Origin of the sequence: Paenibacillus sp. Y412MC10 (assembly GCF_000024685.1) — a bacterium.
GTDB classification, from domain to species: Bacteria; Bacillota; Bacilli; order Paenibacillales; family Paenibacillaceae; genus Paenibacillus_AQ; species Paenibacillus_AQ lautus_A.
In genome coordinates this window covers 1,767,057-1,824,727 of record NC_013406.1, presented here as the reverse complement: position 1 = coordinate 1,824,727, position 57,671 = coordinate 1,767,057, and the positions used below count along the sequence as shown (strand labels likewise).

Annotated in this window: 51 protein-coding genes, 2 tRNA genes, 1 pseudogene and 2 other annotated features (1 of these 56 only partly in view); of the genes and pseudogenes, 5 read left to right on the top strand and 49 right to left on the bottom strand. The window is 52.3% G+C overall.

Annotation, left to right across the window (positions count from 1 at the left end):
* The 41 genes and pseudogenes from GYMC10_RS07695 to GYMC10_RS07490 form a co-directional block, all read right to left on the bottom strand.
* Positions 1 to 1,083, bottom strand: the 5' portion of a protein-coding gene (locus GYMC10_RS07695; protein WP_015734022.1) for an SPFH domain-containing protein. The gene continues 225 nt to the left of window position 1, outside the view; the window shows 1,083 of its 1,308 coding nt (coding positions 1-1,083); it begins with the start codon at positions 1,081 to 1,083; the stop codon falls past the left edge of the window.
* 276 nt (positions 1,084 to 1,359) lie between these two features.
* Entirely contained in the window at positions 1,360 to 2,670 is a 1,311-nt protein-coding gene (gene obgE / locus GYMC10_RS07690) for a GTPase ObgE (RefSeq protein WP_009594013.1), read from the bottom strand.
* A gap of 13 nt (positions 2,671 to 2,683) precedes the next feature.
* Positions 2,684 to 3,424: a Spo0B domain-containing protein gene (locus GYMC10_RS32900; RefSeq protein ID WP_235201772.1), complete on the bottom strand. Its 741-nt coding sequence runs from the start codon at positions 3,422 to 3,424 to the stop codon at positions 2,684 to 2,686.
* A gap of 171 nt (positions 3,425 to 3,595) precedes the next feature.
* Positions 3,596 to 3,907 (bottom strand): 50S ribosomal protein L27, encoded by a 312-nt coding sequence (gene rpmA / locus GYMC10_RS07680; protein WP_015734021.1) that lies wholly within the window; start codon positions 3,905 to 3,907, stop codon positions 3,596 to 3,598.
* Between the two features lie 17 nt (positions 3,908 to 3,924).
* Positions 3,925 to 4,257, bottom strand: a complete 333-nt coding sequence (locus tag GYMC10_RS07675) for a ribosomal-processing cysteine protease Prp (RefSeq protein ID WP_015734020.1) — start codon at positions 4,255 to 4,257, stop codon at positions 3,925 to 3,927.
* A 13-nt stretch (positions 4,258 to 4,270) separates the two neighbouring features.
* Positions 4,271 to 4,582, bottom strand: coding sequence for a 50S ribosomal protein L21 (gene rplU, locus GYMC10_RS07670; RefSeq protein ID WP_006208810.1), 312 nt, complete (start codon positions 4,580 to 4,582; stop codon positions 4,271 to 4,273).
* A gap of 161 nt (positions 4,583 to 4,743) precedes the next feature.
* Complete coding sequence (locus GYMC10_RS07665; RefSeq protein ID WP_015734019.1) at positions 4,744 to 5,979, bottom strand: Rne/Rng family ribonuclease; 1,236 nt, start codon at positions 5,977 to 5,979, stop codon at positions 4,744 to 4,746.
* Between the two features lie 119 nt (positions 5,980 to 6,098).
* On the bottom strand, positions 6,099 to 6,962 hold the full coding sequence (locus GYMC10_RS07660; RefSeq protein WP_015734018.1) for a M50 family metallopeptidase: 864 nt from the start codon (positions 6,960 to 6,962) through the stop codon (positions 6,099 to 6,101).
* Positions 6,955 to 7,863 carry a M23 family metallopeptidase gene (locus tag GYMC10_RS07655; protein ID WP_015734017.1) on the bottom strand — a complete coding sequence of 303 codons (909 nt, stop codon included), beginning with the start codon at positions 7,861 to 7,863 and terminating at the stop codon, positions 6,955 to 6,957. The genes GYMC10_RS07660 and GYMC10_RS07655 overlap by 8 nt, the downstream gene beginning before the upstream one ends.
* A 173-nt stretch (positions 7,864 to 8,036) precedes the next feature.
* Positions 8,037 to 8,830, bottom strand: a pseudogene (gene minD, locus GYMC10_RS07650) (septum site-determining protein MinD).
* Between the two features lie 3 nt (positions 8,831 to 8,833).
* Complete coding sequence (locus tag GYMC10_RS07645) at positions 8,834 to 9,496, bottom strand: septum site-determining protein MinC (RefSeq protein ID WP_015734015.1); 663 nt, start codon at positions 9,494 to 9,496, stop codon at positions 8,834 to 8,836.
* A gap of 85 nt (positions 9,497 to 9,581) precedes the next feature.
* The gene (mreD, locus tag GYMC10_RS07640) at positions 9,582 to 10,109 is read right to left on the bottom strand and encodes a rod shape-determining protein MreD (protein WP_015734014.1); all 528 of its coding nucleotides are present in this window, start codon (positions 10,107 to 10,109) and stop codon (positions 9,582 to 9,584) included.
* Positions 10,106 to 10,981 carry a rod shape-determining protein MreC gene (mreC, locus tag GYMC10_RS07635; protein ID WP_015734013.1) on the bottom strand — a complete coding sequence of 292 codons (876 nt, stop codon included), beginning with the start codon at positions 10,979 to 10,981 and terminating at the stop codon, positions 10,106 to 10,108. The genes mreD and mreC overlap by 4 nt, the downstream gene beginning before the upstream one ends.
* A gap of 57 nt (positions 10,982 to 11,038) precedes the next feature.
* Positions 11,039 to 12,073, bottom strand: a complete 1,035-nt coding sequence (locus tag GYMC10_RS07630; protein WP_009593998.1) for a rod shape-determining protein — start codon at positions 12,071 to 12,073, stop codon at positions 11,039 to 11,041.
* Between the two features lie 38 nt (positions 12,074 to 12,111).
* Positions 12,112 to 12,801 (bottom strand): RadC family protein, encoded by a 690-nt coding sequence (gene radC, locus GYMC10_RS07625; RefSeq protein WP_009593994.1) that lies wholly within the window; start codon positions 12,799 to 12,801, stop codon positions 12,112 to 12,114.
* An 84-nt stretch (positions 12,802 to 12,885) separates the two neighbouring features.
* The gene (locus GYMC10_RS07620; RefSeq protein WP_015734012.1) at positions 12,886 to 13,497 is read right to left on the bottom strand and encodes a Maf family protein; all 612 of its coding nucleotides are present in this window, start codon (positions 13,495 to 13,497) and stop codon (positions 12,886 to 12,888) included.
* 25 nt (positions 13,498 to 13,522) lie between these two features.
* Entirely contained in the window at positions 13,523 to 13,765 is a 243-nt protein-coding gene (locus tag GYMC10_RS07615) for a DUF4321 domain-containing protein (RefSeq protein ID WP_009594010.1), read from the bottom strand.
* A 127-nt stretch (positions 13,766 to 13,892) separates the two neighbouring features.
* Positions 13,893 to 15,287: an SPOR domain-containing protein gene (locus GYMC10_RS07610; protein WP_015734011.1), complete on the bottom strand. Its 1,395-nt coding sequence runs from the start codon at positions 15,285 to 15,287 to the stop codon at positions 13,893 to 13,895.
* A gap of 205 nt (positions 15,288 to 15,492) precedes the next feature.
* Complete coding sequence (gene murC, locus GYMC10_RS07605) at positions 15,493 to 16,869, bottom strand: UDP-N-acetylmuramate--L-alanine ligase (RefSeq protein ID WP_015734010.1); 1,377 nt, start codon at positions 16,867 to 16,869, stop codon at positions 15,493 to 15,495.
* 6 nt (positions 16,870 to 16,875) lie between these two features.
* Positions 16,876 to 18,279: a bifunctional folylpolyglutamate synthase/dihydrofolate synthase gene (locus GYMC10_RS07600; protein ID WP_036662707.1), complete on the bottom strand. Its 1,404-nt coding sequence runs from the start codon at positions 18,277 to 18,279 to the stop codon at positions 16,876 to 16,878.
* An 8-nt stretch (positions 18,280 to 18,287) separates the two neighbouring features.
* A complete protein-coding gene (locus GYMC10_RS07595; protein ID WP_015734008.1) occupies positions 18,288 to 20,957 on the bottom strand; it encodes a valine--tRNA ligase in 2,670 nt (889 codons plus the stop codon).
* A 111-nt stretch (positions 20,958 to 21,068) separates the two neighbouring features.
* Positions 21,069 to 21,367, bottom strand: a binding site (T-box leader).
* Between the two features lie 29 nt (positions 21,368 to 21,396).
* Positions 21,397 to 21,591 carry a hypothetical protein gene (locus tag GYMC10_RS07590; protein ID WP_009594017.1) on the bottom strand — a complete coding sequence of 65 codons (195 nt, stop codon included), beginning with the start codon at positions 21,589 to 21,591 and terminating at the stop codon, positions 21,397 to 21,399.
* A gap of 24 nt (positions 21,592 to 21,615) precedes the next feature.
* Positions 21,616 to 22,965, bottom strand: coding sequence for a LysM peptidoglycan-binding domain-containing protein (locus GYMC10_RS07585; RefSeq protein WP_015734007.1), 1,350 nt, complete (start codon positions 22,963 to 22,965; stop codon positions 21,616 to 21,618).
* Positions 22,966 to 23,128: 163 nt separating this feature from the next.
* On the bottom strand, positions 23,129 to 24,037 hold the full coding sequence (locus tag GYMC10_RS07580) for an RluA family pseudouridine synthase (RefSeq protein WP_015734006.1): 909 nt from the start codon (positions 24,035 to 24,037) through the stop codon (positions 23,129 to 23,131).
* Entirely contained in the window at positions 24,034 to 25,329 is a 1,296-nt protein-coding gene (hemL, locus tag GYMC10_RS07575) for a glutamate-1-semialdehyde 2,1-aminomutase (protein ID WP_009594000.1), read from the bottom strand. Before hemL ends, GYMC10_RS07580 begins: the two co-directional genes overlap by 4 nt.
* A 36-nt stretch (positions 25,330 to 25,365) precedes the next feature.
* On the bottom strand, positions 25,366 to 26,364 hold the full coding sequence (gene hemB, locus GYMC10_RS07570; RefSeq protein WP_009594002.1) for a porphobilinogen synthase: 999 nt from the start codon (positions 26,362 to 26,364) through the stop codon (positions 25,366 to 25,368).
* Positions 26,365 to 26,419: 55 nt separating this feature from the next.
* Positions 26,420 to 27,979, bottom strand: coding sequence for a uroporphyrinogen-III C-methyltransferase (gene cobA / locus GYMC10_RS07565; RefSeq protein WP_015734005.1), 1,560 nt, complete (start codon positions 27,977 to 27,979; stop codon positions 26,420 to 26,422).
* Between the two features lie 4 nt (positions 27,980 to 27,983).
* Positions 27,984 to 28,940, bottom strand: coding sequence for a hydroxymethylbilane synthase (hemC, locus tag GYMC10_RS07560; RefSeq protein ID WP_009594031.1), 957 nt, complete (start codon positions 28,938 to 28,940; stop codon positions 27,984 to 27,986).
* Between the two features lie 3 nt (positions 28,941 to 28,943).
* Complete coding sequence (locus GYMC10_RS07555; RefSeq protein ID WP_015734004.1) at positions 28,944 to 29,600, bottom strand: bifunctional precorrin-2 dehydrogenase/sirohydrochlorin ferrochelatase; 657 nt, start codon at positions 29,598 to 29,600, stop codon at positions 28,944 to 28,946.
* 6 nt (positions 29,601 to 29,606) lie between these two features.
* Positions 29,607 to 30,437 (bottom strand): cytochrome c biogenesis protein CcsA, encoded by an 831-nt coding sequence (gene ccsA, locus GYMC10_RS07550; RefSeq protein WP_009594011.1) that lies wholly within the window; start codon positions 30,435 to 30,437, stop codon positions 29,607 to 29,609.
* An 18-nt stretch (positions 30,438 to 30,455) separates the two neighbouring features.
* The gene (gene hemA, locus GYMC10_RS07545) at positions 30,456 to 31,862 is read right to left on the bottom strand and encodes a glutamyl-tRNA reductase (protein WP_015734003.1); all 1,407 of its coding nucleotides are present in this window, start codon (positions 31,860 to 31,862) and stop codon (positions 30,456 to 30,458) included.
* Positions 31,863 to 32,201: 339 nt separating this feature from the next.
* Positions 32,202 to 32,600, bottom strand: a complete 399-nt coding sequence (gene speD, locus GYMC10_RS07540) for an adenosylmethionine decarboxylase (protein WP_006208786.1) — start codon at positions 32,598 to 32,600, stop codon at positions 32,202 to 32,204.
* A 355-nt stretch (positions 32,601 to 32,955) separates the two neighbouring features.
* Positions 32,956 to 33,546, bottom strand: a complete 591-nt coding sequence (locus GYMC10_RS07535; protein WP_015734002.1) for a hypothetical protein — start codon at positions 33,544 to 33,546, stop codon at positions 32,956 to 32,958.
* Positions 33,547 to 33,759: 213 nt separating this feature from the next.
* Entirely contained in the window at positions 33,760 to 34,404 is a 645-nt protein-coding gene (gene yihA / locus GYMC10_RS07530; RefSeq protein ID WP_015734001.1) for a ribosome biogenesis GTP-binding protein YihA/YsxC, read from the bottom strand.
* Positions 34,405 to 34,421: 17 nt separating this feature from the next.
* Entirely contained in the window at positions 34,422 to 36,758 is a 2,337-nt protein-coding gene (lon, locus tag GYMC10_RS07525; RefSeq protein ID WP_015734000.1) for an endopeptidase La, read from the bottom strand.
* Positions 36,759 to 36,842: 84 nt separating this feature from the next.
* Positions 36,843 to 38,552, bottom strand: coding sequence for an ATP-dependent protease LonB (gene lonB, locus GYMC10_RS07520; RefSeq protein WP_285857570.1), 1,710 nt, complete (start codon positions 38,550 to 38,552; stop codon positions 36,843 to 36,845).
* Between the two features lie 623 nt (positions 38,553 to 39,175).
* The gene (gene ispG, locus GYMC10_RS07510) at positions 39,176 to 40,285 is read right to left on the bottom strand and encodes a flavodoxin-dependent (E)-4-hydroxy-3-methylbut-2-enyl-diphosphate synthase (protein WP_009590416.1); all 1,110 of its coding nucleotides are present in this window, start codon (positions 40,283 to 40,285) and stop codon (positions 39,176 to 39,178) included.
* A gap of 114 nt (positions 40,286 to 40,399) precedes the next feature.
* A complete protein-coding gene (gene clpX / locus GYMC10_RS07505; protein ID WP_015733998.1) occupies positions 40,400 to 41,665 on the bottom strand; it encodes an ATP-dependent protease ATP-binding subunit ClpX in 1,266 nt (421 codons plus the stop codon).
* A 14-nt stretch (positions 41,666 to 41,679) separates the two neighbouring features.
* A complete protein-coding gene (gene clpP, locus GYMC10_RS07500; protein ID WP_009590407.1) occupies positions 41,680 to 42,270 on the bottom strand; it encodes an ATP-dependent Clp endopeptidase proteolytic subunit ClpP in 591 nt (196 codons plus the stop codon).
* Between the two features lie 274 nt (positions 42,271 to 42,544).
* Complete coding sequence (tig, locus tag GYMC10_RS07495; protein WP_015733997.1) at positions 42,545 to 43,867, bottom strand: trigger factor; 1,323 nt, start codon at positions 43,865 to 43,867, stop codon at positions 42,545 to 42,547.
* A gap of 145 nt (positions 43,868 to 44,012) precedes the next feature.
* The gene (locus GYMC10_RS07490) at positions 44,013 to 44,855 is read right to left on the bottom strand and encodes a hypothetical protein (protein ID WP_015733996.1); all 843 of its coding nucleotides are present in this window, start codon (positions 44,853 to 44,855) and stop codon (positions 44,013 to 44,015) included.
* Positions 44,856 to 45,215: 360 nt separating this feature from the next.
* On the opposite strand from GYMC10_RS07490, the gene GYMC10_RS07485 reads away from it, so the two are divergent.
* Positions 45,216 to 45,289: transfer RNA gene (locus tag GYMC10_RS07485), tRNA-Arg, on the top strand.
* Positions 45,290 to 46,297: 1,008 nt separating this feature from the next.
* Here the strand turns inward: GYMC10_RS07485 and GYMC10_RS07480 are convergent.
* Positions 46,298 to 49,099 carry a DEAD/DEAH box helicase family protein gene (locus tag GYMC10_RS07480; RefSeq protein WP_015733995.1) on the bottom strand — a complete coding sequence of 934 codons (2,802 nt, stop codon included), beginning with the start codon at positions 49,097 to 49,099 and terminating at the stop codon, positions 46,298 to 46,300.
* 151 nt (positions 49,100 to 49,250) lie between these two features.
* On the bottom strand, positions 49,251 to 49,694 hold the full coding sequence (locus GYMC10_RS07475) for a GNAT family N-acetyltransferase (RefSeq protein WP_015733994.1): 444 nt from the start codon (positions 49,692 to 49,694) through the stop codon (positions 49,251 to 49,253).
* Positions 49,695 to 49,826: 132 nt separating this feature from the next.
* Here GYMC10_RS07475 and GYMC10_RS07470 point away from each other — a divergent pair, with 132 nt between their 5' ends.
* The 3 genes from GYMC10_RS07470 to GYMC10_RS07460 all read left to right on the top strand — a co-directional run bounded on the left by GYMC10_RS07470 (position 49,827) and on the right by GYMC10_RS07460 (position 53,370).
* Positions 49,827 to 50,255 (top strand): EamA family transporter, encoded by a 429-nt coding sequence (locus tag GYMC10_RS07470; protein WP_015733993.1) that lies wholly within the window; start codon positions 49,827 to 49,829, stop codon positions 50,253 to 50,255.
* Positions 50,256 to 50,399: 144 nt separating this feature from the next.
* Positions 50,400 to 51,164: a class I SAM-dependent methyltransferase gene (locus tag GYMC10_RS07465; protein ID WP_015733992.1), complete on the top strand. Its 765-nt coding sequence runs from the start codon at positions 50,400 to 50,402 to the stop codon at positions 51,162 to 51,164.
* Positions 51,165 to 51,222: 58 nt separating this feature from the next.
* Positions 51,223 to 51,448, top strand: a binding site (T-box leader).
* Positions 51,449 to 51,507: 59 nt separating this feature from the next.
* Complete coding sequence (locus GYMC10_RS07460; RefSeq protein ID WP_015733991.1) at positions 51,508 to 53,370, top strand: arginine--tRNA ligase; 1,863 nt, start codon at positions 51,508 to 51,510, stop codon at positions 53,368 to 53,370.
* A gap of 84 nt (positions 53,371 to 53,454) precedes the next feature.
* On the opposite strand, the gene GYMC10_RS07455 is transcribed toward GYMC10_RS07460, so the two are convergent.
* The 4 genes from GYMC10_RS07455 to GYMC10_RS07440 form a co-directional block, all read right to left on the bottom strand.
* Positions 53,455 to 53,895, bottom strand: coding sequence for a hypothetical protein (locus tag GYMC10_RS07455; protein ID WP_015733990.1), 441 nt, complete (start codon positions 53,893 to 53,895; stop codon positions 53,455 to 53,457).
* 61 nt (positions 53,896 to 53,956) lie between these two features.
* Complete coding sequence (locus GYMC10_RS07450) at positions 53,957 to 54,421, bottom strand: GNAT family N-acetyltransferase (protein ID WP_015733989.1); 465 nt, start codon at positions 54,419 to 54,421, stop codon at positions 53,957 to 53,959.
* Positions 54,422 to 54,616: 195 nt separating this feature from the next.
* Positions 54,617 to 54,856, bottom strand: coding sequence for a hypothetical protein (locus GYMC10_RS07445; protein WP_041621945.1), 240 nt, complete (start codon positions 54,854 to 54,856; stop codon positions 54,617 to 54,619).
* 62 nt (positions 54,857 to 54,918) lie between these two features.
* Positions 54,919 to 54,992, bottom strand: a tRNA-Arg gene (locus tag GYMC10_RS07440).
* Between the two features lie 159 nt (positions 54,993 to 55,151).
* Here GYMC10_RS07440 and GYMC10_RS07435 point away from each other — a divergent pair.
* Entirely contained in the window at positions 55,152 to 55,448 is a 297-nt protein-coding gene (locus tag GYMC10_RS07435; RefSeq protein WP_015733988.1) for a DUF4870 domain-containing protein, read from the top strand.
* Between the two features lie 50 nt (positions 55,449 to 55,498).
* On the opposite strand, the gene GYMC10_RS07430 is transcribed toward GYMC10_RS07435, so the two are convergent.
* Positions 55,499 to 56,980 (bottom strand): copper amine oxidase N-terminal domain-containing protein, encoded by a 1,482-nt coding sequence (locus tag GYMC10_RS07430; protein WP_015733987.1) that lies wholly within the window; start codon positions 56,978 to 56,980, stop codon positions 55,499 to 55,501.
* Between the two features lie 297 nt (positions 56,981 to 57,277).
* Entirely contained in the window at positions 57,278 to 57,643 is a 366-nt protein-coding gene (locus GYMC10_RS07425; protein ID WP_036662602.1) for a hypothetical protein, read from the bottom strand.
* Positions 57,644 to 57,671 lie beyond the last annotated feature (28 nt).

The following is a 57,671-nucleotide window of genomic DNA, read 5'->3' as shown; positions in this document are numbered from 1 at the left end:
ATGGTAAGGGTCGCCGCAGTGAAGGCAGAACTTTGCATTCGGAGCCAGGGGCTGCCCGCAATCGTTGCACAGGATGGCTTTCGCCGGCGCTTCCTCGGCCTGAGTCTGAAACGATTGGCCGCAGCCCGAACAGAACCGCGCTTCTTCCCCGTTCAGCATTCCGCATTTTGTGCATGCCTTCTGCTCGATTTGCAAATCGTTCTTCTCTTGAGGTTTGGCATGGTCAAACATATGCCGGGCGGTCTCATACATCGGACCGACCATTCCGAGTCCCATGCCCAGCCCCGTTCCCATGACCGCTGCCGGGCTTCCGGGATTCTTCGCCGCTCCCTCAAGCGTATTAAAGGTTCTTTCCTGATGGTAGGTATAACCGATGATATCCATCTCCGCTTTTTTTGCCAACGCTTCCTTGATTCGGACAGCTGCAGGATCATGCTCCGGTATGTTGATGGAATCCACATAAAAATTCAGCAGGGTAATCCCCATCTCTTCAAATGAAGGCGCAATCGCTTCCATGATGTGTTTGGATATTTCCGCTATGTAAGCATTGATTTCCACAACGCTGATTTTTTTCCGAACGATATAGGAGGATATGATTTCCGTAATGTTGGACATCAGCACGCCGCGGTAATATTTGACCAGCGTTCCCTGATCAAAGGTTGGCAGGGTACCGACCATGGTTCCCAGAAACTTTCGCGGATCGCTGATTTGAACGCCGAATTGGCCAAAGGCTCGGAGCGATACGATGATGTTGTATTTCGGATCCTGCAGCTGGATCGGTGAGCTGGTCCCCCATTTCACGTCCAGCGAACGAAGTTTGTTCACAAACCAGACTTCTGCCGTAAAGGGAGACTTCCCTCCGAATGGAAGATTGATGACATTGGATAAAATCGGGATGTTTGCCGTACTCAGCGTATGCCGCCCTGCCGGGAAAGAGTCCAGTGCCTGACCGCCCTTGTACAGGATCGCCTCCTGCGTCTCATGAACAATGAGCTGGGTCCAGGTGCCTAACTCCTGATTCGGATAACGCCAGGCAAACACATCCGGCGGGCCTTCGTATTTTACGACTTCAATAATAGCCATAGTTCTACTCTCCTTTTTGCGCCGTTCCTTCCATCCTGAGATCTATGGAAAAGGTACTATTGTACTACTATTGTATACGATTTATCCGATAAGTGGATGCAAAATTTGGAAAGCGTGATCCGGCATTTCGAGCCAGACTCACAGCCAATGGAATATACGGCTGCGCGCTTCATTCATGATTTATGGGAAACACCTTCCTTCACGCAAAAAAATACCGCCAAGCCTGCTGTAGACAGACCTTGCGGTATTTTTGTTATACATATATTCATCTGAACATCAATAGTAACTGCTGCCTTCGACAAATTCGAATTCGAAATCGCCGATCCGTACGATGGTGCCTTCCGTCGCGCCCCGTTTCCGCAGCTCTTCATCAATGCCCATGTGACGCATCGTTCTGGCAAGCTTCAGGATCGCATCATGCGAATTCATCTGCATCCGTTTCAGCATTCGCTCAATTCGCTCACTGTGCACCACATACATTTCATTATCTCTGGTGACGGTGAAGGAATTGTCGTTCTGCGCTTTGAATTTATACACCTTGCGCTCGGAAACTTCGGATACTTCTTCAATCGCCGGCTCATCCGGAATGCTCTCCAGCACATCGATCGTGCGATAAAGAAGTTCCTGGATCCCCTGACGGGTCAGCGAGGAGATCGGCATCACCTCGATGTCAGGGCGAATCTCCTTCACCTTCTCTTTGAAGGCCGCTAAGTACTCCTCTGCTTCCGGCATATCCATTTTATTGGCGGCTACGATTTGCGGCCGTTCGATCAAAACCGGGTTATAGAGCCTAATCTCATCGTTGATTTTTTGCCAATCCTCGAACGGATCCCGTCCTTCCGTGCCTGCCATATCCACGACGTGGATAATGACGCGGGTTCGTTCCACGTGCCGGAGGAATTCGTGGCCAAGTCCCACGCCTTCATGGGCACCCTCAATCAGGCCAGGCAGGTCAGCCATGACGAAATTGCGCCCGTCCCCGACCTCAACCATGCCCAAATTCGGCGTGATGGTCGTGAAATGGTATGCCCCGATCTTCGGCTGAGCCGCGGATACAACAGACAACAGGGTGGATTTGCCTACGCTCGGGAATCCGACGAGACCTACATCAGCCATCACTTTAAGTTCCATGGTTACGTAGCGCTCTTCGCCTTCTTCTCCATTCTCGGCAAGCTCGGGCGCCGGATTGTTCGGCGTGGCAAAGCGGATGTTTCCGCGGCCCCCGCGGCCGCCTCTGGCAACAACAACCTGTTGACCGTGACGGGTCAAATCGCCAATCACTTCACCGGTATCGTCATCCGTTAAGATGGTACCCGGCGGGATACGGACAATCATGCTCTCCGCATTGGCCCCATGCTGGCTTTTATTGCGGCCCTTTTCCCCGCGCTTGGCCTTGAAATGCTTCTGGTAACGGAAATCCATCAACGTGCGCAGTCCTTCATCCACCCGGAAAATCACGTCGCCGCCCTTACCGCCGTCGCCGCCGGCAGGTCCGCCTTCAGGAACGTATTTCTCACGGCGAAACGCAATGAGCCCATCGCCGCCGTCGCCGCCTTTTACATATACTTTTGCCTTATCTACAAACATGAAATCACCTTCCTCAAGTCACAAACGGCAGATACAAGCGGTACGAGGTTTCCCCCGGCTCCGTCTGCTCCACCCGAATGCCTTCGCCTTTTACGGATTGTTCAATCTGAAGCTTCAAGCCCTCCGGGTCTCCAAAGGAACCTTCTCCTAGAGCCCATACGATCAGCTCTTGCTCCTGCTGCATAAATGTTAATGTTAACTGCCGGGTATCCCCCCATGACGCCGTTCCGCTCAATTGAAAGGCTCTCACCGTTTGAATGATCGCTTCGGTAAAAGACTCTGCCGTTTGTGGCGATACTTTGTCTTCCAGCTGTACCTGGTCCACCACTTCAACGCAGAGCTGCAGATTGCTGCTGTACGTTCGGTATGAATGTAAATAAAAAACCAATGAAGGAATGCCAAGCTTGGAGATCCTGCTCTCCGTCGCCATCCTGTCCTTTATTCTTTCCACAGAACCCACGGTTTTATCAAGCTTCCCCAGTTGAATGTAGCCGTACAAAATTTGAAGCTCATTCATCCAATCATGACGATGGTGATTCAACATTTGAATCGCCGTCTGCTCCATATTCCGAATGATGGCTTGCTGCCTGCGCTCGTCCGATTTACGGACAAGCCATGCTCCGCAGGCAGACGCGGCGACAGCCCAAGCCGTCAACACTGCTCCTGCAGCCAAAGATGGCTTCCATACCACCCATGCCACCGGTATTACGGAGGTTAACCCCGCCACAGCTGCTATCCATTTCCAGGATTTCATCGCTTCTCCTCGTCTTTCAACAGCAATTGGTTACATTCACCAAATCCCAGTATATCATAGACTTTCAGGACGGTTCATCCCCCTGGATGATCATTCTTTGCGCAATTTACAAAAAAAGAAGCCCCGGCAACGATGCCGAAAGGCTTCTTCTGTATGCAGCATAAGAAACGATTAAGCTTCAACTGCAGCCGCTACTGGAGCGACATCAACCGGGTAGACGCTCACTTTCTTGCGATCACGACCCCAACGTTCAAATTTCACAACGCCGTCCACTTTCGCAAACAAAGTATCGTCTTTACCGATACCCACGTTCGTGCCTGGATGAATTTTCGTTCCGCGTTGACGAACCAAGATGCTGCCGCCAGTCACTGCTTGACCGTCTGCACGTTTCACGCCAAGACGTTTCGATTCGCTGTCACGACCGTTCTTTGTGGAACCTACACCTTTTTTCGATGCGAATAACTGAAGATCCAATTTCAACATGTTGTCTACCTCCTTCTTCAAGTAGTCAATTCTTGTATTCTTATATACTTGCCGTACGAATCGGCAATTCCCTGTAACATAACAACCATGGATTCGAGAAGCAGTTGAACTTGGCCGGAGACGGAATCATCTGCCGTAGGCGGAAGATTTGCGCTAAGAAAGCCGCCCTTCATCCGGGTCTCCATAACGGTTCCGGTTAACGCTTCAATAGAATTCACCGTTCCCACTGTAATGCTGGAAACTCCAGCACATACAATATCTTCCCCTGGATCGGCATATCCCGCGTGCCCCGTTACCTTGAAGCTATGGATCCGTCCATCTTCCCCGCGCAGTACTTGTACAGTAATCAATTACCGCACCTTCTTACGCTTGGATTTTCTCGATGGTTACTTTAGTGTAAGGTTGACGATGACCTTGCTTCTTGTGGTAGTTCTTCTTCGGCTTGTATTTGTATACAACGACCTTACGGCCTTTACCGTGCTTCTCTACCTTTGCAGTTACAGTCGCACCGGAAACAACCGGAGTTCCTGCTACCAATCCGTCCTCTTTGGAAACGGCCAGTACACGGTCGAAAGTCACGCTCTCGCCGTCACCTGCAGTCAGCTTCTCGATGAACAATACGTCGCCCTCTTGAACTTTGTATTGTTTACCGCCTGTTTCGATAATAGCGTACATTTGCTTGCACCTCCCTATGTCTCAGACTCGCCTGGTATAAAGGTGTCCGTCCCAAAAAGAACGTTCTTGTGAACCCAACCGGAGCGGTTACAGCATGTGCAGCAACCTATCACTAGACACATACCCAATGATAATATCATATTCCCCGTTCACCGTCAACATCATTCTTCGATAACCACGCCCCGGCCTCCGCAGGTTCCGCAAGGCTTGGCAAAGGGGAGAGACGAGCTTTCCCGGGCTTTTTTGCGGGTCATTTCCAGCAGTCCCAGCTTGGTCCAGCCGACCACAAAGCTCTTCGTGCGGTCTTTGCGCATAACGGCCTCCATGACAGAAACCACCTGCTGCCGGTGCTCTTCATGATCCATATCGATGAAATCCACGATAATAATGCCCCCGATATCCCAGAGGCGAAGAATCCTTGCGATCTGCTGCGCAGCCAGAAGATTCGTCTTCAGTACCGTTTCCTCGAAATTATCCCCGCCGATATATTTGGCTGTGTTCACGTCGATGATCGTCATGGCTTCGGTTTGGTCTACGACGATGGTCACGCCCTCGGGAAGCGTGATTTTCCTTGCGAAGCTGGCTCTCATCTGCTCGTCCAACCCGTACGCTTGAAAAATCGGGCCTCCTTCCGAGTAATATGTAACCTTAGGCTCCATTCCCGGAACGGTTTCCTTCAAATAACTCTTGGTTTCCTCGCCTTTCTGCTTGCTGTCGATCACAAGCTCGTCATGCAGCGGATCAAAGGCATCGCGCAGAAACCGCTGCAGTAGGCCTAAATCGCGATGCAGCAGCGCCGGAACGGGCGCAGATTCCGCCTTGTCGAGAATCCGGGCCCACTCTTTTCGCAAATACTCCAGATCTCCCTTTATGAATTCCAGGGGCTCGTCCTCCGACACCGTTCGGATGATGATTCCCTCTTCATCTGTGCGAAGCTGCTCGCCGATGCTCTTCAGCCGGGCCCTTTCCGCATCGCGTCCGATTTTCTTGGAGACGGCAACATAGTCCGCAGTCGGCATATACACCATGCATCTGCCCGGAAGCGAAAAATGCGTCGTCACCCTCGCTCCCTTGCCGCCTCTGGGTTCCTTCATGACCTGCACGATCAATTCCTGCCCCGCCGTCAGCAGCTGCGAAATCGAAGGCTTCTGCTTGGGCTGCTTCTCTAAATGCGGATGGAGCACATCATCGATATATAAAAACGCGTTCTTTTTCAGCCCGATATCTACAAAAGCCGCCTGCATCCCCGGCAGCACGTTCACGACCCTGCCTTTATAAAAGCTTCCGACAACACTTTGCTCACGACTCCGCTCAACGGCGAATTCGGCTAACCTCCCATCTTCGATGAGGGCCATCTGAATGGTCTCATGTTCACAATGAACTATCATTTGCCTCATGGCTTCACCTCTCAAATGGAAGACGATATTCTATTGTTTTATCCTAACACAATCTCAGATGACATGAATGGATAAAGAATCTTGGCCCGCCCCCCCGTCTTCCTCATGATGTCTACGATTTACGCATACCAGGGCGGACCAGTTGATGCAAAATAAGAAGAGATCACATGCTGCTCCGGAACAACGGCAAGCAGGCTGCCGCGTCCGCTCATGACATAAATCAAATGATACTTCTCTCGTTTAAATAGACGCATGATATCATCCAAAGGTTTCGAAGAATCTGCAACGATTGGCTGGGCAGGACCAAGTCCATCCAAATTCCGTTCATAAACCTCGCTCCGATTGACCAAAAATCTTAAAAACCGGTAATGGACGTTCCGATAGTCTTCGAAATTGGAATACGCCAGGAAAAGGCCGATCATCAGCACATTTAAACGAACGCCGCCTCCGGAGAATAACGGCTGCAATCCGTAACCGATCATAATTAAACTGCACAAAATGCCTGCGCGGGAAGCCCACAGCAAGGTGGCATGATAAGGGGCAAGCAGGCTGATGACGGCCTGCAGCACTTTGCCGCCGTCCAGCGGCAGAATCGGAAGCAGGTTAAACAACGCGATGACGAGATTCCCCTGAATGATATAAGACAGCAGCTGCTCGTCACCCCACCCCGCCCATTGGCAGGCCAGGGTAATGCCGATCATAATGACATTTTGCAGCGGTCCCGCAAGCGCAATGATGATCTCCTTCATCGCAGTCATCCTGCCGTCGTCTTCAATGACAGCAACGCCGCCGAACGGCAGCATCTGAATGGCTCGTACCTTGAACCCCATCGCTGCCGCGGCGGCGGCATGTCCCAATTCATGAATAAACACGATAATAAACAGGGTCAGCAACTCCAGGAAGCGGCCGGTGAATACGGATGCCAGCATGACAATGACAAAGAGCGGATGCAGCGACAAGACCGTTCCCTTAAACTTAATCAAACGGAATCACTTCCGCCGGATCGACGTCACGATCCCCCTCTTTGAGTTCGAAATAAAGGGAGGGCGGGCTGCCTGTGCCTGAAGATGCCAAAGTCCCGATAATATCTCCGCCTTGAACCCAGTCATTCACCTTAAGCCCGGTTTCCGCCAGCCTGCTGTATGCCGCCGTTCGCTCTCCCGTATGCTGTATGCGTACCGTAATCCCGTTATCAGGATGTTCTTTAACCTCAAGAACGCGCCCGGTCTCTATACTTTTAACCGCCCGGTCCGCTAAAGAACCCCCTCCGGCTTCCAGAACGATGCCTTTCAGATCAACGGCAAAGGATTGAACCACCCTTCCCGAAAGCGGAGGAACCAAAGAGGTCCCGGCATTTACCTTCGTCGAATGCTCGTCGGTTTGTCCAAAAATCGGTATAAAGGACGGCGCGCTGCCAAAATGCTCCTCGTACCATACCTGGGCCGCCTGGAAATCCATCTCATGGCTCAGCCCTTCAATGATAAATGCCTGCGCGCGAAGGGCCCACGGCTGCTGAAACGAAAATACGCCCCATGCCAATCCAAACACCAGCGCACTGACGGCGACGCGGCGGATCAAGCCCGACAGGAACGAAGCTTTTCTTGGCGGTTCTCCCGGAGCACCGGGATCCAGCGTATCATACCAACCGCGATGCCCTTGCTTCCAAAGCCGCTCGGGATCCGGTTCATGCTCTGCGTAACGTGGGGACGGGTTCGCTATGTTGTCCTTGATGAAGCCTGGCTTTGGATTATGGGGATTAGCGGGTGTTTTATCGGGAAGCCCCGTCCAAGACGGCTTATCGTCCTGCGCCGTGAACTGCTCCCCTTCCAGCAGTTCGCGAATGCGGGCTTCTCTTCGGTTCTTGACGGAAGTTTTGATGTCCATTGTTCTCTCCCCCTTGGGGCTTGTTTTCTTACTCTATCCTATGAGGAGATGAGAGATATTTAGAACAAGCCCTGATGAAGAGGCGGACGGGTTCTACGAAAGCCGCTTAGACTGCCGAAGGAGAAAAACAAAAAAAACCGATGCCTCCCGGCACCGGTTCTTGGTCGAAACCCTTAACCCATTCCAAAAAACTTTTTGAATTTGGTGAACATTCCTTTTTTCTGATGGATTGCATCAGCGGAACGGTATCGCCAAGGATACGCCGGGCGATGTTTCTATAGGCGATGGCTGCCTGGGAATCCGGGTTCATCACCGTAGGCTCCCCGATGTTGGCCGCTTTAATGACCATTTCATCATCAGGCACGATACCGATCAGATCGATATTCAGCACCTGCAGCACATCTTCGATTTCGAGCATGTCCCCGGATTTCACCATATTGGGGCGAATCCGGTTCACCACGAGCTTCGGAGACTCGACATGCGAGCTCTCCAGCAGGCCGATAATCCGATCCGCGTCCCTTACGGCCGCATTCTCGGGCGTCGTGACGACAATCGCTTTGTCCGCGCCGGCGATGGCATTCTTGAATCCCTGCTCGATTCCGGCCGGACAATCGATAATGACGTATTCGAATTCCTTTTTCAATTCAAGTACGATATCTTTGACCTGCTCCGGAGAAACGGCATTCTTGTCCTTGGTCTGGGCTGCAGGAAGCATATACAGCTCATCGAAGCGCTTGTCCTTGATCAGCGCCTGGTTAAGTCGGCATCGCCCTTCCGCAACGTCGCACAAATCGTATATAATCCGGTTTTCCAGGCCCATCACGACATCCAAATTGCGAAGACCGATGTCCGTATCAACCAGACACACTTTTTTTCCGAGCAGTGCCAAAGCTGTGCCGATGTTCGCCGATGTCGTCGTTTTACCGACTCCGCCTTTACCTGAAGTTACGACGATTGCCTCTCCCATGTTCTACACCCCTTTAAACACATTAAAATCCCGACCCAAACGTGAGATGTTGCTGATCTTGTCGATCTCCATGCTTCCGTCCTTCAAATACGCAAACTCCATGACCGTTTCCCGCGTTTCCCATTCATCCGGCGGTCTGCTGATCATCTGGGAGATTCGAAGCTGGGTAGGGGCAAAATACGAAGCCGCTATAATCGCCTCCTCGTTGCCTTCTACACCGGCGTGCGCGGTTCCGCGCAGAGCGCCCAATATGTAAATGTCGCCGGTGCAAGTAATCGTCCCGCCTGGATTCACATCGCCGAGGAACAAGAGATCGCCGTCATGATGCAGGACCTGTCCGGAACGCACCATCCCCGTCTTAAGCGCAAGCTTCTCCTCCGGAACGAGCTCGGACGCAAGCGGCGGCGATTCCACATTGCGTATCAGCAAGTTGCCCTTTTGCTTCAATATGTCAAGAATCGTCTGCTTCTCTTCTTCGGAAATTTGCCGGGAACCCAGCTTCACATCCACATGAATGATGGGTCCGGTCAGAATATTCTGATGACTATGCTCCAGCTTATAGCGGAGCTCGCCAAGCAATTCCTCCAGCTCGCATTGATCGTCAAGCAGGAATACCAGGCCATCTTTGATGCCCTTAATCGTCACATGATTGGATTTTACAGCCATAAGCCTGTCCCTCCCATCCCTATACATTTCGCGCTCAAACCTACAAGTTCCTGCTAGTCTAGTAAAATGTCATATTGGAGAGGGTTCAGGTTGCCTTCCTTCTCTGATTCTTCGTTACCAGCTCAATCTGCTTGCGTAAGGGAACGTAAATTGCCAGAGCAAAGGCAAAATGAACAAGGAGATTGGGAAGCATATGATGAAGCAGTGACCAATTATAAGAAGTCGGGTTGAGTCGAAATACCTTATATATGCCAAAAAGCGTACTGTCAAACAACAAGCTTCCCAGAATGACAATGGTCATCATCATGGGCAGCGGCGCCCGCGGGGACTTGAAAACAAGCCCCACCAAATATGCGGATACGCCCATAGCAAACGAATAAGTGCCAATCATCTCGCCATAATACACGATATCGTGAAGCATGCCGAACAGGAGTCCGAGCACGAGCCCCGTGTGGCGATGGTAATAAATCGATACAAAAAACAAACAAACCAACACGAAATTAGGATAAATCTGAAGCTGCAGCGAGCTTGGCGTTAACCAGAAAACCACCGTGCCCTGCAGAATAAACAGCACGAACAGCAGCAGGACCAGAATCTGTTTACGTGCCATCATTTCGGCTCCTCAGGGGTAATGACAACGGTCAGATATTTCCAATCATCGAACTTGGCGGCTGGTTCGATCGTAGCCGTTCTGCTTTGACCGTATTGGCTGGTCTGAACGCTGAGGACCTTACCGATGATCATGCCTTGAGGAATAACGCCTCCGGCACCGGATGAAATGATCTTATCTTTTTCCTTAATCGGATCATCTTCCGAAATCCGCGTCATGAGCAGCGTGTTGGTCTTCTCATCGTAGCTCTCAACCACGCCGAACGTCTTATCCTCTTTGCCAATGGCCGTAACCGAAATCGGCTGCGGATTCGGATCCTGGGCGTCCATCGTTGTCAGCAGTTTCACGGTGGAGGTGAAATTGCTGACGTTGCTAATGATGCCGACCATGCCGTCGACCGTGGTGACCGACATATTAGGGCGAACCCCATCGCGCTCGCCCAGATCGATGACCAGTGTCCGGTTATTCGGATCCGAATTAACGCTAAGGACTTGAGCGGTTCGATATTCGTATTTGTCGCGATTCTTCTGGTTTTCGGTAAAATGAAGTTCGTCTTTTAGTGCCTCGTAATTGGCTTTCATGTTGTTGTAATTTGCACTCTCACGCGAATACTGCGCAACCGCCCGGCGCAGCTCCTCATTCTCTTCATAGATCGCCTTCATATTCCGTACATCTTCAAAGAAACCCGCTATATAAGCAGCGGGCTTATAAAACACACTTTGCACAAAACCGACCGTATCTTTGACGAATTTTTCAGGCCAAGATAAAGAAGCTCTCGGGCCGAGCGTAAACCCCATAATAGCGATAAACGCTACCAGCCCGATGAGCATAATGAACAAACGCTTATTGCCTAGCAGCTTAAACAGTTGCAACACCCTCTAACTTACTGTTTTCTCTCCCAACATTAGGGGTTTACACTTTTATTTTGGTTTCTACCGTTTGGAACGGACGGCAGAGCTGCTCCGGGATTTAAACAAGTGAATGTTCTCGAGCGCTTTACCTGTGCCAATGGCCACGCAATCCAGCGGATTCTCCGCAACGATGACCGGCATGCCGGTCTCTTCGGCAAGCAGCTTGTCCAGGTTGCGAAGCAATGCGCCGCCTCCCGTAAGCACGATGCCCCGGTCCATAATATCCGCAGCAAGCTCCGGAGGACATTTCTCAAGGGTAACCTTAACGGCTTCAACGATAGCATTAATGGTGTCTGCCAACGCTTCGCTGATCTCATCCGATGTAATCGTGATCGTCTTCGGCAGACCCGTCACCAAGTCGCGGCCGCGAATTTCCATCGTTTCCACGGTCTCCAGCGGCATCGCGGAGCCCACTTCCATCTTGAGCAGCTCGGATGTGCGCTCACCGATCATCAAGTTGTATTGGCGTTTAATATAAGAAATAATGGACTCGTCCATTTCATCGCCCGCAACCCGCACGGAGCGGCTGGTTACAATCCCGCCAAGGGAAATGACCGCAACCTCGGTCGTACCTCCGCCGATATCTACGACCATGCTGCCCGTAGGCTCCCACACGGGCAAGTCTGCACCGATTGCCGCCGCAAAAGGCTCCTCGATCGTGTAGGCTTCGCGTGCCCCCGCTTGCTTGGTCGCATCTTCAACCGCACGCTGCTCGACGGCCGTAATGCCTGAAGGCACGCATACCATCACGTTCGGGTGGCGCGGGAAGATGGAACGCTGCTTCTGCGCTTGACGAATAAAGTATTTAATCATCGTAGCCGTTGTATCAAAATCGGCAATGACGCCGTCTTTCATCGGACGAATGGCACGAATGTTGCCTGGTGTCCGTCCAATCATTTTCTTAGCCGATTCCCCGACGGCTTCAATGCTCTTTGTATCTGTACGCAGAGCAACCACGGAAGGCTCTCTTACGACAATTCCTTTTCCACGGACATAAACCAACGTATTTGCCGTCCCCAAATCGATTCCCAAATCTTTCGTAAAACCACCTAACATGATGTATCTCCCTTTCTTCGTCAATCTGAACTATTATATTACATCAAGCCCCGTTCCTTCAAACTTACAAACGATCCGTCCCCGATGATCAGATGATCCAGCACGTCGATCCCGACAATCTGTCCTGCCTCCACTAAGCGTGCAGTCAGCGAAATGTCCTCCGGGCTGGGCGTCGGATCTCCGCTAGGATGGTTATGCGCGCACACCAGGGATGCACTGCTGCATTTGATGGCCGCTCTGAACACCTCGCGGGGATGAACGATGGAGGCGTTAAGGCTCCCCATCGATAGCGTTTCCTGGGCAATGACATGATTTTTCGTATTTAAAAAAACACAGACAAAATGCTCTTTCTGTAAATACCGCATCTGTTCACTGAGCAGTTCTGCCGCGTCATGCGGACTGCGGATAATAACCGGCTCTACATGTCTCGATGCGGCCAAGCGCCGTCCAAGCTCGATGCCAGCCTTCAGCTGAACAGCCTTGGCGGTTCCAATTCCTTTGATTTGCGTAATTTCCTCGATGCTAAGATCAACGAGCTGCCGGATGCCGCCTGCTTCCCCCAGCAGCCGCTGGGCTATATGTACGGCAGATTCCTGGCGGGTACCGGTCCGAAGCAGAATCGCCAGCAATTCTGCATGGCTTAAAGCGCTCGCCCCATATTGCATCATGCGCTCTCTTGGTCGTTCATCATGGGGGATGTCGCGCAGCAATAGCGTTGGCGACTCCATATATTCCCCTCTTTTCTAAGATTTAAATCAGCAGGTCCCCGAAGCTTCCATGATTCCGTTGGCTTCGGATGCCGTGTTCTATATCTATGAATCGGTGAGTACATCCATCCCCATTTCAGACAGCATGTCCGAGAGCAGAGAAAGCGGCAGGCCGACAACGTTAAAGTAGTCGCCTTCGATCCCTTCCACGATGGTTGCACCCAGGCCTTGAATCGCATACGAGCCTGCTTTGTCGGCAGGTTCCCCGCTCTTTACGTAAGCCGCGATCGCATCATCACTTAATGATTTCATCTTTACGGTCGTCACGCGGTGAGATACCTTGGCGCGACCGGAACGCCGGTCGATGCAAGCCACTCCCGTGTAAACGAAGTGTGCCCGTCCTTGAAGCATGGACAACATCCTTGCAGCATCAGTATGATCCTCCGGCTTCCCGAGGACATGGTCATCTACGACCACAATCGTGTCGCTTCCCACAATGATACCATCTCCCGGATCATCCGTCAGCTTTCGGAGAACCGCTTCCGCTTTGCGCAGCGCCAGTGACTCCACAATTCGCTCTGGCGACCACCCTTGCGGTGTGTCCTCGTCAGCTTCACTTGGCATAATCTCGAATGGGATACGAAGGGAGGCAATCAATTCCTGACGCCGAGGAGAGGTGGAAGCCAATATGATGCGGCGGTTTCTCTTCTCATTCAAGGGGGATAATCTCCTTTGTCATGTCTTAGAGCCTGCGGTATAACCAGACGGCAGCAATAATGCCAAGCAGACTGAGCAGGCAAAAGTTAAGTTCAAGGTTAATGTCATAACGAATAATGTCAAAATCAGCTGAAGGCGACCACTTGATCGGTGTAGTAGACGTCAGAAACGACAGAGCCTTGACCGGTTGAAGCGCCTTGGCAAGCCATGTTCCCGTCAGCCACCCCAGCAGCAAAAACAAGATGAGCATTCCTTTATTTTTCTTCATGCATCCTCTTCCCTCGCCATTTTTTGACACCCTAATTATTATACGGTGAATCGATAAGCAATACAAACAGAAATCCGGCATGGGGAACTATTTCCAGTTCCAAGCCGGATTTGACGTAAATTTGAATTTATTGGCCATCGAGGAGTTTCTTTTGGCCCATGACATAGTTCATCATGCCTGTTTGGATCTCCCACAAATGCCCCTTGGATTGATTTTTGTTGTATTCGGAGAGCGCCGTGATCGAACTGTTCATCGACTGCTCCATGGCCGGCAGCACGGCCCCGGTCTCCGGACCCAAGCCTGCGGCCAGCTGCTTGACCGATTGGATCCATTGCTGATGCAGATTCGTGATAGTATTCATATGCTCCGACGTCGCTGCGCCGGGCTCCTGCATGCCCAGCAAGGATGCCGATAGCTGGCTAAGCTCCGATACCAGCTCCCCGCTTATCGCAAAATAGTCCGTCAGCGTCTGCTCCTCGCCAGCGAATGCCGCTGACTCTATGCCCGGCAGCGCGATCTCTCTAACGTATAATTCTACGCCTTCGGCCTTAAGCTGATTGCTGAGCAGCTTCGCCTGCTCGCGGTCGGGCGAGATGCCCGCATACACACGGTTCTCCTCGTCCAGATCGCCGCCTGCGGCAATACCGGTTTGCTGCAGTTCCCCGATCGCCTGGGCAGCCCGCTCGGGCGTGCTGAACACGCCGTATTGAAGCAGATAAAAGTTTTGCCCCGGAATATGAACAGCCGATTCGGTCATATCAGGCGTCGGTGATGTCCCCGCTCCCCCGGATGGATCGGTCGGCGCTAAGTTCCCTGCATCACTGCTCTCGAGCTGCCCCGTTGCCGGGTTCTTGCCGGCGTCGCCGCCGTTAAACATGGACAGCACCATGTACCCGAACAGCAGGCCCGTGATGACGGCAGCGGTCACGGACACCGCCATCTTCCAAAAGGAGGTGGGTTTGCGTGAGCGATAATAACCGTAATCGCCGGCAGATGTCTCATATAGATCCGACTCGGGCCCGAGATTCCAATGGGAGTCGTTCGCTTCGGGGGTCATTCTCCCGGAAAATGCATCATCATGGAGGTCGTAGAGTTCCTCATGCACGTCGTGGTATGTATCCGATTCTACAGGGGCATCAGGGGCATCGCCGTACGGCCAGCCGTTATCATGGTCCAGGCGCCTTCTTTCCTCAGCTAGCCGTGCCTTGGACCGATGATTGCGCGATGGTCTCCAGTCACGATCGTCCACTTCCCGGTTATCCCGCTCCTCCCGGAGCGGCGGGACGACGCGCAAATGTTCCTGCTGAACGCTCCTCTGAGGTTCGTACGAAGCGTCCGTATCGGTAAACCGATTTGCTGCCGCTGTGTCATATTCGTCAAAGACGGAATGGTGGTCGTAGACCCGGGGGTTGCGGCCCGCTGGAACGTTTTGGTTCGCATCGTGTTCCTCGCGGGCACGATCCTTGCTCCTGTCCTTCGGCGGCTCGTGATCGATACGTATCGTCATCCGTGCTTTATTCATATCCACACACCTCACTTGTCCTTCTACACCTAGCTATATGATCAAGCTTGGCAACTTATGAGTATGCGAAAAACAAAAGGGCTGACCAAGAAATGATCTTGATCAGCCCTTCGTATCGTTATCGATGCTGGCTTTGTCCCCCTTACAGAGGCAAAGCCCATGCAATCCCCTGCTGCAGCGAAGCAGCAAAGGAAGCAGGCAATCTTTATTTCTTGCCCTTAATGAACTCCGCTAAAGCAGCGCCGACCTTCCAGATATCGCCCGCTCCCATCGTGAGAACCAGGTCGCCTTCTTTTACGCGACCTTTGAGATCGCTCAGGACATCTTCCTTGGTCGGCAAATAGCGGGCACCGGCATTGCTGTTCTGAACGATCAGCTCCACCAGCTTACCCGAGCTGATGCCTTCGATCTGCTTCTCGCCGGCAGGAGAGTAAATATCGGTGATGATCACCTCATCCGCTTCCCCGAACGCGCGGCTAAACGCATCCAGCAGGAAGAAGGTTCTCGAATACCGCTGCGGCTGGAATACGGCAATGATCCGTTTGCCCGTAGCTTTAGCGGCACTGATCGTCGCCTCGATCTCGGTCGGATGATGCGCATAGTCGTCAATCACCAGAATGCCTTCAGCTTCGCCAAGCACCTGGAAGCGGCGCTTAGCCCCGTTGAACTTGACGATGGCCTCTACAATCGCCCCGAACGAGATGCCGCTCTTCAAGCAGCATATCACCGTGGCCATGGCGTTGTAGACATTATGTTTACCCGGTACGGACAGCTCGACGGTGCCCAGCTCCATGCCGTTATGAAGCATCGTGAAGCTGACGTGACGGTCGCCCAGCACCAGATTGGTTGCCGTATACTCCGCATCCGCATGAATGCCGTATGTGGTCACATTGCATTTCAGGTCAGGCAAAATCGCCTGAATGTTGTTATCGTCGGCGCACACCACGGCCGTACCGTCAGCCTTGATCTGGCTGAGGAATTGCACGTAGGCGGCCTTGAGACGATTGAAATCCCCTTCGTAATTCTCCAGGTGATCGGCTTCGATATTTAGAACGACGCCGAGCCATGGATGGTATTGCAGGAATGAACCGTCGCTCTCGTCGGCTTCAGCCACCACATGCTCGCCTTCACCCGCTTTGGCATTCGTGCCCACGTTCATAATTTCCCCGCCGATGATAAATGTCGGATCGACTCCGCATTCTTCCATCACGAGCGCAATCATGGATGAAGTGGTTGTCTTGCCATGCGCTCCCGCTACGGCCACGCCTTTGCGTTCGTTCAAAAGACGCGCCAGCATCTGCGCGCGGTGAAGGACAGGAATGTTCAGCTTCTCTGCCTCGACCCGCTCCACGTTGTCTTTGGACAATGCCGTGGAGTACACCACAAGGTCCGCGCCTTGGACTTGCTCGGCGGTATGTCCAATGTATATTTTGGCGCCCTTGGCCGCCAGCTTTTCTGTCAATTCTTGCGATGCCACGTCAGAACCCGTGACTTTATAACCCATCTCCAGCATTACTCGCGCTATGGCGCTCATCCCGTAGCCGCCAATTCCTATAAAATGAACATGTTCTGATGTATTCAACAGATATCACCAACCTTTTTCAGAATCGGAAAGGCCCAGGAGGTTGGAACGCACGTCGGCAATCAGGTACAACGTGCCCGACACCACCCCAAGATCCTCCGCTTCCGTCCGTGACTTCAACTCTTCAAGTGCGTTTTTCCAATTTGGTTCTATGATGATTTGCAGTGTATGTTTGGCGTATTTCTCCCTTACCTGCTCTACGATGTCACCAAGCGCCTTGGCGTCCAGTTTCTTCCGGAAATCCGGTTCAGTCAGGATAAGCGTATCCACTATTGGCAGTATATGCTGCAAATACGATTCATGATGCTTATTTGCCAGCATTCCCATCATTAAGTTCAGTTTCCGATACTTATAGATCTGCGGCAAGCTTTTGGCCAAGGATTCAGCCCCTTCGGGGTTGTGCGCGCCATCGAGAACAATCCGCGGGGAGGACTGCACTTGCTCCAGTCTTCCCGCCCAGAACGTATCCTTAAACCCGGCACGCAATTCTTCTTCATCCACGATAAAGGCCATGTACTGGCGAAGCACCTCCAGCGTCATCATGGCAACCGCGGCATTGGCGCATTGATGCTCGCCCTGCATCGAAATATCCAAATCCATATCCCGGAACGGTCCCTTAAAACGGAAAGTCTGGCTTTCTTCGTCCCCGCGCAGCCGTTCATAAGAGAATTGCTCGTCTACGAGGTACAGACTTGTACGGTTTTTGGCGGCCGTTTCTTTCAGAATTTCGACAGCCTCAGGCTGAGTGACCGTGCTCACCACGGGCACTCCGGGCTTGATGATGCCGGCCTTCTCCATGGCGATCTCCTGAATGGTATCGCCCAGAACGTCGGTATGGTCCATGCCGATGTTCGTGATCACCGAAATGATGGGATGAACGATATTGGTCACGTCAAGACGACCGCCAAGTCCGGTCTCCCATACCACCACGTCCGGATAAGACACCTCGCCGTAATACAGGATCGCAAGAGCCGTGGACACCTCAAACATCGTGGGCGATCCAAGCCCGGAGCCCGCAACTTCGGCAACAAGCGGCTCTAAGCGATTCGCGAGTTCCAGCAGCGTCTCTTCCGGTATGTCTTCGCCGTTATACTGAAACCGATTGGTAAACTTCGTAATATAGGGGGACGTATAGGTGCCTACCGTGAATCCCCCTTGAAGCAGAACCTTTGTTAAAAAAGCGCATGTGGAGCCTTTTCCGTTCGTTCCGGCCACGTGGATAAATTTTAATCGACGCTCCGGATGGCCGAGCAGCTCCATCAATCGCTGAATTCTATCCATGCCAGGGCGGATCCCAAACGGAATCAGCCCATTGATCCAAGCTACCGCTTCCTCATAGGTATGGAACGGAGCTGCGGCTGCAGCTGCCGATTGATCAACCATCGTTCTCACCTTCTGGTCCAGATTCATCTTGCCCTTTAGCCTCTCAATTCTTCGATGCGCGCAATCACTTTGCTGCGTTTGTCCGAGTAATCCGCGAGTTTCGCCCGTTCTTCCTCAATCACCTTCTCGGGTGCTTTCGATACGAAACCAGGATTGTTCAGCTTCTTCTCCACGCGCTCGACTTCGCTGTTCAAGTGCTGAATTTCCTTCTCCAGACGCGTGATCTCCTGAGCGATATCGATCAGTCCGGCAAGCGGCAGATACATCTCAACACCTGTCACCACGGCGGTCATCGCTTTATCCGGCGCCTCAAGCGCAAGGGAGGACTCATACTCCGACGTGTTGCAGAAGCGGCGAATATAATCGGAATTGCGATCGATAATGCCGGCAATATGCCCGCTTACCGGTTTCAATTGCAGTTCTACTTTTTTGCTCATCGGCACGTTCACTTCCGCCCGGATGTTACGTACGGCACGGATCACATCCATCAGCAGGTTCATTTCGGTAACAGCTTCCGTATTCTCAAACGCCTCATCATAGGTCGGCCAAGAAGCCAGCATGACGGTCTCGCCTTCATGCGGCAAATGCTGCCAGATCTCTTCGGAGATGAACGGCATGAACGGGTGAATCAAGCGCATCGTGCGGTCCAGCACATAGGCAAGCACCGACTGCGTCTTTTTCTTGGCTGCTTGATCCTCGCCATACAGGGACAGCTTGGCAAATTCGATATACCAGTCACACAGATCATCCCAGATGAAATTGTACAGCAGTCGACCGGTTTCGCCAAATTCGTAGGCATCAATTAGACGCGTAATGTCGCGGGAAGTTTCGTTCAAACGGTGCAAAATCCACCGGTCCGCGGTTCCCAGCTCTCCGGAAATGTCGATATCCGCCGCCGTGAAGCCCTCCAGGTTCATGAGCGCAAAGCGCGACGCATTCCAGATTTTGTTAGCGAAGTTACGCGCTTGCTCCACGCGTTCCCAGCGGAATCGAAGATCCTGACCCGGCGTGCTGCCGGTCGATATCATATAACGCATAGCGTCTGCGCCATACTGTTCAATAACCTCGAGCGGGTCAATGCCGTTGCCCAGCGACTTGGACATCTTGCGGCCTTCGCTATCCCGAACCAGGCCATGGATCAGCGTGTCCTTAAACGGCATTTGCCCTGTGAATTCAAGTCCTTGGAAAATCATCCGCGACACCCAGAACGGGATGATGTCGTAACCCGTTACGAGAACGCTGGTCGGATAATAACGTTTGAAATCCTCGCTGTCCAGGTCCGGCCAGCCCATGGTCGAGAACGGCCAGAGCGCGGAGCTGAACCAGGTATCCAGCACATCCTCGTCCTGTCTCAGATCATCCTTGCCCAGCTTCGCGCGGGCTTCCTCTTCATTCATGGCAACAACCACTTCGCCCGTGGATTCCGAATACCACGCCGGGATCCGGTGACCCCACCACAATTGACGGGAAATGCACCAATCGCGTACATTCTCCATCCAGTGCAGATAGGTTCGCTCGAACCGGTCAGGCACGAAGTTCACGCCCTTGCCGGATTTTTGCGCATCCACGGCTGCTTCCGCAAGCGGCTGCATCTTAACGAACCACTGCGTCGACAGGTAAGGCTCGACCACCGCACCGGATCTTTCGCTATGGCCAACCTGATGGACGTGGTCTTCGATGCGAAGCAATACGCCCGATTCCTTCATGTCGCTGACGATCTGCTTGCGGCATTCTGCACGGTCAAGGCCCTGGTATTTGCCGGCAAACTCATTCATCGTTCCGGATTCATCCATTACGGTAATTTGCGGCAGGTCATGTCTCAGCCCCATCTCGAAGTCGTTCGGATCATGCGCCGGCGTAATTTTAACCGCACCGCTGCCGAAGTCCTTCTCCACGTACTCATCCGCTATAACTGGAATCTCGCGGCCCACGATAGGCAGCACCAATGTCTTGCCGATCATGTCTTTATAGCGCTCGTCTTCCGGATGAACGGCGACCGCCGTATCGCCGAGCATGGTCTCCGGACGGGTGGTTGCCACGGTAATGGAGCCGCTGCCGTCCTTCAGCGGATATTGCAGGTGATACAAATGGCCGTTGACCTCTTTGTACTCCACTTCAATATCGGACAAAGCCGTACGGGCAGCCGGGTCCCAGTTGATGATGCGTTTGCCGCGGTAGATGAGCCCTTTATCGTAAAGCTTGACGAATACTTCCCGTACGGCTTCGGACAATCCCTCGTCGAGCGTGAAACGTTCTCTGGAGTAATCGAGGGACAGGCCGATCTTGGACCACTGGTCACGGATCGTGTTTGCGTACAGGTCCTTCCATTCCCACACCTTCTCCAGGAATTTCTCGCGTCCCAGATCGTAACGGGTAACGCCTTCTTCGCGAAGCTTCTGCTCTACCTTGGTTTGCGTGGCGATGCCCGCATGGTCGGAACCGGGGAGCCACAGCGCATCGTAGCCCTGCATCCGCTTCACGCGAATCAGGATGTCCTGCAGCGTAAAGTCAAGCGCATGGCCGATATGGAGCATGCCCGTAACGTTAGGAGGAGGAATAACAATCGTGTAAGGCTCCGCGTCCGGTCGCTTGCCGGCTTCAAAAAAGCCGCCTTCCTTCCAGTACGGATACCATTTTTGTTCGGCTGCCTTCGGATCATACGTCGTCGGCATTTCTAACTGGGATTGGTTTTGTTTTTGATCCATATTTTCGTACCTCCGATACTGTTAATCAGTTTTGCCAACCCGAAACGTTTTAGCCTCCGGGCGTGTTCGTGGATATCATAGTTGGCGTGAAACAAAAAAAGCCCTTCGTCCTCAAAGGACGAAAGACTGTTCTCTCGCGGTACCACCTTTGTTTCGTGCTTACATGGTTCAGCAACCGTTGTCCTCCCATGAAGAACATGAAAGGCTTTCGGTCAAGCACGACACTTTACGCAGATAACGGCTGCGGCCGGCGAACTCTAACCAGGGTAGCAATCGATCCTACTCTATCTCAAGTCCGCAACTCCGGGGCGACTTCGGCAAGCTGGTTCCTGCGGAATCTCTCAGCGCTTGGTAGCAATTCCGCTCTCTGAAGGCCATACCTTCCTACTCTTCCCGTTCAACGTTGTTCTAGCTTTTGGAATACCTGTACATATACTATTCAAATATAACGTGGTTGTTCCATATAGTCAATATTTCGAGTGTTTCCGAACGATTTAGACATCATACCTGCCGATTCAAATAAATCCTTGTTCGCTGTAACATACAATCCAAGCTCGCTCTGCTTCCTCTCCTCCAAACCGGTTCCCCGCAGCACAAAAAGCAGGCCAAGGCTGCCTGCCTCGGCCTGCTTCATTCTAGCCCCATGACGACTTCCCGATTACTGGGGAATATACAATACCTGGCCTTCTTCCACATTCTGCTCGGACATGCGGTTATACAACAACAGCTCTCGCGGCGTCAGCTGATAGCGCTCGGCAATCACGTCGAGTGTCTCCTCACGCTGAACAATGCACATCCGGACCTTACGGAATGGCGTTTCCTCCCGGCGGTTGCCCAGGAAAAGACTCTTCCATTCCACATCCTCGGACGAAATGGCATCCACCGATTCTTCGATGGCCTCTTCCTCGTCTCGAGCAGCTTGATCCTGATCCTGAACCGTTCTGCTCGATTGAAGCAAAGAGGAGAAACCTACGCCCGAAGCGGTATTGGCGGTGCTGTTCTTCGCGTTGAAGGCAACCTTCAGCTCCGGTTTGGACGGAGCCTCTTCGACTTGAACGGAAACCTCCTCCTCTAACTCCTCCAACGGCTCGGCTTCCTCTTCAAAAACAGGCTGGGCTTCCTCCGTTTCCTGGGAATCCAATACCGGCAGGGCTTGAACCTCTTCGCTTTTGCGCTCAATGACGCCCGGGAAGTCGGCTGCCGGTTCTTCCTGCTGCGGTTCCGGCTGGGCCGCAGCCCGTTCGAACTGCCATACACTCGGAGTCGACGGCTCAGCTGGCTGAAATTCCGTCTCATTATGTAAGGCATATTCGACCGTATCCTGGGCTTCAGGCGTACCGGAGATGCTTACCGTTCGGTCCGAGTCCTGCGCATCCTGAATTTGATTCTCGTATTCCGCCCAAGATGCCAGATACTGCTGCGTGCGCGCATCCGCCTCGGACTCTTGGACTCTGGGCTGAGCCTCGTTGAAATAAGAAGGCGAAGGCGTAGTCGCTTCAGCGTTGGCTCCGCCGCCTTGATTCGGTTCATACGGATTGGCTGCGAACTGCTGCTCTACGCCTGCATACATATCATTCGCTCCAGGAGCATGTACCACTGTGAATTCCTCATTGGTCCATACTTGGTCACGAGCTCCCGGAGCCGCCGCCTGGATTCCTTTGAGCGATAAAACCCCCGTTATGTTCAAACTCCGCTTGGATAACAGATCCACGTCAAAATTCTCGATCTCGACCGCGATGTCATCCAATGACGATACCCGGTTCAGCGGGACCGTGATCTCGACCGGAATCCAATGCTCGAGCGGCTCCGTCTCTCCTGCTTCGGTATCCCCTTTATACAGGCCTGCTAGAAGCAGATGGCCCCGAAGCGTGGCCTGGTCCTGCTGGCTGATCACCTGAATGTGCGGGATCAACTCCGCCTCTTCCAATTCATCGATTCCCGGCAAATCTTCCGTCAAATTAATACGCTCGTAAATATCGAACCGCAATCCGTAGGACTGGTCAAACACGGGAATGTCCTCCTTTTTGGCATATACTATCCGTGATCTGTCATCACGGCATGAGCCTAAGTTTTGCCACTCAATTTATCTATATGCCGAAAACAGGAGAGCATGACTTTTTTGCGAATTGCGCATGGAAGTTACCGGGCATTCAGGGCTGCTGCAGCATCCCCTATTGGTTCGATCCCTCTATGATTCGCTCTCTTAACTCCATCATATCCTGAGGCCACGGCGCCGGCACCTCGATGCTCTCGCCCGTAAAAGGATGATGGAACAATAGGCGTTCGCCATGCAGCGCTTGGCGCGCAAACGTCCCTGGTCCTCCGTACAAGACATCCCCCAGAAGCGGATGTCCCATATGGCTTAGATGGACCCGGATCTGATGCGTGCGGCCGGTTTCAAGGCGAATGTGCAGGAGACTGGCTTTCGGATACGCTTCGGCTGAGAGAATATGCGTGATCGCGGCCTGCCCCGTTAATGAAACCCTCCGGCGGCTTGCATGATAGCGGTCCTTGCCGATCGGCAAATCGATGCGCTTCAGCTCCTGCGATACCCTTCCTTGAACGATCGCCGCATACATTCGAACGATCTTCTTCTCCCGCATGGCCTCGTCAAGCTTCAGCTGAGCGTATTCGTTCTTGGCATACAGCACGGGACCCGTCGTATCTTTGTCCAGCCGATGGATGTGCCGGACTGCCGCGTGAATCCCCTCTGCTTCGTAATAGGCGGCCACGACATGATTCAGCGTTGTCTCCCGGCTTTCGTTGTCCGGATGGACCGCCAAACCGGCCGGTTTGTTCACGACCAGGCAGAAATCGTCCTCGTACAACACTTGAAGCTCCTGCCACCTCGGTTCGATGCCGTATTCCCGATAAGGAAAAAGGACCAGCCGAAGCCGGTCCCCTCTCCATTGTATCCCCTGCTCATGATGAAGCTTGCGATACAGCTTCTCGGGCATACCGACCGTTTCCAGAAGCCACTTGGCGGCGGCCTCGTCCCGATCCGGCTGGCCCAACAGCGCCTTGCCGGGCGTCATCTCGAGCCATTCGCCGCGCTTACTCCAGCTGCCCCCGTAACTCATAGGCTTTTGAAGGCGTTGTAATTGGCTTCGATGGTAGCATCAATATCTTCCACCGTATGGGCCGCCGAGATGAACATGCCCTCGAATTGGGAAGGAGGCACGCTGACTCCCTCTTGCACCATCGCTGCAAAATAGCGGCGGAAGCGGTCCAGGTCACTCGTCTTGGCCGTATCGAAATTCACGACCGGCGTATTCGTGAAGAATGGGCAGACCATGGACCCGATCCGGTTGATCGTAAGCGGGATGCCGAATTCCTTGGCGCTCTGCTCGAATCCTGCCTGAAGGCGGGCCCCCCGTTCCTCCAGCTGTTCATAAACGGCAGGCGTCAACAGCTTCAGGGTGGTGTATCCGGCTGCCATGGCCAGCGGATTTCCGCTCAGCGTTCCCGCCTGGTAGATCGGTCCTGCCGGAGCGATCTGATCCATCAGCTCACGCTTGCCTCCATATGCGCCGACCGGCAACCCGCCGCCGATCACCTTGCCCAGGCATGTCAAGTCAGGCGTAACGCCGTAACGTCCTTGAGCGCAGTTGAGGTCCACCCGGAATCCGGTCATCACCTCGTCAAAAATAAGGATGCTGCCATAATCGGAAGTGACTTTGCGGAGGCCTTCCAGGAATCCTGGTTGCGGCGGAACCACGCCCATATTCCCTGCCACCGGCTCAACGATGACGGCCGCGATCTCTTCGCCGAAACGCTCGAAGGCAAGCTGTACCGATTCCAGGTCGTTATACGGAACCGCAATGGTGTTGGACGCCACGCTTTCCGGCACGCCCGGGCTGTCAGGCAGGCCTAGTGTCGCTATACCGGATCCCGCCTTGATCAGAAGGCTGTCCGCGTGACCGTGGTAGGAGCCCTCGAATTTAATGATTTTGCTGCGTCCGGTATAACCGCGCGCCAGACGGATGGCACTCATGGTGGCTTCCGTGCCGGAATTCACCATTCGCACCACCTCGATCGACGGCACGCGCTCGCACACGAGCTTCGCCATCTTCGTTTCGAGCAGGGTTGGCGCGCCGAAGCTGGTCCCTTTGGCAGCAGTCTCCTGAAGCGCTTCAACGACTTCAGGGTGTGCGTGGCCCATAATCAGCGGTCCCCAGGAACCTACATAATCGATAAAGCTGTTGCCGTCGATGTCGTACACCCGGCTGCCTTCTCCACGATCGATATAAATCGGCGTGAGTCCTACAGATTTAAATGCACGTACCGGACTGTTGACGCCGCCCGGGATATATAACTTCGCTTCTTCGAAAGCAGAACGCGACAACTCTTCTTTTCGCAAATCTTGGCTCATTCTATGCACTCCTAACTCTTTAGTCGTTAATCGTTGCTAGCCGCGCATCCAGCGTGCCGCATCCTTCGAGAAATACGTAATGATAATGTCCGCACCGGCACGCTTCATCCCCGTCAGCAGCTCCATCACGATCGCCTGCTCACTGATCCATCCCTGCTGAGCCGCCGCCTTGATCATGGAATACTCGCCGCTCACGTTGTAAGCGACGATCGGCAGATCAAACTGGTCTCTCAGCAATCGGACAACGTCGAGGTAAGCCATCGCCGGCTTCACCATCAGCATATCCGCGCCTTCCAGCACGTCCGTCTCCGCCTCGCGGAGCGCTTCCCTTACGTTAGCTGGATCCATTTGATAGGTTTTGCGGTCGCCGAACTGCGGAGCGGAGTCTGCGGCTTCGCGGAATGGACCGTAAAAAGCCGAAGCATACTTAACCGAATACGACATGATCGGCACATTATAAAATCCGGCTTCATCGAGTCCGGAACGAATGGCTTGGACAAAGCCGTCCATCATATTGGAAGGTGCGATGATATCGGCTCCCGCTTTCGCCTGGGAGACCGCCGTACGAACGAGCAGCTCCAGCGACTCGTCGTTTAATACGTCGCCGCAGGTGTGACCGTCTCGCTCGAAGGTATGGACCATGCCGCAGTGGCCGTGGTCGGTGAATTCGCACAGGCACGTGTCCGCAATGACCAGAAGATCGGGATGCCACGACTTAATGAGGCGGGTGGCCTCTTGGACGATTCCGTCATCCGCGAAACCGGACGTGCCTACACTGTCTTTTGTCTCAGGAATCCCGAACAGGAGCACGGCAGGAATCCCTAGATTTACGATTTCGTCCACTTCTTCCTTCAAGGTATCCAGCGAAAAATGATATACGCCCGGCATCGAGGAAATTTCGGATTTCACACCGCTGCCATAGGTCACGAAGATCGGCTGAACCAGATCCTCCGTATGAAGCACGGTCTCCCGGACCATGCTGCGAATGCCGGCATTTTGACGCAGCCGGCGATGGCGTACGATTGGAAAACTCATGACGTTGTACCTCCATAAGATGTAATTTAAATCATGTATTTAAAAGATAAGGATATTATGGCGTCGTTATACGGCGTGGATCGCTCTCGTTCCAAACACACAAGGCCTTGACCAGACTGTCGACCGTCGCTTCCTCGGCGAGGAGCGATACGTGCAGTCCGGCTTTCTCCGCGGTTTGCGCGGTCAGCGGTCCGATGCAAGCAATCGTCGATTCCTTCAGCAGATCGGCAGGCTCTGCCACGCCCATCCCCTTCAGCACTTTCAGCAGATTGGTAACCGTAGAAGAACTGGTGAACGTGACCGCATGAATGCCGCCGTCTTGAAGCAGCTTCAGCAGCTCATCATCGTCCTCGCCGCACAGCACGTTCTCGTATATCACGGCTTCCGTCACGTGCAGTCCCATTTCCATAAGCTTCTCCGGCAGCCATCTGCGCGCGAGATCGCCGCGAGGCAGCAGCACGCGCTGGCCCGGCTGAAGCTCTGGACCGTAAGCATCGATAAGGCCCTCCGCCTGGTAACGCTCCTTGATCAACTCGGCGGATATACCGTAATTCCCAAGAGCATCGGCTGTTGCGGGACCTACCGCGACGATGCGTGCCGAGGCCAAAGAGCGAATATCGCGTCCATGCTCCTTCAGGTGGCGGAAGAAAAACTCGACGCCGTTTACGCTGGTGAAGAACACCCAATCATACGTACCCAGCTTGTCCAGCGCTTCTTGAATTCCGGCAAGCCCCTCGCCCTTCGAGGGCATCACCGTTTCAATGACGGGAAACTCATAAGGCTCCCCGCCAAGCTCCTCGATTTGGGATACCAATGAACTGGCTTGGCTTCGGGCCCTCGTGACCAGAATCCTTTTGCCGAACAGGGGCAGCCGTTCCGCCCACTTCAAGTGCTCCCGCTGAAGCACCACCTCGCCAACGACGATGACGGCAGGTGGCTGAAAATCCGCTGCCTTGACCTTGTCCTCGATGTCTGCCAGCGTTCCCGTCAGCGTATCCTGCTCCGCCCGGGTTCCCCATCTTATTAGAGCCACCGGCGTTTCCGGAGGCCTTCCATGCTTCATCAGCTGACGGCTGATATAACCGATCTTCGCCACGCCCATCATAAAAATAAAAGTCCCCGTCGCATGGGTCACCTTATCCCATTGAATCATGCGATCCAGCTTCTCGGGGCTTTCATGTCCTGTAATGATGGATAAGGATGAGGCATGATCGCGATGCGTCACCGGAATTCCTGCATAAGCCGGCACACTGATCGCCGAGGTGATCCCCGGGACGATCTCGTACATGATGCCATGACGATATAACAGCTCCGCTTCTTCGCCGACTCTTCCGAAGATCGTGGGATCGCCGCCCTTTAACCGGACCACCGTCTTGCCTTCCAAAGCATAATCCACCAGCAGTTGATTGATCTGTTCCTGTTTCATCGTATGCCGATCCGGAAGCTTGCCCACGTAGACCTTCTCCGCTCCGGGTTTCATCCAGCGCAGCAGCCGAGGACTGGCTAATCGGTCATAGACCACGACATCCGCTTTTTCAATGCATTCCTTGCCTTTGATCGTAATCAGGCGCGCATCGCCCGGACCTGCTCCCACGAGATAAACCTTGCCTGCCATCCCCTCAACCCCTAACTTGTGCCAGTATCTTCTCCGCTCCTTTAGCTTTCAGCTTTGCAGCCACTTCCACTCCGAGCGCTTCAGGGTCGGTTCCTTCGGCGCTTTCCTTCAAGACGATTTCGCCGTCAGGAGAACCTACCATTCCTGTTAATTGTATAACGTTTTGTTCGCCGCGGGAATCTCCTGCCTCCACATTCTTCATGACGGCGTAAGCCCCGATCGGGACCTGGCATCCGCCGTTCAGCTCGCTTAGAAACTTGCGTTCCGCCGCAACGGTCCGCGCGGTTACTTCATCGTTATAAAGAGAGAGCAGATGCAGCAGCTCTTCATCGTTTTCACGGCACTCAATGCCGAGAGCGCCTTGGCCTACGGCAGGCAGACTGACTTCAACCGGCAGGTACGACGTGATCCGATCCTCCCAGCCCATACGCTGAAGGCCGGCTGTCGCCAGAATGATGGCCTGAAACTCGCCTTCCTCCATTTTGCGAATCCGTGAATCGATGTTTCCCCTGATCCAATCGATCTGCAGATCAGGCCGATAGGCCTTGAGCTGGCTGGACCGGCGCAGACTGCTTGTTCCTACCTTGGCACCTTGAGGAAGGTCATCCAGCGTTGTCCCTTCTTTGGAGATCAGGCAGTCGCGAGGATCCTTTCTTGCGGGCACCGCCCCGGAAACCAGTCCTTCAGGCAGAACGGAAGGCATGTCCTTCATGCTGTGAACCGCCATGTCAATTTCGCCGTCTATCATGGCCTGCTCGATTTCTTTGACAAACAATCCTTTGCCGCCTACCTTGGAAAGGGTAACATCCAGTATGCGGTCGCCCTTGGTGACGATTTTCTTGACCGCGAAGTCATACTCCAATCCGTGCTCCTTGGCCAAACGCTTCAAATCATCGATAACCTGTCCTGTCTGTGTCAGTGCCAGAGCACTTTGTCTACTGCCAACTACGATTGTGCGCATCCTTCATTCCTCCTGATTCTTCTCAATCCACTGCTTGATTTCATCCGGACTCCACGGCACATAACCTCCGCGGCGGATCTCCCCGAGCATGTCCATGCGGTATGCCTTTTGCAACAGCCGCCTGCGCGCGTCGGCGGACTTCACCTCATCCTTGATCATCGAACGCATCCTGTATAAAAAATCCAAATAATCCTCATACTCCGGCCCGAACCGTTCTTCGAGCTCATCGCGTATGTCGCGTGCCGCCATCGGCCCTGCTCCCGACGTGGACACGGCCAGCATAAGCCTTCCCCGCCGCAGCACCGTCGGATTGATAAACGTACCGGCCTCGCCGTCGCTGGCTACGTTAACCAGCACGCCAAGGCGATCGGCGTCCTCGGCGATTTTCAGATTCAGCTTGGCGTCATCCGTTGCCGCATGGACCATGAACGCGCCCGCCGGATCGTCCGGCCGGTACTTCCGTTCCGTCCATTGAAGGGCCTTCTCTCCCGCCAAATGCCGGAGCGTCTCGCTTCTTAGTACAGGACTTACAATATGTACGCTTGCCCCGGCGTTCAGCAAGGTGAGCGCTTTGCGTTCCGCCACCTTGCCTCCGCCGACGATCAAGCATAAACGTCCCCTGCAATTCAGCAGGACGGGCACATAATGGTCATGCGTCATCAGCCGTCACACTCCTGACCAACTGTGGAAAGCGGACCATGTATTCAGAAAAAAATTCAATATAATGAATCCATACCCGATTAAAGCCCATATGGCGGCCTCCCTGCCGGACCTTCTCCACAGTCGGCGTTTGATGAAATACACCATATACATCGCTAGCGCCGTCAGCGTAGACAATACTTTGATATCCAAAAACAGGGTCCACCGCCCGGCCATGGCCACCGACATGACGGCCAAGACAAGCGACATGACCAGAATAATCGTACCGGCCATCAGCGCTTTATAAGAATACACATCCAGCTTCTCCAGACTCGGCAGCCTGCGGACCGTATCATTCCACTGCTTGTGCTTCAGCTTCCGATGGAGAAACATGTAGATCGCCGCAAACACGGCCCCGACGGTCAAAGCGGCGAAGCTGATGCTCGCCAGGGCAATATGAATCAGCAAGAGACGGTGTTCCGTCTCCCAGCTGTACAATGCATTATCTCCTGCCGTGAACCACAAACGATTGACCAGCATCACGCAAAAACCGACGAGGTTGATGAGCAGGACGGCAAATTCCGAGCGTTTCATATACGCCAGGGCAATCGAAGTGATCGAAATGCAAAAGGCCAGCAGGAACAGGAAATCAAACAGCGTAAATACCGGGAAGTGGAAATGTCCGCCCTCCATGGCCCTGATGCCGATGCCCGCGAATTGCAGCAGCGCGGTAATGACAAGAAGCCCTGTGCCTATCCGCTTCGCCACCGAATTGCGTGAAATGCAATCCGAGATATAAAACAGAAGGCTCAGGGCATAGATACAAATGCCGGTGATATAAATTATGTTTAACAGCATGGGTTATACTCACCCTCCTCAAAGGGTGGCTGGGGCCAGAGACACCTTAAGCGGCTTCTCTTCTGCCTGCTGATCTACAGCATTCTTCGTCCGTTCAGCTTTAACGGGTGCAGTTGCTTTCTTGTTGCGGCCGCGGGCTTCCTGCTCATTCTCATGGATCAAGCTTTCCAGCGCAAAGATTTGTGAAAAATAATCCAATGCCTCGCCGCCCTGCTTGCCGCCCGTCATCTCCTTGATCCGGTTGATCGGATCGTGCATCATCTGGTTGACGATGCTCTTGGTCAAACGACGGATGACTTTACGTTGGCGTTCGTCCAGCTCAGGCAGCTTGTTGAACAAGCTTTCCATCGTTTCTTCATGAATGGCGTTCGATTTCTCCTGCAAGGCCCGAATCGCCGGTCTGACACCGAGCGTCTTCAGCCATGTGTGGAATGCATCCATCTCCTCTTGAATCATCACTTCGATCTTCGCTGCTTCCACCCGGCGCATTTCCAGATTGGTTTCCACAATGCCTTCCAGATCATCGATATCGTACAGGAATACGTTGGAGAGCTCCCCAACCGCCGGATCGATGTCCCGCGGAACTGCGATATCAATCATGAACAACGGGCGGGACTGGCGTTTCTTCATGCTCTCTTTAACCCGCTCCGCATTCAGAACATATTCATTCGAGCCTGTGGAGCTAATCACAATGTCGACTTTATTCAACAAATTCTTAGCTTCGGCGATGGTGCACGGCGTTCCTTTGAACTTGCGAGCCAATTCCTCGGCACGGCCAAGCGTGCGGTTGGCCACGATCACTTCGGCCGCGCCGTTGGCATAAAGATGCTTCACGGTAAGCTCGCTCATCTTGCCTGCACCGAGTATCATCACTTTTTTATCGTTAAATGCGCCAAAAATCCGTTTACCCAGTTCCACCGCAGCATAGCTGACCGAAACCGCGCTCTCTCCGATCGAAGTTTCCGAATGCGCCCGCTTGCCGAGCGTAACGGCCTGCTTGAATAACATGTTGAACCAAGTTCCGGTGGCATCATGCTTCTGCGACGTCAAAAAAGCATTGCGCACCTGTCCCAGGATCTGCGTCTCTCCAATGACCATGGAATCCAAACCGCAGGTAACCTTAAACAGATGGGAAATGGCTTGTTCATCTTCATATATATAGAGGTGCTGCGTAAATTCTTCACGATTAATGCCGAACCACTGTTCCATAAAACTGCGGATAAAGTAGCCGCACATATGAAGGCGGTCTACCACAACATAAATCTCAGTACGGTTGCAGGTAGCGACAATGACGCCCTCCAATACGCTCTTGGTCGAATTAAGCTGCTCTAACGCCTTAGGCATGTCTTCTTCCGAGAATGTAAAGCGTTCTCTGACTTCCACGGGCGCCGTGCGATAGTTCAACCCAACAACGACGATGTGCATTGCATGTTCACCTGCCTATTTCTCCGAGTAGTTTTGCCGTTCACAACGGACTGCCTTGACCCTGTTCATTATATCACAGTATGCTGGGCAGCCTTGTCTATTTTATGAAATGTTTATGAAATCCCCATACTTCTTCATTCCATTCTTGAACATTCCTTCCTCTAGATCGCACCTTACTATTGTGGATATAGAACACCCTAGATATACGTATTATTTTCTACGAAATCTCATTTCAGAGAACGACGGCATGGAATGTTCATGAAACTTTTCCATCTTCACAAAATAAATAACCATGGAAATATCCATGGTTATCAGAATACGCGTTTTTTAAGGGCTGGATTAAACGAGCTCAGCCTGTTTCATCTCAGGCGTTTCCACGGTCATTTCGCCGAGTCCGCGCACGAGTTTCTTAGCATAGCATTTTTCAGGTTTCAAAGCGGATACCAGATAGTCAATAGCCAACTGCGGATCTACTGTCTCCCCGCAGGTATAACAGTCAATCGCAGCAAAACCTCTCTCAGGGTATGTGTGAATCGAGAGATGGCTTTCCGACAGCAACACCAGCACAGTCGCACCTTGTGGTTCAAACTGCTTGGATTGGACGGACAATACCGTTGCTCCACATGCTTCAGCGGCTTCCACCATCTGAGCTTGTAAAAATTCTGCACTGTTCAGTAGTTCAAAATCGACTCCCCAAGTATCAACAGCAACGTGTCTTCCGAAAGTTGAGTATTCCATCTTCCGGTTTCCCCCTTCCTAGGAATAAAATGTTTGAAAATTTCATCCGCTAGGACCTACGTCATTCACTTCCCGAGGGAATAATCTCTCGCAACATTACATGTCCTGAGTGAATCCTGGTTCCTATTTTCTTTTCAACGAGATTAAAAATAACATCTATGACGCTTAAATGCAACACCTTTTTCGAAAATAACCCATAAATATTTTACAGCTCAATATATGTGCATTTGAACCACGTGGTGTCTCCGGCCCATGAAATAAATATCACCCGCTCTATGTTACATAAACATGCATGAAACCGAATTTTTAACGATAAATACACATAAAAAAGCCGCCCCTTGCGGGGCAGCCCTCCCTAAGCTTCAAGCACGAACAGGCGCTGATTAAACCGTCGCAGCCTTTCGTCTATCGTCTTCGTAATCAGTTTATCATTCCCTGCTGCAATCCGCTGGTCCAGAAGCACGTTGATATGATGCTGGATGGATTCGATCTCTTTCTCTGCTTCATTGCTGTTAAAGAGACGCTGCAGCTCGCCTGCCGTATTCTTGTACTCATAAATGACAATGCTGTCGTTCCCGGCGACTTGCGTAATTCGATGCACCGTTCCCGCATGGTAGTCGTAGCTCATCGTAAAGCCGCGATAAATCCGATTCACTTTACCTGATCCCTTAAAAGCCGCAAACAGTTTGCGTACGGCATTCGTCAGATGGGGAGTAACCAATCGGCATGACAGCTCACAGACGTACAAGCCATTCTTGCGTTCAAAGGGCAAATGAACTTCTTCCCCGCTTTCATCTTCGAGCACGAACTCCTGCTCTCCGCTATCCATGACTTTTACCCGGTTAGTGACCCGGAAAGCTTGGGTATATTGCAGAAATTGATCCATTTGAATATCCGTCATTTGCATTGTGGCATTAACATATTCTGTGGCTAACCGCTGAGCCATAAAAATCTCCCTCAATTCTTTTAACTTACTACCATTATACAGCAGATCCAAGCGGTTTTTCCTGCCGTTCGAATGAGAATATCCATCATATTTCATAAAAAAACGGAATTAGCCGGAATCAGAGCGATATTTCCCGCAAGATGCTCACTTTCCTGTAAAGAATGCACCGATTCCCTATAACACCCTTGAAAAAACATCACAAACCCATCCGGATCAGACATGCTCGTTGCTTTCATTCTCCGAATCCGGGTGCGGCTCTTCCTCATGATCCTTCGTTCCCATATGGGACTCCATAATGGCCCATAACTCATCTTTACCCAAACCCAGCTCGGATGAAAACATGACAAAGGAATGATAGGGCTTGAAACCGAGCGTTTCCTTCACGATCTTCACATGCTTCTGGCGGCGCGTTTTCGGAATTTTATCCGCCTTGGTCGCGACTACGCACACCGGCCGGTTGTAATGCTGCAGCCATTCATACATGCTGATATCGTCTTTTGAAGGCGGGTGACGCATGTCCACAATCAATAATACAAGCTTCAGTTCTTCCCGGCTGAGCAAATATCTTTCAATCATTTCGCCAAATGCCGCACGCTGGGTCTTGGATACCTTCGCATAACCATAGCCGGGAAAATCGACCAGATACAGGTCGTCGTTCACCCGATAATAGTTGAGCTGCTGTGTCTTCCCCGGCGTGGCGCTTGTACGAGCCAGGTTCTTACGGGATATCATACGGTTAATCAGCGATGACTTGCCCACATTGGAACGCCCTGCCAGAGCAATCTCCGGCAAGGCGTCTTCAGGATATTGGGCAGGTACGACAGCGCTGATGACAAACTCGGCTTTCGTAACTTTCATAATGTAGACTTTCCTCTCTAGTGCACTCCCGCTTGTTCAACGAGCGCATGCTCCAGAACCTGATCCATATGGGATACCGGAACGAACTCCACGTCGTTCTTTACGCTGTCAGGAATATCACGCAGGTCGCGTTCGTTATCCTTAGGGAGCAATATTTTTTTGTAACCGGCACGGTGGGCTGCCAGCGACTTCTCTTTCAAGCCGCCAATCGGCAGTACGCGTCCCCGAAGTGTAATTTCACCCGTCATGGCCACGTCACGGGCTACATGCCGTTTGGTTAAAGATGAGATAAGAGCCGTCGCAATCGTAATGCCGGCTGAAGGGCCATCCTTCGGTATGGCTCCCTCCGGGATATGGATATGGACATCAAGCTTCTCATGGAAATCCGGATCAATGCCCAGCTCTACCGCTTTCGAGCGGGTAAAACTGAAGGCGGCTTGAGCCGATTCCTTCATCACGTCACCAAGCTTGCCCGTCAGCGTCAGCTTGCCGGTACCAGGCACCACGGTTACCTCAATGGTCAGCGTTTCGCCGCCCACTTCCGTCCATGCGAGCCCCGTGACCGTACCCACTTGATCTTCAAGCTCGGCCATGCCATAACGAAACTTCGGAATGCCGAGATAATCCTTGATATCGGCAGCCTTGATCTCGATGGATTCCGATTGCTGGGTCACGATCTGCTTGGCGGCTTTGCGGCACAGCGCCGCCACTTGCTGCTCTAGATTCCGCACGCCGGATTCGCGGGTATATTCCCGGATCACCTTCATCAGCGCTTCCTCGTCCAGAATCAGCTGCTCAGGCTCAAGCCCATGCTCGCTCTTCTGCTTGGGCAGCAAGTAACGGTTGGCGATTTGGAGCTTCTCCAGCTCCGTATACCCCGGAATGTTCAGCACTTCCATCCGGTCCAGGAGCGGTCTTGGAATGTTATGAAGCACGTTTGCCGTCGTGACAAACATCACGTTGGACAGGTCAAAAGGAATTTCCACGAAATGATCGCTGAACGTATTGTTCTGTTCAGGGTCGAGCACTTCAAGCAGTGCGGAAGACGGGTCCCCGCGGAAATCGGATGCCATCTTGTCGATTTCATCCAGCAGGAACACGGGATTCATCGAACCCGCTGTTTTCATGCCTTGAATGATGCGTCCCGGCATAGCTCCGACATAAGTCCGCCGGTGACCGCGAATTTCCGCCTCGTCCCTTACCCCGCCTAACGAGACGCGAACGAACTTGCGCTCCAGGGAACGGGCGATGGACCGGGCAAGCGATGTTTTACCGACGCCCGGAGGGCCGACCAGGCACAAAATAGGCCCCTTCATCTTCTTCACCAGCTTCTGGACCGCCAAATATTCCAGCACGCGTTCTTTCGGCTTCTCGAGACCGTAATGATCCTCGTCCAGCACTTGCTCCGCCTTGACGATGTCTAGATCATCCTCGGTTTTGTTCGTCCACGGCAGTGCCAGCAGCCAATCCACATAGTTCCGGATAACGCCGCCCTCCGCAGAGCTCGCCGGCATTTTCTCGAGTCGGTCGATTTCCTTCTCTACCTTCTCCTGGACGCGTTCCGGCAGTTCAAGCTCCTGAAGCTGACTTCGGAGCTCCTCTACTTCCCCGGCACGGCCTTCCTTGTCGCCAAGCTCTTTCTGGATGGCCTTCATCTGTTCGCGCAAATAGTATTCCTTCTGGGTCTTCTCCATTTGCTTCTTGACCCGCTGGTTGATCTTGCGCTCCAGCTCCAGCACTTCGCGTTCGTTATTCAGTATATCTAGAAGTTTCTCAAGCCGTTTGCGAACGTCGATTGTTTCGAGAATTTCTTGCTTATCCTTGATCTTCAGCGACAAATGACTCGTAATGACGTCCGCCAGCCGTCCTGGCTCATCGATATCGGAAACGGCCGCCAGTGTCTCAGGCGTCACTTTCTTCGACAGATTGATATAATTTTCAAACTGAGACAGTACGGTTCGCATTAATGCGGAGACTTCAGGATCATGGTTCTCCTCTTCGGGAAGCTCCCGAGCGATGACCTCGTAGTAATCCTCTTGATCCGTATATTCAATAACTTCCGCCCGTTCCATACCCTCCACTAGCACACGTATGGTACCGTTTGGAAGCTTAAGCATCTGGCGTACATTCGCAACTGTGCCAATCCGAAAAATATCATCCTGCGTCGGTTCTTCAATGTTCACTTCCGATTGAGAACATAGGAGAATCAAATTGTCTTCAACCATCGCCTTTTCTAAAGCCTTTACCGATTTCTCCCGGCCTACGTCCAAGTGAAGCACCATGCTTGGATAGACCAGAAGACCTCTTAAAGGCAGTAAAGGAAAACGACGACCTTTGGATTTACTGGGTCCCATCGCTTTCGCACCTCCAATGGCTCTCAATGTTGACACTATTCCTATTTTATCAAATATGCGTATAAAAAACCAACTATACGAGGCTTAACATCCTCCGGCATCCGTTATTTTTCCGTTGCGCGGAGGCGTGGCCTGCAGCAAAGAAGCGGAAGAGGATGGAAATACCTCGTTTCCGGGAAGCTGTATCACCTCCGGAGCAAACGAACCGCCAAAGATATGCCCGAAAACTTCATCCACCGATTCTACCGGAATCACCCGCAAGCCCCCGCTCAGATCCTGGAACAAGGTCTGCCAATTGTCCTTGGGGATGATTACGCGGGTCGCGCCTGCCTGGAATGCCGCTTCCACCTTGGCGATGACTCCGCCAATCGGCTTCACTTTTCCATGGATGCTTATCTCGCCGGTCATCGCTACCTTGTTATCGACTTCAATCCCTTTGATTGCGGATACGATGGCCGTTGCCATCGCAATGCCGGCGGAAGGTCCATCGATCGGCGTTCCTCCGGGAAAATTGATATGCAGGTCATAGTTTTTGGGCGTGAAACCCATCGAGCCCAGCACGGTCAGCACATTCTCGATCGAGCCTTTGGCCATGCTCTTGCGGCGCAGCTTGCGCGAGCCTCCGCCAAATTCCTCTTCATCCACTACCCCGGTGATATTGTAGGTACCCCGGCCCTCCTCGACAGGAACCGCAGATACTTCAATTTCTAGCAGAGCCCCCATATTCGGGCCATATACAGCTAATCCGTTAACGACCCCAACCTGCGGCTTCTCCGGTATTTTCCGGTCGGGCCTTGGCTGCAGCTGGCTGCTGCTGGCCACCCATTCCACATCCGCCGCGCGCAGGGCATCTCGCTTCTCGGTCAATGCCAGGCCGGCCGCCAATTGAATCATATTGACCGCTTCCCGGCCGTTAGAGCAGTACTGCTTCACGACTTCTACCGCTTCCGGCGGAGCGTTCAGTCCAATCTTCTGAATGGCATCCTCCGCAATCCTGCCGATCTCTTCAGGCAGAAGCGGACGGAAAAAAATCTCCATGCAGCGCGAGCGAAGTGCAGGAGCAATCTCTTCCGGCGAACGTGTCGTAGCGCCTACCAGGCGAAAGTCCGCCGGAAGCCCATTTTGAAAAATATCGTGAATATAAGCGGGCGTATTGGCATCCTCTGAATTATAATATGCGCTTTCCAGCAGCACCTTGCGGTCCTCCAGCACTTTTAAAAGCTTATTCATCTGGATGGGATGCAATTCCCCAATTTCGTCAATAAACAGGATTCCCCCATGGGCCTTGGTCACCGCGCCCGGCTTCGGCTGAGGGATGCCTGCCACCCCCATGGCACCGGCGCCTTGGTAAATCGGATCATGAACAGAACCGATGAGCGGATCGGCAATTCCACGTTCATCGAAACGGGCCGTCGTTGCGTCGATCTCCGTGAATTTCGCGTCGTATTTAAACGGCGATTGGGGGTTCTTCTTGGCTTCCTCCATCACCACGCGGGCAGCAGCGGTCTTACCGACCCCCGGAGGGCCGTATACGATGACATGCTGAGGATTCGCGCTGCATAGCGCGGCCTTTAAGGCGCGCAAGCCGTCCTTTTGCCCCACAATGTCATCCATGGTTTGCGGTCTCGTTTTCTCCGCGAGCGGTTTCGTTAGCGATACCGACCGGAGTTTGCGGAGTTTATCGAGCTCCTTGCGCGATTCCCGGTCCACCGCTGTTTTGCTTGTCTTCTGTCCACGCAATAAATTCCAAAAATAAATGCCGATGATGACTGCAAAAAACAGCTGCACCAGCATAATCACGATACTTAAATTCACAAGTCATTCCTCCTGTACTCCATTATGTCTTCATCCAAACGTTAATACATGGTAGTATTGCCGATTCCTCGGATGGTAAAACGCTGGAGGCGGAAAAGTATCAAAAAGTGGATGGAGACGCTTAGGTGAGCCACTTGAGTGAGACGCTCCGCGTACGTATCGTTCCTCCGGTCGCTGTTGTTTCCGAATTTCATGAATGAGGAATACCAATGTAGAAATTCGGCAACAGCTTATCCTTCCGATGCGAGTTTTCCTGCGGAAAACTTTCAGCCGACCGCTTCGCTTCTCCGGAATCGATTCGTCCGCTCCGCTGGTGCGGCGCATGGCATCCTTCTTCATCGTGGGGGGTGGGGAGAGGGTAGAGCTGAGCTTCATTATCAGAAGCTCGGTTAGGAGCGATTATACTTGGAACAACAGAAAGCATAATTGCAACTTTAGAAAAATATTAGACCGCTTAAAAATACATTCATATAAATTTGAACCACACATCACCTAAGACCCTGTGCTTCCTTAGAAAACAACAAAACGGCAATCTCTTGCGATCCAGAGATTGCCGTTTTCTTTAGATTGAAACTACCTTTATGGAAACTTAGTTATCCAGCTCAGACCGTGGATTTGTGCTTACGTCCCGGGATTTCGCCGGTTTCCTCGTACACCTTCACGATATGATCGATTTCTTTCTTAAGTTCTTCCACCATGGTGGCTTCCGGAACTTTGCGGATCATCTCTCCGTAACGGAAGAGCAAACCTTCCCCACGAGCGCCGGCAATACCGATGTCGGCTTCTCTGGCCTCACCGGGACCGTTCACGGCGCAGCCCAGGACGGAAACCTTGATCGGCACCTTGATCTTCGAGATGTACTCCTCCACCTCATTGGCGATGGAGAACAAATCGATATCCAGCCGTCCGCAAGTCGGGCAAGATACCAAGGTTGCCGCATCCGAGATCAGACCGAAGGATTTTAGAAGCTCCCGGCCAACCTTGATCTCTTCGACCGGATCGGCGCTCAAGGAAATACGCATCGTGCTGCCGATGCCTAGGGACAACAGTGCCCCAAGACCGGCCGCGCTCTTCACGGTGCCCGAGAAGAGGGTGCCTGCTTCGGTAATTCCAAGATGAAGCGGGTACGGAATCACTTCGGCGGCCTTGGTGTACGCCGCAATGGCCATCGGCACATCAGACGCTTTAAGCGAAACGATGATATCGTGGAAGTCCAGTTCTTCCAAGATGCCGATATGATACAGGGCGCTTTCTACCATGGCTTCCGGTGTCGGATAGCCGTATTTTTCAAGGAGGTGATTCTCCAGGGAACCGGCATTCACCCCGATCCGAATCGGAATCCCCTTCTCCTTGCATGCCTTCACGACGGCTTCAACCTTTTCGCGCTTACCGATGTTCCCTGGATTGATCCGGACTTTATCGATACCGTTCTCGATCGCCATCAGGGCAAGCTTATAGTTAAAATGAATATCCGCCACGAGCGGGATATGAATGCGTTTCTTGATTTCCTTGATGGCAGCAGCTGCTTCCTCATTGTTCACCGTTACCCGGACGATCTGGCATCCTGCTTCCTCCAGGCGCAATATCTCGGCAACAGTTGCCTCCACGTCTGCTGTTTTGGTGGTGCACATGCTTTGAATAATGACTTCGTTCTTTCCCCCAATGGTAAGGTTCCCCACCTTGACGGGCCGTGTGTCTTGTCTCAAAAACATGGTACGATCTCTCCCATATAACGCCAAAGCTCCACTCCAGCAAAGCCCATTTGGGCATAACTGGAAGTGGAGAATCAGCGTAGATTTATTCCACGTCTAAAACGCTATAACGCATTAGGCGCTTTCTTCTTGTTTCTTGTCGTCTTCGTTGGCTTTGGTTTGAAGCTCAGGAATTACTTTATCCCGAACGACCTGCTCCGTAATGACGCAATCCTTGATGTCATCTCTGGACGGCACTTCATACATCACGTCTAGCATGATGCTTTCGATGATGGAACGCAGTCCGCGTGCACCCGTATTGCGCTTAATGGCTTCGCGGGCAATCGCTTCAAGAGCGCTTGGCTCAAACTTGAGGTTCACGTTATCAAACTCAAGCAGCTTTTGGTACTGTTTGGTCAGCGCGTTTTTAGGCTCGGACAGAATACGTACCAATGTCGCCTCATCCAGCGGCTCGAGCGTGGACACGACCGGCAGACGGCCGACGAATTCCGGAATCAATCCGAATTTCAAGAGATCCTCCGGCAGAACCATCGTCAGGTATTCACCTGGCTTAAGATCCTTTTGGCTTTCTCCAGATGCATTAAAGCCGATGACCTTTTTGCCGATCCGGCGTTTGATGTACTGCTCCAAACCGTCAAACGCACCGCCGCAAATGAACAGGATGTTCGTTGTATCGATCTGGATGAATTCCTGATGCGGATGCTTGCGTCCACCTTGCGGCGGCACGGAAGCAACGGTTCCCTCCAGAATTTTCAGGAGAGCCTGCTGAACCCCTTCACCGGAAACGTCACGCGTAATGGACGGGTTCTCCGATTTGCGGGCCACTTTGTCGATCTCATCAATATAGATAATGCCGCGTTCTGCTTTTTCCACGTCATAATCCGCTGCTTGAATCAGCTTCAGCAGAATGTTCTCAACATCCTCACCCACGTAACCGGCTTCGGTCAGCGAGGTTGCGTCTGCAATAGCAAACGGCACGTTCAAAATTTTGGCCATCGTTTGCGCAAGCAAGGTTTTACCGGAACCTGTTGGTCCGAGCAGCAAAATATTACTCTTTTGCAATTCGACGTCCTCGATCTTGCTCTGGGTGTTGATGCGCTTGTAGTGATTGTAAACGGCAACCGAAAGGGATTTCTTTGCTTGATCCTGTCCGATTACGTATTGATCCAGGATATCGCGGATTTCACGCGGTTTCGGAATATCCTTCAGATCCACTTCTTCCTCATGTCCGAGCTCTTCCTCTACGATCTCCGAACACAAGTCGATGCACTCGTCACATATATAAACACCGGGCCCCGCAACCAGCTTGCGGACCTGCTCCTGCGATTTGCCGCAGAAGGAGCACTTCAGCTGCCCTTTGTCATCGTTAAATTTAAACATGCTATTACCACCCCTTAAGATTTGGTCGGTGAAGACAGAACATCATCAATAATACCGTACGCCTTCGCTTCCTCCGCGCTCATGAAAAAGTCGCGGTCTGTATCGCGTTCGATTTTTTCAAGGGGCTGACCCGTACGCTCCACATAGATTTGATTCAGTTTTTGTCTGGTCTTGATGATCCAATCTGCATGGATTTGGATATCGGATGCCTGACCTTGAATGCCTCCGAGCGGCTGATGAATCATCACCTCACTGTTCTCGAGAGCATAGCGTTTGCCTGGCGCTCCTGCAGTAAGCAACAACGATCCCATGCTGGCGGCCATGCCGACGCAAATCGTGGATACATCAGGCTTGATCAACTGCATCGTATCATATATACCCATCCCGGCCGTTACCGAACCGCCAGGGGAATTGATGTACAAAGAGATGTCTTTTTCCGGATCTTCCGCAGCCAGAAACAGAAGCTGGGCAATAACAAGATTGGCAACATCGTCATCGATCGCACTGCTGAGGAATATAATGCGATCCTTCAGTAATCTTGAGTAGATATCGTAAGATCTTTCGCCTCGACTGGTTTGTTCAACAACCATAGGTACAAGACTCATGCGACCAACCTCTTTTCCTTGAAAAATATACTACAGCGTTACAAAAGTTATTCTAACATGTTCAAAGCACGATGTCATTTTTTAACCCTGTTTACATTCTATGAACTTGCCAAGAATTATATCCTGCCAACTTGTCTCATTATGTATGTCGAAATTTATAACCAATTCATGTCACATTTAGTATTAAATTGGCTATTCTTAGTTAAAAATAAGGCACGCATGAAATGTACGTGCCTTATCTAATGTGAGGGCGGCTTCGGCAGCCGCCTATTTATTATTCTTCAGTTGCTTCTTTTTTCTCAACAGGAGCGCCTTCTACGCTGTTTTCCAGCAAGAAGTCGATCGTTTTGCGAAGAAGCAGTTCTTCACGAAGGCTGTCAAGGGAACCGTTAGCACCGAGGATGCTGCGGATTTCATCAGCGGAACGCTTGTACGTATCAGCCATGTTTTCCAGCTCTTTGTTGATTTCTTCTTCGGATACTTCGAGTTTCTCTTCCTTCGCGATTTGCTCCAGCACGAGGTTGTTGCGAACGCGTTTTTCAGCATCGTCCTTCATTTGGCCTTCCAGATCGGCATTGGTTTGGCCGGAGAAGCTGAGGAACATTTCCAGGTTCATGCCTTGCTGGCGAAGACGGTTGTCGAAATCGCGCATCATGTTTTGAACTTCGGATTGAATCATGGCTTCAGGAATTTCAACTTCAGCGTTTGCTGCTGCTTTTTCAACGGCCTCGTTCTCACGAACGCCTTGGGCTTCTTGCTCTTTGCGAGTCAGCAATTGCTTCTTCAAATCTCCCTTGTACTCATCAAGCGTATCGAATTCACTAACGTCTTTAGCGAATTCATCATCCAGCTCAGGAAGCTGTTTGCGTTTGATTTCGTGCACTTTCACTTTGAAGACGGCTTGTTTGTTAGCCAATTCTTCAGCATGGTAAGTTTCAGGGAAGGTCACTTCCACGTCTTTGAAGTCTCCCGTAGCCATACCGATGACTTGGTCTTCAAAGCCAGGAATGAACGTGTTGCTTCCAAGCTCAAGGGAATAACGCTCAGCTTGTCCACCTTCGAAAGGAACGCCGTCAACGGAACCGTCGAAGTCGATTACAACGATATCGCCGGATTGGGAAGCACCTTCGTCGATCACGGTAAGCTCAGCATGACGTTGTTGCAGACGCTCAAGCTCTTCGTTCAGTTCCTCGTCGGAAACTTCTGCAGCTACTGCAGCAACTTCGACGCCCTTGTATTCGCCAAGCTTAACTTCCGGCTTCACGGTTACTCTAGCTTTGAACTTGAAAGTTTCGCCTTTAGCGAACTGCTCGATGTCCACTTCCGGACGATCCACAGGGAAGATATCCGCTTGTTCCACAGCTTCGCTGTATACTTCCGGAAGCAGGATGTCGATTGCATCCTGATACAGGCTCTCTACGCCAAAACGAGCTTCAAAGATCGGCCGAGGCACTTTACCTTTACGGAATCCAGGTACATTTGCTTTTTTAGCTACTTTATTAAAAGCTTTGTCGAGGGCGGATGCAACGCGCTCCGCATCAACCTCAACGTCAAGAACGCCAAGGTTCTTCTCTATTTTTTCCCAAGTTGCTTTCATTTATGCTTTCCCCTCCAAAATAATTCACGTGGTCGACGCAATAATGTATCACGTACCGAATAACCACTATAGTATAAACAACATTAAATCCTTTTTCAAGGGCGAACCCTTATGGCGCGACACCGTAAACGTTTTCCAGCTCTGGCTAATCTTCCACGCCTGCGGCGACGAATTGCTTGAGAGATCGATAGGCTCCCTCATAGCGGAACCGCATGGTGTCCGTGATGCCGTAAAGCGGGCGGATTTCCTCCTCATTGCGAAACCCTTTCAGGCTCTCCGACACGATATCATGCAGCGCAGCGGCCCATATATCGAGCGTGGCTTCTTCTTCGTCCAGCATGGAATGGTAGTCCTCCGTGCCGTAAATCGCCATGATGAACTGGGACCATAATTCCTGGGCAAAATAAAACAGCGTCGGCTCATGAACCTCGGTCTGATCCGCAACGCGCTCCAAAATCCTCGTAATCGCGTCCGGGAAGCCTCCCGGATCCAAGGGAACCGTATCGATCTCGATCTCGACGGCTTCCTGCCCGCGATGAAGGCTTACGTGCCCTTCCATCCCTCTTCTCCGGAGCGTTTGCAGCACCCGGAATTGCAGCAGGGGATGAAGCGGCGTATCATGCAGCCATTCGACCAGAATCGCGTCGATCTCCGGACGGTCCAGATAAGCGAGCTGTTCCAGCGCCAAAATGGTCTGCTCCGTCAGCGGCCCGGTCATGACCGAAGCCAGCAGCTTGTCGGCGTATCCGGCATCCTGGGCAACCTTGTCCCTGACCATCTGCCTCGCCATCTCGGACTCGTCCGGATCATCCTCGTCAGGCTCAGCATCGAAATCGACCGAACGGGGCATGGCCTGTTCCGGAAATGCGGCTTCAAGCCATTCGAGGAGCGAGTTCCACTCTTCATAGTGCCGTTCGTTCTGTCCCCCGCACTTCAGCAGAAAACGCAGCACTTCCATCGCTTCACCGTAACGTTCGTTCTCGAGCATAACCGTAAGCTGAATCTGGTAATAATCCAGCGTCTTCGGAAACAGGATGATGTTCTTATCCTCTTGTTCTTGGGAGTAAGAGTCCTTGATAAGGACACCTCCTTTCTGGTCCTGTTTTTCGTATTCGTTGATTATAGCATATGTACTGCCAAGTTTAAAAAAGGGCGTAACAGCTTGCGTGCATCATGCCCCTGGCAACATAAAGACGGCGATCCCCAGTTTTCGGGCGTATATTTTATCAATATAACCCGATATGATACTCGAATAATCTTGCAAATCCGAAAAACTTTATATCATAAAATAATGATTGAAATTCTCCAGTGCATGTGGTAATATATTTTTTGCTTGAAAAAATTCTATGTCCCAGTAGCTCAGCTGGATAGAGCAACGGCCTTCTAAGCCGTCGGTCAGGGGTTCGAATCCCTTCTGGGACGTAAAAGAGGAAGCTACCATCGGTAGCTTCTTTTTGTATTCCAGAAGGGTGATGAATCCATGATTGGGTTCGTCGGAGCATAACCTTCGGGAGGAATACTTCGCAGTCGGCCTGGAAGGCCGTATCCCTTCTGGGACGTAAAAGAAGACACCGTCACATGACGGTGTTTTTTTATGTCCCGTGAGGATGAGAACCCCATGAAGGGGTTCGTCGAAGCATACGCTTCCGTAGGATTGCTTCGCAGTCGGCTCGAAGGGCCGTATCCCTTCTGGGACGTAAAAAAAGACACCGTCACATGACGGTGTTTTTTTATGTCCCGCGAGGATGAGAACCCCATGAAGGGGTTCGTCGAAGCATACGCTTCGGTAGGATTGCTTCGCAGTCGGCCCGAAGGGCCGCATCCCTTCTGGGACGTAAAAGAAGACACCGTCACATGACGGTGTTTTTTTATGTCCCGTGAGGATGAGAACCCCTAGAAGGGGTTCGTCGGAGCATAGACTTCTGGAGGATTACTTCGCAGTCGGCCCGAAGGGCCGCATCCCTTCTGGGACGTAAAGGAAGAAGCTACCATCGGTAGCTTCTTTTTGTATTCCAGAAGGGTGATGAACCCATACTTGAGTTCGTCGGAGCATATGCTTGGGTAGAACCAATTCCCAATCGGCCTGGAAGGCCGCATCCCTTCTGATGCACTATCGACATTCTACATATGAACATCATGGCCGATTCCAATACGACATACACCCTTACACGACTTTTGCGGACCGTAGGTTCGTTATTTCATCAAAAACGGCCTGATTTAGAAATTAGCGGACACCACAGCCGTTATTTAGCTAATTCACAGTCAAATTACCCTCATTTTTCATAAACAACGGACTTTGGGTCCGCTACCATACCTGTATGAGGGTTTTTCCCTCAATTAACGGCCCCTGGGTCCGTTAAGGCAGCGCAGCACGGTCCATCACACCCCATCCCATGACTCCCTCCACATTCCGCGAACACTCCGGATCCTCTACCTCCAAGCACTAACCCGCTCCGATTTCTTCACGAACATGGAGGACAAAGCCCGCGTTCGCGCGGTCAGGAGCATTTTTCTGCCTTCCGGCGTACGGGTGTAGACCAGCTCGGCCGAACCGATATGCTTGCGCCACAGCCGGACAAAGCGTTCCGCATGCTCTTTTCGACGTCCGATTTCCTCCGGCACGGCATGGTAATCCCGCCTGGTCGCAAACCAGCCGCGCGATTCGCGGTACAAAAGATAACGCGGGTTCTCGATCGGGTCCAGCACCTGCTGCAGCGAATTCAGGAAAAGCGTCTTTTCCTGGGTGGTTCCGTCTTTTAGCCAACACACGACGGCTCCCCCTTCCTCCTCCGCCCTCAACCGGTAAAGGCTTGGCTCGGTTTCAACCAGCTCCATATCGTATAGCGCCGTATACACGACCAGAGCCACTTCTCGAATGCTCCGCTCCAGCGATTGATGACGCATTACCATTTTGACGGCTTTAAATATCCAAGGACTGGATACGATCAAGGCAATAGCGATCGAGAATAGCAGGCTGAACCAAGCCGGCGCGTCCGATTGAAGCAAATGTGGCGAAGTTAACGTCTCGATGAAGGCGCCCAGCCCCAAACCAACGGCAAAAGCAAGCACGGCCTTTACCGTATGCAAGAAAATCAAAGGCTTAGGAATACGCTCCCGATCCACCGTCAGTTCCTCCGTCATGGAGCTGTGAAGGGCAATCGCCGAATTCCATCGCTCCTTCAAAAGATGCCGCTGCCTCGCCCGCTCCCATGTATCGCGGGTATAGGCGCTGATGCTTTCTGCGGTTTGGCTTTTCCGAAGATCAAGTCCCATGCGCTCCATGCCCGACTCTATGGTTTGATGCGAGATCGATAGACCGACGAGAGATCGAAATCTGCGCGCAAGCGAGCTCAAATCCTCGCCCCCATCGATTTGGGCGGTATCCACGCATGCCAGATGCCAGATCGCTCCGGTCTTATCCGGGTTCCCGCGTTGGGCTCGAATCGCCCGTCCCCGCATCTGGTTGGACAGCATGAACGAGCCTACATACGATGCCATGATCAAGGAATTGATCCCGGGAGCATCCCATCCCTCGCCCAGGAGAGCCGACGTACCGATCAGCACCTGAATGCCCCCCTCTGAAAACACCTCCGTTATAATGGCCACGATAGCCGAGCGATTTGCATCGCGAACATCCATCGTTACATAACGGCTGTCATGGGCAAGGGGACGTTCCGACAAGCGGAGGCCCCGTCGATCGGCGCAAGCCCTGGCCAAAGGCATAGCCGTCACCGGGAGCACCACAAAGGAGCCTGTCAAAATACCGATGGGCAACTCGCGATCGCCCCGTGAGCCGCTTTTCTCCGCTAGCTGCCTGCGGATCAGCTCAAAAATCGGAACAACGCCGAGCCGATGCAGCGGCTTCTCGTCGTCTGCATCCTTCGGCAGGTCCTCCTTGCGGATATAATCGGTCAAGATCACCATCCGCATGCTCTCCCCCAGCATGGAGCGCTCGAATTCAAGAATGCGGCCGATGCTGTGCAATTTCGAGACGCTCTGGACCAGCATTTTATCAATCGCAGGCGTCGATCTCATATACACCTTCCGCCGTTCAATCATCCCCAACCGGCTGAGCCTCTTATGCAACGCCTTTAACTCCGGCAGTCCGCGATCAATATGGGCGTCTTTATACAGCATGCCGCCAAGGAGCTCCTCCAGCCATTCCTCCGAAAAGTCGGGCGCTTCCTTCTCTTCCATGCCGAGCAGCTTCACAGCCTCCTTCCAGATCGGGCGATTGGCGGCTCGCAGATAGAGCACCATGCTGGAGTAATACCCCGGGGAGGATAAAATCTCCTCCATGTACGCCTCTGACCGTGTTATCCAGGGGTGATGGACGATCAACTCCGCCAAAAACTCATTACGGACCAACTCGTCTTTGACCTGTCCTGCCTGCATTCGAAATTCCCGCAGTTTAGCGGCCTCTTCATGAGTTGGTCTTGTCAGGCTGATATAATCCTGATGGGGACACAACTCCTCATGGCGAACCAGCTCGGGCACGCTGATCTCCTCGTCGATAGGGCCGCAAAGCTCGATATACCGCTGCCACTCCCTCGGATTGACATCGTATGGCGGAGTGGCCGTAAGCGCAATCTTGGTCCGCTCGTCCAGCATCTCGCACAGCTGCATGGCGCTTTGCCACCAAGACATTCGAAGATGATGAGCCTCGTCAAAAATGAGCGTATGATATCCCTGCTGCTTCAACAGTTCCAGCGCTTCTTGAGCCTCGGTGCCGTCCGTGATATCGTCCTCGCGGTCACCGTCCCTCCCGGCCGGTTCAGCCTCAGCGTCTTCCATGCCCGTATCCGAAAACTCCTGATTCTCATCACCGGTTTGGTCCGCTTGCACCCTCCCCGCGATGACCTTCTTCTTCGCAGAGGTTGACTGCCCTGCTGCACTAAGCAGGCTGTGAAGAGCTTGATAAGTTGTAATCGTAACCAATGCCGGTCGCTTGAGCGAGGTCGAGACCCACTCGGGCTGGACATCTTCGTCAAGAAACAGCTCCACCAGGCGGCTTGCCCATTGCTGTTTAATGGTGATGGTGGGAGCCAATATAATCGTCGGCCGATTAATCCGAAGCATGACCTCCAGTCCAAGCACAGTCTTCCCTGAACCGGGCGGCGCCACCAGATGCAATTGGTGATTCTTCAGATGATGGTCAAGCCCGTGGAGCACGCGCTTCTGATAGGAGCGCCAAGGATAGCGAAACGACAGGTTGCTCGGAAAATACTTCATTGACTCCTCCAGTTTAGCTGCACTCCCTTTTTCATTGGATTGGTTAAAATATACTGTCTATCGATGTTTGTTCTTTCACCCAAAGATAGGCTGCTTTTCGAAAATATTATACTTGCGATTATCATGGACTCAGCAGAGCCGATCCATGATATTACCGCAGCTGCATATGAATAAGCGGAAACGGCTTTCCGGAACCGTCGAGCTCCGAACGGCCGATCTGCACGAATCCGTATTTTTTATAAAAAGCGTGGGCCTTGGGGTTCTGTTCATTCACGTCCACTTGAAGTCCGGACCCCTTCAGCCGTTCGGCATGCCGGATCAATTTCGTTCCCGTCCCTTGGCCGTGGTGCAGGGGATCCACAAACAGCATCTCGATTTTGGAGCCGTCCAGTCCGATAAATCCAATCGCTTCCTGTTCCGTATTCAAGCATATCCAGATCTCCACGGACCTCAATGCCCCGCTTTGCATCATGCCATAATAGAACCGGATATCTTCCTCCGTCAGAAAATCGTGCGTTTGGGATACGGCACGAAGCCATAATTCCACCAGCTGATCATGGTAAGCTTCTGTATAAGCCGCGATAAGATGTGTCATTTTTCATCCAACCCTTTCCAAGTCGTTCAATCCTTTGAACATTCATGAGATCCTTCAAATTGCTCTATACTATTATAAAGGAATCCGGTACATTAATCAGAGACTTTATCTTGTCAAAAAGGAGAGGTACGCATGCCATTATGGCTTGTATACGCATTGCTGTCGGCAGTCACGGCGGCACTTGTAGCCATTTTCGGAAAAATAGGCCTGCAGAACATCGATGCCAATTCGGCAACGGCCATTCGCTCCGTCATTATGGCCCTGTTTCTGCTGGGGGTCGTAGCGGTTCAGGGGAAATTCTCGGAGCTCGGAGAAATTCTGGTTCAGAAAAAAGCACTCAGCTTTATTGTGCTCAGCGGCATCGCGGGCGCGTTGTCCTGGCTGTTTTATTTTCTGGCGTTAAAATACGGCAAAGTATCGCAGGTAGGTCCTATCGATAAACTGAGCGTGGTTATTGCCGTGATCCTGGCCTTTGTGTTTCTGGGTGAGAAGATCTCCTGGATTAACGCAGCCGGCGTTGCACTCATTGCCGTTGGCGCGCTTCTTGTTGCCGTTAAATAGTCCTCTACATAAAACCGCTGACACAGCGGCTTTTTGTTCTTTATCTTATTATCCAAACCTATAACTATTATCAAGTTTATATATTTCTAATTATAAGCCGATCATGTCACAATGAGGATAAATCATGCGTGGAGGGGTGTTGTTATGTCAGAGCAAGTATGGAAACCTTACGATTACGATCGACAGCTATCGTTTGTATCTGCTTATGGAAAAGGAGCGGCAGAGCTGCTGGCGCCTCAACCCGGAGAACGGATTCTCGATCTGGGCTGCGGAACCGGCGACTTGACTCATGAAATTTCCAAATCGGGCGCACATGTAACCGGCATGGATTATTCCAGCGAGATGATTGTACGGGCCAAAAGCAAATATCCTGGACTTCCGTTTTTGACTGGGGATGGCGAGAACTTCGAAACCGAAACGCCATACGATGCCGTCTTCTCAAACGCGGCCTTGCACTGGATGAAGGATGCTGAAGGCGTGGTACGCTCTGTTCATGGAGCCCTTAAGCCCGGCGGCCGATTCGTTGCCGAGTTCGGAGGCAAAGGGAATATTGACGGCATCTACCAAGCCTTGAAAACCGTGTTCGCCGATCTTTATGGGATCGATGCGGACGCCAGGAATCCGTGGTATTTTCCTAGTCTTGGGCAGTATGCCAGCCTGCTTGAAGCCCAAGGGTTCCGCGTGCATCTCGCCCATCATTTCGACCGTCCCACGCGATTGTCCGATGGCAAGGACGGCATAAAGTTTTGGCTGCTGCATTTTGGCGATTGCTTTTTTGCCGGATTCTCGGCTGAAGCGAAGGACGAAGCGATCGCTCGTATCAGCCTAGCTGCTCAATCGACGCTATGGCAAGAGGATGCTTTCTACGCGGATTACCGGCGCCTGCGAGTATTTGCAGAAAAGATTTAGCCATTTGGGGGTTGCTTTTCAAAATAGAATGGTTATAATATGAAAAAACTTAAGAATATTATTTTCGTTGATTGGGAGAGTAACTGCACTTGACTTTAGTCCAAGCGAGCCGGGATGGTGGAAACCGGTACAAAGTCGGCCGTGAAGCGGACCCAGGAGATGGCCTTCCGAAGCAGCATGCTGTAGGGAGCCCCGGCTTACGCCGTTATCGTATGAAGGTGGTTAGACCCTTGCGGGGTTTAACAACAAGAGTGGTACCGCGAGCACAAGTCCTCGTCTCTTTAGGAGATGAGGGCTTTTTTGATTTTCCGAGTCGTTTTATATTATCAAAGGGGGATTTACCGTGTTAAGTCATAAGATTATTTCGAGCCTTCAACAAGCCGTGAACCAGGTCTGCGAAGCTTACGGCACCAAACTGCCGGAGTCCACTCCGATCCGGATCGAGCAGCCTGCCAGCATGGAGCATGGGGATTACGCAACCAACGTTGCGATGCAGCTTGCGAAGGTGCTCCGCAAGGCTCCCCTGCAAATCGCCGAGCTGATCCAAGCCGAGCTCGAGCAGGACGCATCCTACAAACAACTCGTCCGCTCGACTGAGATTGTCGCTCCGGGCTTTATGAATCTGCGCATCGATTGGGAGTATTGGGCGAGCCACCAGTTTGAACTGCCTCCGGCAGCTAACGAAAAAATCGTCATTGAGCACACGTCCATCAACCCGAATAAGTCCGCCCATATCGGGCATCTTCGAAATTCCTGTATCGGAGATACGCTCGTGAGATTGATGAGGAAGCTGGGTTACGAGGTCGAGGTGCATAATTATATCGACGACCTGGGCAATCAGCTGGCCGATACGGTGGTCGGCTTGCTCCACACGCCCCTGACGAAGGAGCATGCCCGGTTCGGCGATTACTGCTGGGACGTGTATTCAAGCACCAATAAAGCCTACGAAAGGGAGCCGGGGCTCGTTCAGCATCGGACCGAGGTTCTGCACGCATTGGAAGAGGGCAATCAGAACCTTTCCTGGATTGGACTGCTTGTTGCCGAGCGAATCGTTAAGGAGCATCTTGAGGAGATGAAGCAATTCGGCATTGAATACGATCTGCTTGTATGGGAGAGCAGCATTGTTAGGGAGGGATTCTGGGCGTCCGCGTTCGAGCTGTTAAAGAATACCCCGCTTTTCCATCAGGAAACCGAGGGTAAACTTGCAGGCTGTTGGGTGCTCAAGCAATCAGGAACTGAAGCCGGAGACGAGCCGGAATCGGACCACAGCATCGATAAAGTGCTGGTGCGCTCCAATGGCATCCTGACTTACACCGCCAAAGACATCGCCTACCACTTGTGGAAATACGGCGTGCTTTCCAATGATTTTGTATATAAAAAATTCACCGACGAGGTTTGGACGACGAGCTCGCACGGCGAGGAGCGTACTTATGGCAAAGCGGACATGGTCATCAACGTCATTGATTACAGGCAGCAGTACCCGCAGGCGATGGTGAAGCAGGCTTTGGAAGGCTTGGGCTTCCAACAAGAGGCTGAGAAGCTGCGCCATGTCAGTTACGGCGTCGTCTCGTTAAGCCCTTCCGCTGCAGCGGATCTCGGCATCGATACTTCCGACGGTAAGGCATCCTATGCGATGTCCGGACGTCAGGGAATCGGGATCAAAATCACCGAGCTTATTCATCAAGTAGCCAAGGTCATCGAGGACACCCGATCCGATAAAAACGGTTTGTCCAGCCATGCGATCGCAACCGCCTCCATCCGTTACTACCTGCTTCGCTTTGCACTGCAAACCGAGGTGGTGTTCGATCTGAAGCAGGCCACTGAAATATCGGGGAATACGGGGGTGTATTTGCTCTATTCCTACGCGCGTGCACTCAGCGTTCTTAATAAAGCTCGAGAAGCCGAGGTTACGCCGTCTGTGCCTGCCCGGTTCCCTGCCATGGAAAAAGCGGAACATGCGCTGCTGCGGCATATCAGCACCTGGTATGATACCTTATATTCCGCCGGAAGGGATCTATCTCCTAGTGCCATTTGCAACTTCACCTATGAGCTGTGCTCCCTGTTCAACAATTTTTACTCGGCATGCCCGATTCTGAAAGCAGCGGAGGAAATGCTCCAATTCCGCGTATGGCTCACTTCCTTATTCAAGAACACCCTTGGCGAAGCGCTGGAGGTGCTGGGTTTGCCTACTCCGAGCCGGATGTAAATTCACTCTGATGAATGAGCGGATCATGCCTAATAAAAAAGCCACCGTACTATTATGTTGATCAAGTACGGTGGCTATCTTATCTTATTGCAACCCTCTGACGGTCAATCTGACCTGAACGCCGTCTGCCGCCGGCTCTTCCTGCAGGGTCCAGTTGACAGCCAGCGCTTCCCTCAAGCGAGCCAACTGCTCCTCCTGGAGCTTCAATCCTTCGATAATGCCCTCGCCCACGCTAAAATCGGATTCCGAGCTGATGCGGAAGGCTTCCTCCAGCCAGATCTTCAACCCGTTGCGGGTATTAAACGTAATTTGGTACCCCTCGCTAACGGCTTTCTCCAAATCTTCCCCATGCTCTTTTGCGTAAGAGAATAATTCCTCATAGTGAAAATGACCGTTATTGGCGATTTGGAATCTCTCTGCGTCTCCTGAGCGCACAGCCTCCAGCAGATCGGAAGAAGTCAGCCCCGATTTTCTGGCATGCTCCAATAGAATGGCGGTATTCTGTGATATTTTAGTAAGCTGCATGCTCGATGCCTCCTCGATAGGGTTTGTAAAATATTTTTTCTTCTATTATAAGACCAAATGGCTAGGATGTCAGACTCTTCTCAAAACATAAACTATATTCGCACCCGATGTATTCGCCAAACGGTTCAATCTGGGCATACCCCAGCTTCTTGTAAAAGTGAACGGATTCCTTCTGCGGTTCGCCTGTTTCCAGGCGCGAGAAACGATAGCCCCGCTTCTTCGCTTGTTCTTCCAAAAAGAGCAGGATCCGGGAAGCTATTCCCCTATTCCGGTAAGGGACATCCACGAAAAACCGTTTAATTTCAACCGATTCTGCATCCAGCGGCCGGATGGCTCCGCAGCCGACAGGCTGGCCATCATGGTAAGCCACCACGAATAGAGTTTCGTTTACTTTGGGATCGGCCAGATCCAGCCCGAATATGCCTTCCGCCGGGTATAACGTCGATAAGTAATCGTCCAGCTTCGCGATGAGCTCCTGAAGATCCTTGTGAGTCTCTCTTACCAAAGTCATAGTGATATCATTCATCCCATGTATCCCTCCACTGTTCTAATCGTGTCACGAATACCTTTCGTTTGCAAGGGAGCCTTCCTGGCCGACTGCGATGTAATCCTAACGAAGAGTATGCGCAGGCGAACCCCCAATCGGGGTTCTCATCCTCACGGGACAATTACGATTTGTCCCAGTCGGGATACGGCCTTCCAGGCCGACTGCGATGTAATCCTAACGAAGCATATGCGCAGGCGAACCCCAATCGGGGTTCTCATCCTCACGGGACGTTTTGTCCCAGTCGGGATACGGCCTTCCGGCCGACTGCGAAGTAGGCCCTACCGAAGCGTAGGCTCCGACGAACCCCAAATCGGGGTTCTCATCCTCACGGGACGTTTTGTCCCAGTCGGGATACGGCCTTCCGGCCGACTGCGAAGTAGACACTACCGAAGCGTAGGCTCCGACGAACCCCAAATCGGGGTTCTCATCCTCACGGGACGTAAAAAAACACCGCCATATGACGGTGTCTTTTTTTACGTCCCAGAAGGGATTCGAACCCCTGACCGACGGCTTAGAAGGCCGTTGCTCTATCCAGCTGAGCTACTGGGACATATATGTATGAAAATGTTTTAAACAGTAACGAAGTATATTATATCGCATCTTTTGTTTTTTTCAAAGTACTTTTTTTCGGGTTGATCACCTAACCGAATCAGGAGCCTGCTTACTGGGTAATATGTAAACATGAGAATGACTTCAGGAGCGTGATACCATGAGACAGCTTTTATCCTCTTTATCGTATTTCAGCATCTTCTTTGCACCGTTCATCCTCCCTGTCCTTGTATGGATTCTGTCTCCGGACGCCTATGTGGCCAAGCACGCACGCCGCGCCCTGTTCTCCCATCTGTTCCCCGTTATAGCAGCGATCCCGTTAATCTACATGGCCGTGACCTCGGGCTCCTTCGGTTCCGTCATCGGGTACCTCATTCTGTTCGGCATCATCTATTTCGGGGCTTTTGTGTATAACGTGATCATGGGCATTCAGGTGCTGAGGGAACACGCTTATTGAACTTACCCTATAAAAAAGGACCATGCGCTTACCGCATGGTCCTTTTCGCATTATTTGGTCGTAATCAATACCATTTTCTCATTGCCGTCCCATTTCACTTCACAGCCCAGCGCGGATGCCACGAAACGCAGCGGTACCATCGTGGTGCCCTTCACCATCCGTGGCGCCGAATCCAGCGTGACGGTCTTCCCGTTAACGACCGCTTGCTTGGAGCCCATCTTCAGCTTGATCTGGGTCGAGCCTTTGGATGAGGATACGCTTTGCGTCTTTTGGTCCCATTTGACCGAAGCATCGAGGGATTCGAAGATCGGACGCATAGGCACAAGAACGCTTCCTCCGACCATCACCGGCGACTGCGCATAGGATTGGAGCTGGCCGTTGATTTTGATGCGGATCGGCGCTTCTCCGATTTCTCTGCCGGATTGGTCATAATATTTCAGCTTCACGCTTTTGACCCGAGTATCGTAATCAATGCGCAAGGTCGTCGTTTCATTGGCGGTCATGAACATGGAGTCCGTATCGGTCCCCAAGGAGCGTCCCTTCGCATCGTACGCCGTCGATTTCACGGTAATCCGTTGCGACACATCCCCGTTCTCCACGCCGATCGTAACGACAAGCTTGTTGTTGATGGTCGTTCTGCCCTCGGCTATGATTTTAGGCGTCTGGCTGTTGCCTGTCAGGAACACCTTCAGGTCGCTGATGGCTTTGCCGCCTTCCAGCTCGGCCTGGAAATTCGCGATTTCGTTGGATGAAAGATACCCGGAAGTCGTGTTGACCTCCAGAACCTTGCCGCTGGCGTTGCTGCCGACAACGATGACGCCGGCCTGCCCGCCTTTATTCCGGTTTTGAATCGAACCGGTAACGATGAGCTTTCCGTTCTCCAGGCGGCTGCCGGATTGCAGCAGCTTCACGGCATCTTCAACCGGATCAACGACCGATACCTTTACGCTCTTGATCAGCTTCGCTGCTTTAAGCTCTACGACGAAGGTGCCGACATCGCTGCCGCCAAAGTAGCTGTCCGCCGATGTCACTTCGACCGCTTTGCCGGAAGCATCATACCCTACGGCGAGCATACCCACATTGTGCCCGACCGTAGAATTCTGCACGACGCCAGAAACGTTGACCACGCCGTTGCTCGTATAGTATCCGGATGCCAGCAGCCGCGCCTGATCACCGGCCGGTCCTGCCGGGAGCACTTCCACCCGCTTGACGCTGCTGCCGCTGTCAAGGTCCACTTCATATGTACCGATTTCGTCGCTCATCATATATTCGGAATCACCGACTGCCTCGAGCGCTTGGCCGTTTGCATCGTAACCGACAACATAGAATCCCGCTTCCGCTCCGGTTCCTCCGTTGCGAATGTCCGCCGTCACGCGCATCTTGCCGTTCACGAGCTCATGAGACGATTCAAGAACCGTAACGTTCTGCGTTGCTTCGGCGCTTGCCGGCATTTGCACGGATCCCAAGGTAAGCGACAACGCCAGGAATCCCGCTCCCCATAGCTTGACGATATGTTTATTCCATCTGCCCAATCCCAATCTCCCCTTGTCCATTATGTTAGTAGATGACACTAATCCAACATTATAGGGAGGATTCTCCAGTAATCATATAGAGGAAAAGCCCTATTTGTATCTATTTCGTAAACAAGGATACCGGATGGTCCATACTCCCTACCGCAGCGAAATCGAAATCGACAAGAAACCTATCTTTGTTCGACCTTTTTTGCAGAACTGCGTAAAAACCCCATGCAATCTTTCATAGATGAACCTGCACATGCAAAAAGAGATCTGCCGATGGTATTCGGTCAGATCTCTTCGTTCATAAAAGCTCTAGAAATATTGAGGGCCTTCGCTGAGCCGCTGGTTCAGCTGCTCATATAGCTGGCCTGTCGAAAGCAGCTGCTGCTTGAATGCATCGCGGTCTTCCTCTGCCGTGGACTGAACGTTGTTCTCGAATGCTTCGTCCGTGGCATCCACAAAAGCATCATGCATGCTGTTGTCGAACCAGTCCACCTCCATGCTGGCGTTGCTGCGGACAATTTTCACCAGCTCATAGCCTCCCAGAGGGGAAGATGGTGTCAGATAAGCCAGCAATGCGCTTTCTCCTTCCGCGGCTGGATAGACCTCAACCTCAGCGCAAGGGGCGCCGTTTACTTCCGTAATCCGGCGAATTTTTGCATCTCTGATTGCATACATCATACATTCTCCTTCATCAAGATGTGCA

Excerpts from the sequence above, each read along its gene's own strand:
- ccsA (WP_009594011.1), bottom strand. The coding sequence starts at position 30,437 with ATGCTGTTAAACATAATTTATATCACCGGCATTTGTATCTATGCCCTG.
- GYMC10_RS07645 (WP_015734015.1), bottom strand. The coding sequence starts at position 9,496 with ATGGCTGTAAAATCCAATCATGTGACGATTAAGGGCATCAAAGATGGC.
- GYMC10_RS07590 (WP_009594017.1), bottom strand. The coding sequence starts at position 21,591 with ATGAAGCAGGCCGAGGCAGGCAGCCTTGGCCTGCTTTTTGTGCTGCGG.
- GYMC10_RS07465 (WP_015733992.1), top strand. The coding sequence starts at position 50,400 with ATGTCAGAGCAAGTATGGAAACCTTACGATTACGATCGACAGCTATCG.
- GYMC10_RS32900 (WP_235201772.1), bottom strand. The coding sequence starts at position 3,424 with ATGAAATCCTGGAAATGGATAGCAGCTGTGGCGGGGTTAACCTCCGTA.
- yihA (WP_015734001.1), bottom strand. The coding sequence starts at position 34,404 with ATGAAAGTTACGAAAGCCGAGTTTGTCATCAGCGCTGTCGTACCTGCC.
- GYMC10_RS07450 (WP_015733989.1), bottom strand. The coding sequence starts at position 54,421 with ATGAATGATATCACTATGACTTTGGTAAGAGAGACTCACAAGGATCTT.
- GYMC10_RS07475 (WP_015733994.1), bottom strand. The coding sequence starts at position 49,694 with ATGACACATCTTATCGCGGCTTATACAGAAGCTTACCATGATCAGCTG.
- GYMC10_RS07615 (WP_009594010.1), bottom strand. The coding sequence starts at position 13,765 with ATGAAGAAAAATAAAGGAATGCTCATCTTGTTTTTGCTGCTGGGGTGG.
- GYMC10_RS07480 (WP_015733995.1), bottom strand. The coding sequence starts at position 49,099 with ATGAAGTATTTTCCGAGCAACCTGTCGTTTCGCTATCCTTGGCGCTCC.
- speD (WP_006208786.1), bottom strand. The coding sequence starts at position 32,600 with ATGGAATACTCAACTTTCGGAAGACACGTTGCTGTTGATACTTGGGGA.
- lonB (WP_285857570.1), bottom strand. The coding sequence starts at position 38,552 with ATGCTGGTGCAGCTGTTTTTTGCAGTCATCATCGGCATTTATTTTTGG.
- hemL (WP_009594000.1), bottom strand. The coding sequence starts at position 25,329 with ATGAGCCAAGATTTGCGAAAAGAAGAGTTGTCGCGTTCTGCTTTCGAA.
- GYMC10_RS07580 (WP_015734006.1), bottom strand. The coding sequence starts at position 24,037 with ATGAGTTACGGGGGCAGCTGGAGTAAGCGCGGCGAATGGCTCGAGATG.
- tig (WP_015733997.1), bottom strand. The coding sequence starts at position 43,867 with ATGAAAGCAACTTGGGAAAAAATAGAGAAGAACCTTGGCGTTCTTGAC.
- GYMC10_RS07610 (WP_015734011.1), bottom strand. The coding sequence starts at position 15,287 with ATGAATAAAGCACGGATGACGATACGTATCGATCACGAGCCGCCGAAG.
- clpP (WP_009590407.1), bottom strand. The coding sequence starts at position 42,270 with ATGAGTCTTGTACCTATGGTTGTTGAACAAACCAGTCGAGGCGAAAGA.
- GYMC10_RS07630 (WP_009593998.1), bottom strand. The coding sequence starts at position 12,073 with ATGTTAGGTGGTTTTACGAAAGATTTGGGAATCGATTTGGGGACGGCA.
- GYMC10_RS07470 (WP_015733993.1), top strand. The coding sequence starts at position 49,827 with ATGCCATTATGGCTTGTATACGCATTGCTGTCGGCAGTCACGGCGGCA.
- GYMC10_RS07425 (WP_036662602.1), bottom strand. The coding sequence starts at position 57,643 with ATGTATGCAATCAGAGATGCAAAAATTCGCCGGATTACGGAAGTAAAC.
- hemC (WP_009594031.1), bottom strand. The coding sequence starts at position 28,940 with ATGCGCACAATCGTAGTTGGCAGTAGACAAAGTGCTCTGGCACTGACA.
- GYMC10_RS07665 (WP_015734019.1), bottom strand. The coding sequence starts at position 5,979 with ATGAGGCAAATGATAGTTCATTGTGAACATGAGACCATTCAGATGGCC.
- GYMC10_RS07600 (WP_036662707.1), bottom strand. The coding sequence starts at position 18,279 with ATGAATCTGGACCAGAAGGTGAGAACGATGGTTGATCAATCGGCAGCT.
- hemA (WP_015734003.1), bottom strand. The coding sequence starts at position 31,862 with ATGCACATCGTCGTTGTTGGGTTGAACTATCGCACGGCGCCCGTGGAA.
- GYMC10_RS07535 (WP_015734002.1), bottom strand. The coding sequence starts at position 33,546 with ATGGCTCAGCGGTTAGCCACAGAATATGTTAATGCCACAATGCAAATG.
- GYMC10_RS07655 (WP_015734017.1), bottom strand. The coding sequence starts at position 7,863 with ATGGACATCAAAACTTCCGTCAAGAACCGAAGAGAAGCCCGCATTCGC.
- GYMC10_RS07435 (WP_015733988.1), top strand. The coding sequence starts at position 55,152 with ATGAGACAGCTTTTATCCTCTTTATCGTATTTCAGCATCTTCTTTGCA.
- clpX (WP_015733998.1), bottom strand. The coding sequence starts at position 41,665 with ATGTTTAAATTTAACGATGACAAAGGGCAGCTGAAGTGCTCCTTCTGC.
- GYMC10_RS07490 (WP_015733996.1), bottom strand. The coding sequence starts at position 44,855 with ATGCTCGAGAACGAACGTTACGGTGAAGCGATGGAAGTGCTGCGTTTT.
- radC (WP_009593994.1), bottom strand. The coding sequence starts at position 12,801 with ATGGAGTCGCCAACGCTATTGCTGCGCGACATCCCCCATGATGAACGA.
- cobA (WP_015734005.1), bottom strand. The coding sequence starts at position 27,979 with ATGGCAGGCAAGGTTTATCTCGTGGGAGCAGGTCCGGGCGATGCGCGC.
- GYMC10_RS07595 (WP_015734008.1), bottom strand. The coding sequence starts at position 20,957 with ATGGATCAAAAACAAAACCAATCCCAGTTAGAAATGCCGACGACGTAT.
- rpmA (WP_015734021.1), bottom strand. The coding sequence starts at position 3,907 with ATGTTGAAATTGGATCTTCAGTTATTCGCATCGAAAAAAGGTGTAGGT.
- obgE (WP_009594013.1), bottom strand. The coding sequence starts at position 2,670 with ATGTTTGTAGATAAGGCAAAAGTATATGTAAAAGGCGGCGACGGCGGC.
- rplU (WP_006208810.1), bottom strand. The coding sequence starts at position 4,582 with ATGTACGCTATTATCGAAACAGGCGGTAAACAATACAAAGTTCAAGAG.
- GYMC10_RS07555 (WP_015734004.1), bottom strand. The coding sequence starts at position 29,600 with ATGACGCATGACCATTATGTGCCCGTCCTGCTGAATTGCAGGGGACGT.
- hemB (WP_009594002.1), bottom strand. The coding sequence starts at position 26,364 with ATGAGTTTTCCAATCGTACGCCATCGCCGGCTGCGTCAAAATGCCGGC.
- lon (WP_015734000.1), bottom strand. The coding sequence starts at position 36,758 with ATGGGACCCAGTAAATCCAAAGGTCGTCGTTTTCCTTTACTGCCTTTA.
- GYMC10_RS07455 (WP_015733990.1), bottom strand. The coding sequence starts at position 53,895 with ATGCAGCTTACTAAAATATCACAGAATACCGCCATTCTATTGGAGCAT.
- mreD (WP_015734014.1), bottom strand. The coding sequence starts at position 10,109 with ATGATGGCACGTAAACAGATTCTGGTCCTGCTGCTGTTCGTGCTGTTT.
- ispG (WP_009590416.1), bottom strand. The coding sequence starts at position 40,285 with ATGTTTTTGAGACAAGACACACGGCCCGTCAAGGTGGGGAACCTTACC.